We start from the raw sequence: 56,249 nt of genomic DNA on the forward strand, positions 1-56,249 counted from the left end.
GCGGTGACCTCCTATGACCCCGCGCCGCCGCCGGTGAGCTATATCAAGGTCTCTGGCGGTCTGTATCGGGACATGATGATCCATGATTTCGACATGTGTTCGTTCCTGTTTGGGATGCCGGTGAGCGTGATGGCGCATGGGTCCTGCCTTGTCGATCCGGAGATCGGCGCGGCGGGCGATGTCGACACCGCCGTTGTGGTGCTGACCTATGCGGACGGGCGCATCGCCACCATCCGCAACTCGCGCCGCGCGCCCTATGGCTATGACCAGCGGGTGGAGGTCCTGGGCTCCGAGGGTACGCTGGCGGCCGAGAATGAGGTTGAAAACACCGTGGTGAAATCGACCACTGCCGGGGTGCAGTCGGCCAAGCCCGTCTATTTCTTCCTTGAACGCTACATGCGCGCCTATGCGATCGAGTGGTCGGCCTTTGTCGATGCGGTGGTTGCGGGCGCGCCGGTGCCCGCATCGATACAGGACGGCGTCAATGCGCTGGCGCTGGCCGAGGCGGCGAACCGTTCGTTGGCTGAGGGGCGTCCGGTGGCGATCACTTCGGACCTGATTGGGGGCTGATCCATGGCGTTTACCCTTGCCGCCTGCGCCGAGATGCTCTGGCAGGACAAACCGATCGAGTGGCGCTGCGCGCAGCTGCACGAGATGGGGTTTCAGGTTGGGCTGTGGAACTGGCCCGACCATGATCTGAACAAGCTTGAGGCCTCTGGCGCGGTGTTCTCGATCATGAATGGCTACCTTGAGGGGCGGCTGTCGGATGATGCGGGCGCGGATATGCTGCTGGCCTCGGCACGGGAAACGGCGCGGGTGGGCAAGCGGCTGGGCGTGGCGCGGCTGAACCTGCATGGCACCGGGCTGGGCGAGGGCGGACGGCCAAAGCTGGCCGAAGTGGCAACGCCGTTGAAATGGGTCAAGGCCATCGACACGCTGCATCGGATCTGTGATCTGGCCGAAGAGCTGGACGTGCAGTTCACGCTGGAGAACCTGAACCTGCCGGTGGACCACGCGGGCGTGCCCTTTGCGCGGGCCGAAGAGACGCTGGCCTTGGTCTCGGCGGTGAACCGGCCTCAGTTGCGCCTGAACCTCGATCTCTATCATGCGCAGATCGGCGAGGGGAACCTGATCGAGCTGTGTCAGGCCTGCCTGCCGTGGATCGGTGAGATTCAGGTCGCCGATGTGCCGGGGCGGTGCGAGCCGGGCACGGGCGAGATCAACTACGCCGGGGTTGCGCGCGCCTTGCAGCGCATGGGCTATGACGGCCCGGTGGCGATGGAGGCCTTTGCGGCGGGCGATGAGCTGGCGGCGCTGGAGGCGTTTCGCGCGAACTTTACCGTCGCCGCCTGACCCCATCAGATAGCGCCGCCCGCCGCCACCTCGGCGGGCGGCGTTGTGCTATTGCAGCTTGGCCCAGAACAGCTCCAGGTGGCGGCTCATGATCTCGTCAAAGCGGCCGCTCTCGCGCAGTTTGCGCAGCCCTGCATTGACCCGATAGAGATGCGACGTGCCGCGCCAGTGGGTTTTTGAGATCACCACATGCATGCCGGTTTCCGACAGCTGCTTCTCAAGCGGCTCCACCGTGCCACGCAGCCCCTCGGCCACCACCGCCTCCGCACCGACAAAGAGGTTCATCGCCGCCGCATCCACGCGGCCCTCGGCCACCATGCGCATGCAGTCTCCGGGTGTGTCCGGCTGCAACAGGGTGATCTTTTCCTCGCTGAGCCAGCGGCGATCCGCGCGGTCGAGGTCAAAGGTGTAGAACCCTTTGGGCCGGCAGAGCGTCTTGCCCAGCACATCGGCATCACTGGCATAGACCATATCGCCGCCGGTGCGCGCAAACAGCATGATCGGCACCACCACAAGCGGATCGGAGAAGTGGAACCTGGCACAGCGCTCGTTGTCGGGCGTGGCCTCGCAATCCGGCTTCACCCAGGGGAAGCCCATGTCGAATTCCTTGCCGTCCAGCATCGGAAACAGGTGCTGGCTCCAGTCGTTCTCCCAGGTCACCGCATAGGGCACCGGCGAGGGCGCCAGTTCCAGCGCGGCATTGACCAGTTCGGTGATCATCCCCTGCCCCGGCAGGCTCTGATCGGTGAAGGGCGCGTAGTTGCCCCCGGTCAGCAGGTTCAGCTCTGCGGTGGGTTTGCGCAGCGGCGTGGCGTCCGCCTCCACCGCATCCGGCGGACAGGGGATATGGAGCGTGCGCCCGGGCACCGTCGACGGCCCCACCAATTCGCCCTGGTTGCGGTAGTAGATCAGCGTCCAGCGGTTGCGATCACCGTAATGCGCCTCGGCGATGGTAAAGAGGTTGTCGCCCGGCTGGACCACATATTCGACATCGCAGATCGCCAGCGCGGCAGAGGGGGCCAGGCCGCACAGCAGCGCCAGTCGCCACAGCAGCGGTATCAGAATGCGTTGCATCACCATCCCCCGATCAGAACCCGGCCCAGACACGGGCCAGGTGATCTTCGACGATCTTCTGATAGGAGCCATCCTCGCGGATGCCGCGCAGACCGTCGTTGACGATGGCCAGCAGCTCCTGCGCCTCGGGGTGGGATTTATGCACGACCACATGGTGAGACTGGATCGAGATCGGCTCCGGCACCACCTGGATGCGGTCGGCGATCCCCATTTCCTTCATCTTGTCCCGGCCGGTGAATTCATTCAGCACAACACCGTCGGCGCCGCCTTCGAGCACCAGATCAAAGCAATCTCCGGGCGTGGCCGCCACAACCAGGGTGATCTTCTCCTCGCGCAACCAGTTGCGCCCGTTCTCGTTGAAGATCGAGGTGTCATATCCCTTGGGGCGGCAGATCGACTTGCCGAACAGATCCTCATCGGATGCAAAGCGCACCGGACGGCTGGCATCGGCAAACATCAGCGTCAGGGTCTCAAACAGCGGGTCGGAGAACAGCAGGTTCTTGCAGCGGTAGTTGTCGGGCAGCTCGGTGCAGTTGGGCTTGTACCAGGGAAAGCCCACATCCAGCAGCGCATTGGACAGCAGCGGATCAAAATGCGCCGCCCAGTGATCCACCCAATGGATGGCAAAGCCACGCTCCGGGTTGGCTTCGGTCATCGCTGCATTGACCAGATCGGTGAGCAGACCGCCGTTGTGCAGCTCCTTGCCGGTGAAGGGTTCGAAATCATCCCCGGTGAGCAGGTTGATCTTGTGGCGCACAGCGGCGTTGCCCGCCTCGATCCGGATCGGCTGCGCGGCCACCGGCGTCGCATCCTGCAACGCGCGCCCCCCGGCCAACCCCAGCGGCAGACCATTGACGCAGGCCAGATCCAGCTTCATCCCGACGCGGATCGCGCTGGGTTTCGGGCCGATGGCGTCGATATTGCGATTGTGGATGATGCTCCACATGCCGGCATTCTTGTAGAGCTTGTCGGCGATCACCGAGAGGCTGTCGCCCGGCTGTACGGTATAGACGCCACCACAGGTTTCGGCTGCGGCCCCATGCCCAAGAACAGAGGCCAGCCCCAGCGCGGCGGCTGCGATCAGTGCTTTCATGTATCCCCCCGAAGGATCATTTGTTTTTGTGTTGAAGGTAGGTGTCGTTCGTCCGCGCGCCCGGTCGGGGCGCGCGCGTTGTCAGGACCGTGCCGTTATCGGCATCTATTTCTGGATCAGCAGGCTGAGGATCGTCGCCGTGTCGACGCGCCCGTCGGCCCCGATCAGCCCCTCTGGGACGGTGATCTGCTGGCGTGCATGCGCATCGTTCAGCAATTGGTCGATATAGGCCTCTGATTGCCCCTGCGCGTGGGCGGTCATCACCATCTGATAGAGGGCCGAAACAGAGGCGGTTTCCGCGGCCGTCGCCGGGGCAGCCGGGGCGGCGGCGGGGCTGGCTGCACCACTGCGCAGCGCGGCCAATGTGCCTTGGGTCATCTTGGCGATCAGGTCCTCACCGGCGGCGGTGCTGCCTGCGGCGGCCAGGGCGGAAGATGCCCCTGGGTCCGCAGCACTTTGCGCCCCGCCCTGCCCTGCCGAGGCCGCAGGCAGGGGCTGGCCGTCGGGCGCGTCCGTGGCAGCCGCCACATCGGCATGCGCCTGATCGTTGCCCGTAAAGAGCGTGAACGAGACCAGACCCAGCGCCAGCAGGCTTGCCGCGCCAAGCGCCATCAGGAGCGGCATCCTGCTGCGCCCCGCCGCATAGGCCTCCGGATCCGAAAAGACCGGGGCGACGGGCTCTGGCGCGGACTGCGGGCCTGCGGGTGCCCCCTGCCCTGCGTTGGCCGGCGATGCTGCTGTGGTGGAGGCCGTGGCGCCGCCGGCTGGCTTGCGCTTGAGTGCAACCTTGACGTTGCCCGACGATGACACCGTTTCAATTCTGGTTTGCGCCGGTTTCAGCGGTGTCGCCGGCGTGGGCGCCATGGCCTGTGAAGGGGTGAAACCGGTGGCATGCGCCACGTCAGAGACCTGCTGTTTCCGCTTCAACTGCTGCATGAACACCCCCGATAAAAATATATCGGCGCGCGGAAAGCCACCGATCCAAGACTTGTGAATTGACGTTTACCTTTTGTTAACCATCGACCCGAATCATGTCAACGAATTGTGGATAACCTGAGTCGGCTTCGCCGTTTCCACCGCAAAAACGGGCAACGGCCTGCCCTGAAAACCCGGATTTTAGCGCCGCACGGGGCGCCGCCGTGTCCCTCAGCTCATCCGGTCGCGCTGCAACATCGGGGTCACGCCAAAGGCGGACCGGTAGACACGCGAAAAATGTCCCGGGCTGTCGAAACCACAGGCCATGGCGACCTCGGTGATCGACGCCTCGCTTTGCAGCAGCAGATGGCGGGCGCGTTCGAGGCGCATTTCCATGAAATACTTCTTGGGCGAGGCATTGAGGTATTTGCCGAACAACCGCTCAAGCTGACGCGTGGAAATACCCAGATCGCGGGCAATGACCGTCGGTGAGATCGGCGTTTCGAGGTTGTCGTGCATCACCTGGATGGCCTTGGCCAGATGCTTGTTCCGCATGCCGTTGCGCGATTGCAGCGACACCCGCTGGGCGGCGGTGGCATTGCGCACGGCGTTATAGACCATCTGATCCGCCACCGCGACGGAGAGGTCATAGCCATGGTCCCGTTCGATCAGGTGCAGCATCAGGTCGGCGGTGGCGGTTCCGCCCGAGGCGGTCACATGTCTTTCATCGGCAACAAAGACGTTGCGGACGAGGTTCACCTCCGGGAAGGTTTCCATGAAACTGTCGTGGTAATCCCAATGGATCGCCGTTTGCATGCCTTCCAGAAACCCTGCCTTTGCAAGGATGTAGGCCCCCGAACACAGGGCGCCGATCAGCGTGCCCCGGGCGCGTTCGCGGCGCAGGGTGGCAATGAGCCGACTGGTGTCCTTGTCCTTCATATGGATGCCGGAGAGCACAAACAGCCGGTCACAATCGGGCACCGTCTCAAAGCTGTGGTGCACCAATGTGTGCGAGTCGTTGGAGGCGCGCGCGGTTTCGCCATCCTCCGAGGCGAAGGACCAGCGATAGAGCGGCTTGCCCGCGATCAGATTGGCAATGCGCAAGGGGTCCACGGCGCAGGACAGCGCCATGTGAGTGAAGTCCTCGACGAGGGCAAAAACAAAGTGCTGCGGGGTTGCCATGGTACGACCTCCGGGGCGAGGGATGCCGCGCCCCTCGCAAGGAGCACGGCAAGAGAATTATTGCGCGGCGGCGCGGGCGGCCTCAAGCCAGCTGTCGTAATCAGCCTGATGCGCGGTGATCCACTCGTCTACATGACGGTTGATGTCGTCGGAGCTGTCCTCGCCATCCGCCATCAGCTTGTTCTGGGCGGAGATGTCATTCACGTCGAGCCGGGCCACCTCGAACAGTTTTGCCGCGGCCGGGTTCTCGGCGAGGAAATCATCGGTGGTCAGCACATACATGCTGTCGACCGCAAAGCCGAGGTTCTTGCCGTTGAAGGTGGTTTCCGTCTCGACCCCATCCGGCAGCGAGGTATGCGGCACGTCGAGCCACTCCACATCCTGCCCCGGCACCAGCGCGCCGGAAACCCAATAGGGCGTCCAGGTGTAATAGAGGATCGCATCGCCATTGCCCTTGCGCGCCATGGTGTCGGCGATGATCGCGTTATAGGCGCCCTGATTGTGAGAGACGGTGTCGCGCAGGCCATATTCCGTCAGCTGATGCTCGATGATGCGCTCGCAGCCCCAGCCGGGCACGCAGCCCGCGAGATCCGCCTTGCCGTCACCATCGGCATCGAACCGGGCCGCAACGTCCGGGTCCTGAAGGTCGCCGAGGTTGGTGACGCCCGCATCATAGCTGGCCTTGTCCACCAGATAGCCCTGCAACATGCCCTCGACGAAGGGGCCGACCTTTTCCAGCACGTCATCGCCGCCGGACTCGTTGAAGAACGCCTGATGGAGATTGCCCCAGTGGATCGGGTAGAAATCGCCATCGCCGGTGCCGACCGCGAGGTGAGCGGTCTGGATCTCGGTTTCTAGCGGCTCGGCCACCTCATAGCCGAGGTCCTCCAGCGCGCGGAACAGGATGCGGGACTGGAAATACTCCTCGGCGATCAGGCCGACGACGGGGCGCACGGTGGTGCCGTCGCCGGGCATGTCCTGCGCCAGGGCGGCGGTGCCGAGGAATGTGCTGGCAGCCAGAGCTGCGGTGAGGGTGGATCTGAACATGGTTGTTATCTCCCTGTGTGTTGTTCAGGTTTCGGTTTTCAGATCGCCGGTGGCGGTCTGTTTGGGTTTGGACAGCAGGCGCAGAACCGCGCCGATGGGACCGCCCTGCCACCAGTGACGGTAGCCGCGCTCGCGTCCTGACTGACCCATGCCTTGGGTGATGCGGTCGAGCACGATGGCGAGGATCACAATGCCGAGCCCACCGACGATGGCCTTGCCCGCATCCAGTCGACCCATGGCGCGCAGTACCTCGTTGCCGAGGCCCTTGACGGCGATCATCGAGGCAATCACCACCATCGACAGCGACAGCATGATGGTCTGGTTCACACCGGCGAGGATGGTGGGCGTGGCAAGGGGCAGTTCGACCTTGAACAGCACTTGCGATGGGCTGGCGCCAAAGGCACGCGCCGCCTCCACCACCGAGGGGTTGACGCCACGAATGCCAAGCGAGGTCAGGCGGATCAGCGGCGGCAGCGAGAAGATGATCGTCACGATCACGCCGGACACATTGCCGATCCCGATCAGCATCACCACCGGCACCAGATACACAAAGGCGGGGATGGTCTGCATGGTGTCCAGCACCGGCCGCATCAGCGCCTCGAACCGGTCGTTCTTGCCCGCAAAAATGCCGAGCGGCAGCCCGATGAGAAAGCACAGGATCACCGCCGAGACGACGATCGCCAGCGTGGTCATCGCCAGCTCCCAGGCATTGGGGGCCAGGAACCCGAGGAAGGTGAGGCTGGCCGCCACCAGAATGCCGACACGCGGCCCTGCCGACTGCCAGGCAATCAGCGCCAGGATCACCAGCATCACCAGCGGCGGCACCGCATTGAGCGCGCTGTCGATGCCCACGATCATCTCGTTGAAAAAGCCCTTGATCGGCTGGATCAGGTCGCGATTGGCAATCGCCCACTGCTTGATGCCATCGGTCTTGTCGGCGATGCCGAGGTCGACCGAGGAAAACGGATCGAGGATGTTGAAAGTCTGTTCTTCGGCCATGGGTCTACCCTCCCGTTATTGCGCCGCGCGGGCAGCGTCCGCGCCCCGGGTTTCGCCCTTGATGCCGCGCAGGAGCGCGTTCTTGGTGACAATCCCAAGGGGTTTGCCGTCGACCTTCACCACCACCGGATGCTGGGTCGCGATGGACAGGTTGACGAGATCGTCGAGCGGCTGGTCCGGATGCGCCTCTGGCCAGTCCGCCAGGTCCACCGGACCGCGGCGCTGTTCGTAGGCGGCGACCGGCTCCATGATCTTGCCGGCGGAGATCAGTTCCAGCTTGGAAATGCCGGCGACAAAATCGGCGACATAGTCGTCGGCGGGATTGGTCACGATGTCCTCGGGCGTGCCGACCTGAACCAACTGGCCATCCTTCATGATGGCGATGCGGTCGCCGATGCGGATCGCCTCGTCGAGGTCATGGGTGATGAAGAGCGTGGTCTTTTTCATGTTTGCCGACAGCGCCATGAACTTGTCCTGCAACTGGCGGCGGATCAGCGGATCAAGGGCGGAGAAGGGTTCATCCATCAACAGGATCGAAGGATCGGCGGCGATGGCGCGCGCCAGGCCCACACGCTGCTGCATGCCGCCCGACAGCTCGTCGGGGTATTTCTGATCCCAACCGTTGAGGTCCACCGCATCAATGGCCCGCAGGGCGGTTTCGCGACGGGCACGGGCATCATGGCCCCGCACCTCCTGGCTGAAGGAGACGTTTTCCAGCACCGTGCGATGCGGCATCAGCGCCATATTCTGGAACACCATGCCGATTTTTTCCGCGCGCAGACCCCGCAGATCGCGCGCCGACAGGGCGTTGACGTCCTGCCCTTCGATGAACAATTGCCCCGATGTGGGCTCGATCAGCCGGTTGATATGGCGAATCAAGGTCGATTTGCCGGAGCCCGAAAGCCCCATGATGCAGAAGATCTCGCCCCGGGCGACGGTGAAGCTGGCATCCTGAACGCCCACCACGCAGCCGAATGCATCGCGCACTTCGAGTTTCCCAAGCCCCTGTTCGCGCACAGCTTTCATGGCTTCATCGGCGCGTTTGCCAAAGATCTTCCATAGATTACGGCAGTCGATCACCGCGCTTTCCCCGCTTGGGACCCTGTCTGTCATCACGTTTCTCCGCGTTCGTTATGGCGCACAACACAGCAGATTTTTTTCTTGTGCACAAATTGTATTTTGAATTAGGACAAAGCGCAGGTTCTGATTGAACTCAGACTCGCTTCGATGAATTCTGATGCGATACGAGACCTTCGGATGGAGAAGCCCGGTGAAAGACGCAGCCAAACAGCGCAAATCGACCCTCTATGACACCCTGAAGCAGCAGGTCCTGACCCTGGAGCTGCGGCCCGGGGCGGATCTGGATGAGAGCGACCTGTCGGAACGCTTCGGCCTGTCGCGCACACCGCTGCGCGAGGTGCTGCGGCAATTGGCGGGCGAAGGTTACGTTGATCTGCGCGAGAACCGGGGCGCCCGGGTGACGGAGATGTCCTATACCACCTTGCGCGATTTCTTTCTGGCGGCGCCGATGATCTATGGCGCCATCCTGCGGCTGGCGGCGCAGCATGCAAAACCGGCTCAGATCGCAGATTTGAAGGCCACGCAAGAGGACTTCCGCGCCGCGCTGCGCAGCGGTTCAAGCGCCGAGCGGGCGCTGGCCAACAACCGCTTTCACGAGATCACCGGCGACATGGCGGCGAATGTCTACCTGCTGCCATCGTTCAAGCGGTTGTTGATCGACCACGCCCGTATCGGCATGACCTTCTACCGGCCGCAGACCAATGAAATGGCGGAAAACCTCACCGAGGCCGCCGACCAGCACGACGCCATCATCGCCGCCATTGAGGCGGGCGACGAGGCAACCGCCGCCAAACTGGCCGAGGACCACTGGAACCTGTCGCGCGGCCAGATCGAATTGTTCGTCATGCCAACGGCGCTCGATGTGCCGATGGGGACGTTTAGCCGAAACACATCAGCCTAGAGGACTTCGATGCCCCCCATCTTTCAGTTTCAAGGGATCTATACCCCTGTTGTCACGCCCTATACGGGCGCGGGCGACGTCATTTGGGACGCTTTGGCGGACCAGATCGAATTCCTCGTCGAACAGGGCGTGCATGGGCTGATTTCCGGGGGCTCGACCGGCGAAAACTATGCCCAGACCGTCGAGGAACGGCTGGAGCTGGCGCGCTTTACCAAGGAACGTCTGAACGGGCGGCTGCCGTTGGTGGTGGGCACCGGTGCGATGATGACACCGGATTCGATTGCGCTGGCCGCGGGGGCCAAGGAGATCGGCGCGGACTCGATCCTGCTCGCCAGCCCGCCCTATTCGGTGCCGACGGACCGCGAAAACGCGCTGAATGCGCTGGCGATCGACAAGGCGGCGGATCTGCCGATCATGCTCTACAACTATCCTCACCGCACCGGTACCATGATGGGCGAAGAGTTCCTCGACCGCGTGGGCCGCAGCCGCAATTTCTGCGGCATCAAGGAAAGCTCTGGCGACATCAACCGGGTGCACCTCCTGGCGCGCGACTATCCGCATATTCAGCTGGGCTGTGGCATGGACGATCAGGCGCTGGAGTTCTTTGCCTGGGGCGCGCCCTTCTGGGTCTGCGGCGGGTCAAACTTCCTGCCAGCGGAACACGTGGCGCTGTATAATGCCTGCGTGATCGAAGGCAATTACACCAAGGGCCGTCGGATCATGTCGGCGATGATGCCCCTGATGCGGGTGCTGGAGCAGGGTGGCAAGTTCATCCAGACGATCAAGCACGGCGTCACCCTCAACGGGATCGAGGCGGGCGCGATGCGGGCGCCTCTGACCGGGCTCAACAAGGACGACAAGCGCGCGCTGGAACAGGTTGTGCGCGTGCTGAAAACCACAATTGCCGACATCGTGGCCGAGGGTTAAGAACATGGATCTGCTGACACAAGACGAATACCGCGCCATTGCCGCGACCCTGAACCTGCCAACCGGTGCTTTCATCGACGGCTCCGCGCGTCCGGCGGTCTCGGGCAAGACCTTCACCACCGTGAACCCGGCCACTGGCGCGCCCCTTGCCGAGGTTGCCGCCTGCGCGGCGGAGGATGTGAATTTTGCCGTCGAGAAGGCGCGCGAGGCCTTTGAGGATGGCCGCTGGTCGCGCCTACATCCGTCCGAGCGCAAGGACGTGCTGATCCGGTTCTGCAAGCTTCTGACCCGTAACGCCCGTGAACTGGCGGTGATGGAGAGCCTCGACAGCGGCAAGACCATCTTTGACTGCGAAACGGTGGATGTGCCGGAAACCATCCATTGCCTGAAATGGCACGCCGAGGCGATCGACAAGATCTACGATCAGGTCGCCCCGGCCTCCGACGATCATATCGCCATGGTGGTGCGCGAGCCCATTGGTGTGGTCGGGCTGGTGCTGCCCTGGAACTTCCCCCTGCTGATGCTGGCGTGGAAAATCGGCCCGGCGCTGGCAGCGGGGTGCTCGCTGGTGGTGAAACCGGCCAAGGAAACCACGCTGACCGCCCTGCGCGTTGCGGAACTGGCGCATGAGGCCGGCGTGCCCCGCGGCGTCTTCAACGTGGTGCCCGGCGGCGGCGCGGATGTGGGCGAGGTGATCGGCCGCCATATGGACATCGACATGGTGTCCTTCACCGGCTCCACCGTGACCGGCAAGCGGTTCCTCAGCTATTCCGCCGAGAGCAACGCCAAGGAGGTGGTGCTGGAGATGGGCGGCAAGAACCCCGCCATTGTCATGGACGACGCCGAGAACCTCGACCGGGTGGCGCAGCATCTGGTGCAGGGTGCGTTCTGGAACATGGGCGAGAATTGCTCGGCCTCGTCGCGGCTGATCGTGCATAAATCGGTCAAGGCAGACCTGCTGGACCGCATTGCCCACCACGCCAAGGCCTGGAACGTCGGCGATCCGCTGGACCCCGAAACCCGCATGGGCGCACTGGTGTCCAAGGCGCATTTCGACAAGGTGTGCAGCTATCTGGAACAGGCCGATGACGTGGTGATCGGCGGCAAATCCCATGATGGCGCCTTTGTTGAGGCGACCGTGGTCAATGTCGCCGGCAATGACGCTGTGCTGGCGCAGGAAGAGATCTTTGGCCCGGTCCTGAGCGTGATCGAGGTTACCGGCTTTGACGAGGCCATCCGCATCGCCAATGACACCGAATACGGGCTCTGCGCGTCGATCTTCACCGCCAATGCCAAACGCGCCATTCGCGGCGCGCGTAGCCTGCGGGCGGGCACTGTGACGGTGAACAGCTTTGGCGAGGGGGACATCTCCACACCCTTTGGCGGCTACAAGCAGTCGGGGTTTGGCGGGCGCGACAACTCTGTGCACGCGCATGACCAATATACCCAGCTGAAAACCATCTGGATCGACCTCGCCGACGACGCGGATGAGGCCGTGTCTTGACGGCCTATGCGGCCAAACGACTGCCGGTCCATGAGGGGCCGGCAGCCTGGAACAGCATCCTCGGCCCGCAAGCGGCCCCTCAGCCACTGAACGAGGACACGACGGCAGATTTTGTCGTGGTGGGCGCTGGGTTTGCAGGGCTTTCCGCAGCGCGACGGCTGATGCAACTACACCCCACGGCACGTGTGGTGGTGCTGGAGGCGGGGCGGCTGGCCGAAGGGTCGGCCGGGCGCAACTCCGGCTTTATGATCGACCTGCCACATGATCTGGCCTCGGACGATTACGCAGGCGCTGGCGACGATCGCAGGATGATCGGCCTCAACCGGCAAGCGATCGGCTTTGCCGGGGCAGCCGTTGATGAGTATCAGATCAACCCGGACTATTTTGACCGCGCGGGCAAGGTGAATGGCGCGGCCAGCCCGGAGGCTGCGCGCCACAACCAGAGCTATGCGGCACATCTTGCGTCGCTCGGCGAGGTCAGCGAGATGCTGGATGCGCAGGCAATGCAGGAGCTGACCGGCTCTGCGCACTACATCAGCGGGCTTTATACGGCGGGCACGGTGATGCTGCAGCCCGCAGGCTACATCCGCGGCTTGGCGGCAGGTTTACAGCGGGCAGGCGTGCGGGTTTGCGAAAACTCCCCCGTAACCGGGTTTGTCCGCACTGGGTCCGACTGGGTGGTCAAGACCCAGGCCGCGCAGGTGACCACGCCGCGTGTGATCCTGACCGTGAATGGCCATCTGGAGAGTTTTGGCTTTGAGAAGGGGCGGCTGATGCAGCTCTTCCTCTATGCGGTGATGACACCGGAGCTGGACGCCGATGCGCTTGCGCGACTGGGGGGGGCATCGCGCTGGGGCATCACGCCGTCGGACCCGATGGGCACCACCATGCGCCGGATCGACAGCGGACAGGGCGGCAACCGCATCGTGACCCGCACCTGCGCCACCCTGTTGCCCAATACACGTCCCTCTGCGCGAGAGATGGCCCGTGCCGCGCGGGTGATGCAGCGCAAATTCGATCAGCGTTTTCCACAGCTTGCGGGCATGAAGATGCAGCATGCCTGGGCCGGGCACCTGTGCCTCAGCCTCAATGGAGTGAGCGTGACACGGCAGCTGGAGGAAGGCGTGTTTTCCGGCTGCGTGCAGAATGGGCTTGGCACGGCGCGCGGCACCCTCACCGGTATTGCCGCGGCGGAACTGGCGGCGGGTGAGAGCAGCGAAATCTCACGCCACTTCAGCGCCGAGGCCCGCCCGAAACTGCTGCCACCGCAGCCCCTCCAGCAGATCGGCGCCAATGCGGTGCTGCGGTGGAAGGAATGGCGCGCCCGCGCGGAGTGACCCCTTCGTCTTGATACCTCGGCCCGAGCGGTCGCACTGCGGCCGCTCATTTTTGCTGACAGACGCAAAAAAGCCCGCCCCTTGTGTCAAAGGGCGGGCAAGGTGCTCCGGAGAGAGGAATTAATACGTCTGGTTCAGCTCGTCCGCCGCCGGGATCTCGCGCTCGCGGCGCGCGATATAGGCGAGGAGTTCCTCGTTCTTGGCCTCGTCGAGTTTGGGTTCCTGATATTCCGACAGCAGTTTCTTGGCGCGGGTGAGCGCCCGTTCGGTGATCTCGACACCGCCCTCGGCCTGCCACTGCTCGATGGAGTTGTTGTCAAACATCTCCGGCATGAAGAAGGCGGACTGGAAATTCTCCTGCGTGTGCGGATGGCCGAGGTAGTGACCGCCGGGGCCGACATCCGGCACCGCCGCGACCGCCTGATCGAAGTCGTCCCAGCGCGGCCCCGACGCCATGCGGTGTCCCATGGCGCATTGCTCCGCATCGACGATGAATTTCGCCACCGAGCAATGCATCCCCGCCTCGTTCCAGCCCGCAGAGTGCCAGATGTAGTTGGCGCCCGCGTGCAGCACCGCCGAAAGGGTCGTGGCGCTCTCATACCCGGCCTGCGCGTCAAAGGTCTTGGCGCCGCCGAGCGTGTTCGAAGTCCGCCACGGCACCCCGTAGTAGCGTGCCATCTGGCCGATCATGAAGTTCATCAGCGAAATCTCAGGCGTCCCCGCCATCGGCGCGCCGGACTTCATGCTGACGGTGGACAGGTAGTGACCATAGATCGCGGGCGCGCCCTTGCGGATCACCTGCGTATAAGCCAGCGCCGAAAGCGCTTCGGCATTGAGCTGCGCCACCGCCGCCGGGACCGAGGCGGGCGTATTGGCGCCGCCCAGCACGAAGGGCGAGCACAGCACCGGCTGCTTGCGCTTGCAGAAGGCCCGCATGGCGCCCAGCATGGTTTCATCCCACACCAATGGCGAATTGCCGTTGCAATTGCCGGTGGTGACCGGGTGCTCCTCCAGGAAGTCCTCACCAAAGAGGATCGCGCACATCTCCATCACGTCTTCGGCGTTCTTCGGGCTGGTGGTCATGCCCATGAACATCTTGTCGGAGTGTTTCATCGACGAATAGGTGATGCGCAGGTGGCGTTGGCTGATCGGGTGGTCATAGGGTTCCACGATGTGGTGGGCCGAGGAATGCAGCCCGGGCAGCATGTGGCTGAGTTTGTGGAACATCGCCAGATCGTCGAGCGTCGGGTTGCGGCGCTCATCGTCGAGGTCGCGCAGGAAGGGCGCGCCGGTCATCGGCACAAAGACCGAGTGCTTGCCGCCAAGACGCAGGTTATTGGCCGGATTGCGGGCGTGGTAGGTGAACTCCGACGGGATCGAGGCGATCAGCTCGCGCACAAGCCCCCGATCCAGGTAAACCATCTCGCCTTCGACCTTGGCACCGACCCGTTTCCAATCGGCCAGCGCAATGTCGTCGCGAAACTGCACGCCAACGTTTTCGAGGATGTCCATCGACGCCGCGTCGATCTTTTCGACCTGCGCGCCGTCCATCACCTCGCACCACGGAATGGCGCGGGTCAATCCGGGCAGCATGGTGAAATCGCTGGCGGTGCGCAGGCTGCGGCGGGCGGAACGGCCACCGGAGCGGCTGCGGGAGCGGGGCAGGGTTTCGGTCATCGCGGGATCTCCTTTGATGACAGTTTTGCGACTCCGGCCGCCAGGCGCCTGTAGGATTCCGAAACATGCTTGCAGGAAACGACCCCCGCCGACACGGCACCGCATTGCCGATCTCATCGATCAGCCCCCGGCGCCCCCCAACAAAAAGAGGGGCCCGCCCTCAAAGGCAGGCGCCCGCACACCAGCGTCCCCGAAGGTTAAAGCCTATTCCGCAGCGATCAGGCTGCGGCCCGTCAGCCCGCGCATCAGGTGGTCGGCGTACCAGTCGGTGAATTGGATCACGCCGCCCTCGTGGGTCTTTGAATAGGGGCCGGGGCGGTAGGCGGGTGTGTTGATGCCCCGCTGATTGTCCTCGACCACCTGCCGGTCCTCGTCATTGGTATGCACCCAGACCTCTGTCAGCCGTCGCAGGTCGTAATCCTGCCCTTCGACCGCATCCTTGTGCACCAGCCATTTGGTTGTCACCTCGGTCTCGGTCGGGCTGATCGGAGTCACCCGGAACACGATGCTGTGGTCCGACAGGTAGTGGTTCCAGGTCGTGGGATAGTGAAACTGCAGCAGCGACCCGGCGTCCTTGAACGGGAGGGTCGAATTTGGCCGGCTCACCGCGACCTTGCCATCCATTGTGTAGCTTTCCGCCGTTCCCAGCAGTGCAGTGCGCACAAACCGCCACTCCCCGGCCTTGGAAATCTTGAACGCGGAGGGCGCCCCCACCGCTTCGCAGCGGGCCACGTGCTTGTCCTGCAGGGCCGGATCCTCACCATCGAGGTCGTTGCCGATGGCATTGGGGTCTTCGGGAAAGGTGCGGCACAACGCGGGGTGATTGCCCGCACAATGATAACATTCGCGATTGTTCTCCCAGACCAGCTTCCAGTTGCCTTTCTCGATGATCGTGCTTTCAAAGGCGACTTTGGAATTCTCGATATCATGCGGCGCGAGGTAGCGGTCCATCTCGGCGGCAAAGACGGAAATGTCGGGGGCTTCATCCGCCAGGCAGATATAGATCAACCCCTTGATATTGCGGCAGTGCACCGGCCGCAGCCCGTGTTCGGACGCGTCGAAATCCGCCCCCATGTCCCGCGCCCACAAGAGCGCGCCGTTCAGCTCGTAGGTCCATTGGTGATAGGGGCACACCAGCTTGGGCGCGCTGCCCTTCTTGGCCTTGCACACAACCGAGCCCCGGTGGCGGCAGGCGTTGTGGAAGGCGCGCACTTCGCCATCGGCACCGCGCACGATGATGACATCATAGGCACCGACCTGATGGGTCACGAAATTGCCCGTCTTCGGAATTTCACAGGCGGGAATGGCAAACAGCCACTCGCGGTAGAAAATCTGGCGCAGATCAAGATCCAGCGCTCCCGGATCGGTATAGAAGGCCTGTTCCAGGGAGTAGTTTTTCTGGCGGGCTGCCAGTTTGACCAGGATGTCGCTGTCGTGAAGCATGAGCTTCTCTCCTTTGCCGCACCCGCGCAGCGGATTGGCGTGGAGGCGAGGCGCGCGACCGCGGCGGCAGCGGCCTGCCTGCGATCACAGTCCCCCGCCTGCGGTTGACGTTTTCACGGCAAGGCCGGAACGGCGCGCGTAACGCCGCTGTGGCGACGGGACGGGTTCCGGGCTGTCGCCAGCGCCCCGGCCCACCGCCTTGGCACACGCGGCCTTGCTCTGATCGCAATAATCCGCGGCCGGGGTGGCGCGCGGAGAGGATTCCGACGCGGAGGCAACAAAAACAGACCTCTTGCCGATTGCCCTGCGATCAGGCTGGGTCTGGTGGATGCAGCGGCGTTCGCCGGTCTGGCTAGGAGTGCCCTGTTGGCGGCTCTTCTGCGCCCGGTTTTGCAAGCGCCCTTGGCGAATAGGCGCAGCGGTCGGGCTTGATATCCAGCAGCGGCGTGCCGTCGAGACAATCAAGGCCGCGCACGACCACCTCGCAGCCGTCGATCCGCAGCAGCTGGACAAGCGCTGTTCCGATCAGATTCGGACGCACCGGAGACCGCAGGGAAAACGTGCCCGTGGTCACACCGTCCAACCGCGGGGATTGTGTCACCAGATCCCGGCGGCTCTGATCGAGCCAATAGAGCACCTCGATGCGCGCATAGGCCTCCAGCCCCGCCAGCGCAGGCGCCCAGACCGGATCGAGGCAGAGACGGCACTCGGGCCCCTCTACGCTGCCCTGGCGCGGGCACTGGCTGCGATCCCTCCACGGCGTGCGAATCCGGCCGATGAATCGCAACTGCGCGTCATCGGGAGGCGTCAGCTGCACCACGATCTCGTTTGGCCGGATATTGGGAGGGGTCATTTTGTCCGTCTTTCGTAAATTATGCAGTCATTTGCAATCCAAATTGTCCCAGATGTCGCCTCAAAGGCCCCGGATGCCGATGGCAGGCTTGCATATGCGTGAAATCCGCCCCTAGGCTCGACACTGAAAGAAACGCAAAGGCCGGAAATTTTGCAAGGTATCGGAGAAGCGGTCTCGCTGGCGATCCAGCTGGTGATAACAGGAAACGCCGATCTGTTCGAGATCGTCGCCCTGTCCTTGCGCGTCAGCCTCAGCGCCACCTTCTTTGCCTGCCTCATCGGCCTGCCCCTCGGGGCCCTGGTGGCGATCAGCCGCTTTCCCGGGCGCGGCGCCGTGCTGGTGCTGATGAACGCGCTGATGGGGTTGCCGCCGGTGGTGGTCGGGCTTCTGGTCTACCTGCACCTGTCCCGCTCCGGTCCGCTTGGGTTTCTGGGTCTTCTGTATACGCCCAGCGCCATGATCATTGCCCAGACCATCCTGATTGCGCCGATCGTGGCGGCGCTGTCGCGACAGGTTCTGGAAGACCTGCATGGCGAATACGCCGAGCAGTTCCGCTCGCTGTGCCTGACCCGGGGGCAGACGGTGTCGGCGCTGCTTTGGGATGCGCGGTATTCGCTGCTGACGGTGAGCCTTGCAGGGTTCGGACGCGCGGTGGCCGAGGTTGGTGCGGTGATCATCGTCGGAGGCAACATCGACCACCTGACCCGGGTGATGACCACGGCGATTGCCCTTGAAACCTCCAAGGGCGATCTGGCGCTGGCGCTGGCCCTTGGCCTCGTGCTGCTGGTGATTGCCCTTGGCGTCAACGCCGCCGTGCAAAGCCTGCGCATGAGCGCCCGGAGACACGCCTATGTCTAGTATCGACACCGCCGCCCTGCTCCGCCCCCAGGCGTTGCCCGAAGCGCGCTATGCCAATCTGCTGCCGCTGCGGGTGCGCGGGCTGGAGCTGTCCTGTGGCGGCACCCCCGTCCTGACCGGGCTGGATCTTGACCTGTCCCCGCATGGATGCACCGCGATCATGGGACCAAACGGAGCCGGCAAAAGCCTGCTTCTGAAGGTACTGCACGGGCTTCTGACCCCAACGGCGGGGGAGGTCTCCTGGGGCAGCCAGCCGCCCGCCGCGGTCACCGCGCGACAGGCGCTGGTGTTCCAGAAGCCGGTGCTGCTGCGCCGGTCCGTGGCGGCCAATATCGACTTTGTCCTGAAGGCCCGGGGCAAGCCGCGGCAGGCCCGTGATGCGCTTCTGGATCGGGTCGGACTGCTGCACAAAGCCCGCGCGCCCGCCCGCCGCCTGTCCGGCGGCGAGGCGCAGCGGCTGGCGCTGGCCCGCGCCCTGGCAACCGACCCCGAAGTCCTGTTCCTCGACGAGGCCACGGCCAGCCTCGACCCCAGCTCGGTTCAGGTGATCGAAACAATCGTGCAGGACGCCTGTGCCCGGGGCATCCGGGTGATCTGCGTCACCCATGACAGCGGCCAGGCCCGCCGTATCGCGGATGACGTCGTGTTCCTGCACGGCGGGCGGGTGGCAGAGCATAGTCCGGCGGAACGCTTTTTCTCGGCGCCGCAGTCGCCTGCTGCGCGCGCCTACCTCGATGGACGTCTTGTCCTTTAATACCCCTCGACTGGAGATTTAAATATGAAGCTAAGCCACACATTTGGTGCGAGCCTCGCTGCGCTCACGATTGCCACCAGCGCCCTGGCCTCGGAGCAATCCATTATCGTGCAATCGACCACCTCGACCGCGAATTCGGGGCTCTACGATTATCTGCTGCCGCTGTTTCAGGACAAGACCGGCATCCAGGTCAACGTCGTTGCGGTCGGCACCGGACAGGCGATCCGGAATGCCCAGAACTGCGACGGTGACGTGCTGCTGGTCCACGCCAAACCCGCCGAGGAGAAATTCGTCGAGGCAGGCTTTGGCGTGACGCGTACCGACCTGATGTATAATGACTTTGTCGTCGTGGGGCCGACCGGCGACCCGGCGCAGGTCGGGGGCCTGACCGATGTGCAGGAGGCGCTCGGCAAGATTGCGCAAGCCGGTGCGCTCTTTGCCTCGCGCGGGGATGATTCCGGCACCCACAAGAAAGAGGTGGCGCTCTGGGCAGAGACCGGCGTCGATCCCACCGCGGCCTCGGGCGACTGGTATCGCGAGACCGGATCCGGCATGGGCGCGACCCTCAACGCGGGCATCGGCATGGGCGCCTATGTCATGACCGACCGGGCCACCTGGATCAGCTTTGCCAACAAGCAGGACTATGAGATCAAGGTTCAGGGCGACGAAGATCTGTTCAACCAATACGGCGTGATCCCCGTCGATCCGGGCAAGTGCCCCTCGGTCCAGATCGAGGCGGCGCAGACCTTTGCCGATTGGCTGACCTCGCAAGAGGGCCAATCCGCCATCGCGGCCTATAAGGTCGACGATCAGCAACTGTTCTTCCCCAACGCACCGAAGAACTGATAGAGTCTGCGGGGCGCGCCATTCAGGGCCGCCCCATCAGACTGTGACATGACCGACTTCGATTTTCCCGACCACGCCTACCTGACCGTCCCGGAACTGGCGGACCTTCTGCGCCTGAAGGAACGCAAGATCTATGACCTCGCCGCTTCCGGTGAAGTGCCCTGTTCCCGCGCGACCGGCAAATTGCTGTTTCCGGCCGAGGAGATCCGCGCCTGGCTTGATCGGGCCAAATCCGGCGGCACCGCGCCGCCAGCAGAGCGCCCGCAGATCCTGCTGGGCAGTCATGATCCGCTCCTGGATTGGGCGGTGCGCCAGTCCCGCTCCGGCCTTGCCAGCTATTTCGACGGCTCAATGGACGGGCTGGAGCGCTTTGCCGGCGGTGATGGCATCGCCACCGGCCTGCATCTGCGCGACAGCAAGACCGGACAGTGGAATGTTCCCGCCGTTCAGCGCAGCGTGGCCAGCCAGAACGCCACCCTCGTGCATTTTGCCAGCCGACGGCGCGGCCTCGTCTACCGGGACGGTGTCGGAGATCTGAGCAGCCTGCGCGACATCCAGAAACTGCGTCTTGCGCCGCGGCAACCGGGCTCCGGGACCGACCAGCTGTTTCGCGACCTGGCAGAACAGGCCGACCTCGACCCGAGCCAAATCCCCACGGCGGACATCGCGCGGTCCGAAGACGAAGCGGTGGAGGCCCTGCGCCGGGGAGACGCGGATGTGACCTTTGGCCTCGAAGCGGTGGCGCAGAGCTACGGCCTGCGGTTCGCGCCTATCGTGCAGGAAGAATTTGCCCTTCTGGTGGATCGCAAGGCCTGGTTCGAACCGGCCTTCCAGAGCTTTCTCGCCTTCTGCCGCACAGACGCCTTTGCCCAGCGGGCAGCCACCACAAAAGGTTATGATGTCAGCCGGTTTGGCATCGTGCTCTGGAACGCCTGAGACCATCCCGATCCGCAAAACGCCGTTCCTGTTCCCTGCCTGAAGATTGATCGGCAGCCGCTTTTGCGCGGCTCTGCGCACCGCCGTGCGCTCCCGGATACTTGACTCTTTTATAAGGTTTTAATAGCGGCAGTCCTACCGAGCATATCCGCCAGGCACAAAAAACAAAACCAGCGGAATCGGGACAATGCACCTGCGGACAACACCTGTATCCATCCTGGCCTTGATGGCGGCCCTGCCCGCCGCGGCTCAGGTGATCGAACTTCAACCCATCCACGTCACCGACGGCGACACCCAGGCCTTTTTCGGCGACAGCGTTGCCACGGAAACCGGCACCGTCGCCAAGACCGGTGACGCGATCATCGAAACGCCGCGCGCGGTTCATATCGTGACGGCACAACAGATCGCGGAACGGGGCGCCACCAACGTGGAGCAGGCGCTTCAGTATGCCTCGGGCATCACCGCCGGGCAGTGGGGGCTGGACAATCGCTCCGACTGGTCGCTGGTGCGGGGCTTTGCGCCCACCACCCTGCATGACGGTCTGAACGCGCGTTACGGCTATTACAATGACACCAAGCCCGAACCTTTTCTGCTGAACAGTGTCGAAGTCCTCAAGGGGCCGGTGTCCGGTCTCTATGGCAGCGGGTCGGTCGGCGGCGTGGTCAATACCACCTCGAAAACCGCCGCGCAGGACAGCGACAACCTCTGGCAGCTCTCTGTCGGCTCCAACCAGCGGGCGCAGATCGCCGGTGACGTCAGCGGCACGCTGAACCCATCCGGCACCCTGCGGTATCGCCTTGTCGGTCTGCTGCGCAATGCGGAGACCCCGGTCGACTTCTCCCAGGATGACTCGCTTGCCTTTGCCCCCTCGATCACCTGGCGCCCGAATGACGACACCGAACTGACCGTCCTGGCCAACTATCAGAAAACCGATGGCAGCCCGCTGATCCAGTTCGCCTCGCTCTATGGCACGCTGGAACCGGCAACCGGCTTTGGCAACGGCACGTTCTTTGATGACAGCCTGTTTGTCGGCGAGCCGGGGTTTGACACCTTCGAGAGCGAACAGCGCGGCATCACCGCCATGTTCCGGCACCGTTTCAACGATGTCTGGAGCATGAATGCAAACGCCCGCTATCTGGAAGGCGAGGCGCTCTATCAGCACGCCTGGTGGGCCTTCGACAATGTCACCACTGGCCGTTACAACCCCGACGGCACCATCAACCGCACCTTCTATCGCGCCGAAAACGAGATGAAGACCGCGGCACTCGACGCCTATGCCACCGCCCGGTACACGCTGGGGCGCGTGAACATGCGCAGCATCATCGGCGCGAGCTATTCGCGCGGCTACTATGACAGCGATACCGGATACGGTGCCCAGGTCGCCCCCATCGATCCGTTCAACCCGACCTATGCGGGGTATCCCGACATCACCGTGACCGACAGCGATGGCACCGCGATCACGGAATGGGGGGTCTACCTGCAGAACCGGGCCGTCGTGGATGACCGCCTGTTCGTCGACTTCGGGCTGCGCTACGGCCACATCGAGACCGGCGCCAGCACCGGCAGCTTTGGCGCCACATCGGTGGCCGCAGACGACAGCGCCTGGACCGGCAACATCGCCATGCTCTACCGGTTCGACAACGGTATCGCACCCTATGTCAGCTATTCTGAAAGCTTCCGCCAGGACGAGGTCGGCACCGATGTCAACGGCACGCCGTTCGAGCCGACCGAGGGCACGCAGTATGAAATCGGTGTGAAATACCAGCCCGCCGGGAGTGATACCCTCTTTGTCGCGTCGGTGTTCGATCTGACCAAATCCAACATGACCGTCTCCGATCCGGCCAACCCCGGGTTCTCGATCCAGACCGGCGAGGCGACGTCGCGGGGGCTGGAGCTGGAGCTGTTCCACCGGCTTGGCGATGTCAGCTTTGATGCGGCCTATACCTATCTCGATACCGAGAATTCCAGCGGTGCGCAGATCGCGCAGGTGCCGGAGAACGCGGCCTCGCTCTGGGTCAACTACGAACCGACCGCCGGTCAGCTGCAAGGCTGGAAATTCGGCGCGGGCGTGCGCTACACCGGTGCGTCCTGGGGCGGCAGCGATACCTACGAGACCCCGTCCTACACCCTATATGATGCGGCGGTCACCTATTCCCGCGACAACTGGCAGGTGGCATTGAACGTGCAGAACCTGCTGGACGAGAGCTACGTGACCACCTGCCAGTCCGGCGCGTGCTACCTCGGCGAGGGCCGCAACGTCGCGCTGACGCTCACATCAAAGTTCTGATCCGAACCTTCCCCGGACCCTCCGCCAGGGTCCGGGGGCTTGCTTTACCCTCCCAGTACGGAAAGGCGTCTCATGCGCCAGATATTGCTCCTGGTTGCCCTCTGCACCGCCGCCCTGCTGCCGCAACAGGGCGCAGCGCAGAGCTTTCCGGTGGAGATCGACCATATCTACGGCACCGCTCGGATCGAGGCACGGCCAGAGCGCGTGGTGTCGCTGAGCTTCATCGGGCATGATTTCCTTCTGTCGCTCGGCGTGGTGCCGGTGGCATTGCGCAAATGGTACGGCCCGCACGCCTTCGGCGTCTGGCCCTGGGCGCAAGAGGCGCTTGGCAACGGCACGCCCGTGGTCATGCAGGGGGAGATTGACATCGAGGCCATCGCCGCCCTGGAGCCCGATCTGATCGTCGGTCAATGGTCCGGCATGACCCGTCGCGAGTATGCGCTGCTGTCGCAGATTGCCCCCACCGTCGCCCCGGCCCCCGGTGCCGGAGACTACAGCATGTCCTGGCAGCAGATGCTGCTGCGCCTTGGTCAGGCCACCGGCCATGCGACACGGGCGCAGTCGATCATCGCCCGCTTCGATCAGCGGTTGGCGGACCTGCGCGCGGCCCATCCCGAGTGGCAGGGCGCGACCGGCATCATGGTCTGGGCCGGCACCACCGGCGCTTATACCGGCCATGACATCCGCGGCAAATTCCTCGGCGATCTCGGGTTTGTCATCCCGCCGGCGATCCAGCAGCGCAGCAGCCTCGACCTGGCCTATTTCAAGGTCCCGGACGAGGATCTGTCGCCCATCGACGCCGATGTTCTGATCTGGCTCGACAGCGGCGCATCGGTGGATCGGTTGAACCGCCTGCCCCTGCGCCGCTTCATGCGGGCCAATCTTGAAGGCCGCGAAATCTACTCGGACCTGATGCTCTCGGCGGCGCTGTCGCATTCCAGCCCGCTGAGCATTTCCTATGCGCTCGACCGGCTGGTTCCGCTGCTCGAACAGGCCATGGATGGCGATCCCGCCACCGAAGTCACCTCCTCGCGCGCGGCGGGTATCCTGACCGGAGGGCCGGCAGATGACCGCTGAGACCACCCTGCCCCGCCTGTCCGGGCGCCCCGCGCACCGGCTGACCTGGCTGGCGGTCGGCCTTGGCGTCCTGGGCCTGACAGCGCTGCTGGCGCTGCGGCTGGGGGTGCGCCCGCTGGGCTGGTCGGATCTGTGGCAGGCCCTCACCGCCTTTGACCCCGATCAGCCGGATCATATCGTGATCTGGCAGCTGCGCATGCCCCGGATGGTGGCCGCGCTGCTGTGCGGGGCCAGCCTTGGCGTTGCGGGGGCATTGATGCAGGCCCTGACCCGCAACCCGCTGGCCGATCCGGGGCTGCTCGGGGTCAATGCGGGGGCTGCGCTCGCCGTGGTGCTGAGCACCTTCGTGCTGCGCATCACCGACCCGGCGCAGTTTGTCTGGGCCGCGCTGGCCGGGGCGGCGCTGGCCTCGGTGCTGGTGTTCCTGCTGGGCGGCAATGCACCGTCGCGCACCGGGCGCCTGATCCTTGCGGGGGCGGCCGTCAGCGCCCTGTTCTATGCCCTGACCCGCGGCGTGCTGCTCATCAGCCGCGCGTCACTGGAGGTCTACCGGGTCTGGATTCTGGGCGGGTTCGACAATGCCACCCTCGACATGGTCTCGGCGCTCCTGCCCTTCATCATCGTGGGGCTGCTGCTGGCCTTTGTCGCCGGCTTCAGCCTCAACGCGCTGCAACTGGGCGAGAGCACCGCGCAGGGGCTTGGCGTGCGTGTCGGCCTGTTGCAACTGCTGACCGGGGGCGCGATCGTCGTCCTGTGTGGCGCAACCGTGGCCATGGCCGGACCGATCGCCTTTATCGGGTTGATCGTGCCGCATCTGGCCCGTGCAAGCGCTCCCGCCGACATGCGCTGGCTGTCGCTCTATAGCGCGGTCTATGGCGCGACGCTGATGGGTCTTGCGGATCTGATCGCGCGCGCACCGCTGTTTGGCGGCGTGATGCAGGCAGGCGTGATGTCCGCCATTCTCGGCGGTCCGGTGCTGATCTGGCTGGTCCGCAGCAGAGGAGCACGGAAGCTATGAGCTACACGTTTCGACTTCATCGCCTGTCCCTGCAGATCCACCGGCGCAACCTGCTGGTGGGGCTGGGGCTGACGCTGGCGGTTGTCACCTTTGCGCTGGCGGCCCTTCGGATCGGCAGCTTTCCGGTCGCTGCGCAGGATCTGTGGTCCGCGCTCCGGGGCGAGATCGGCGAGATCCCGACCATGATCCTGCTCGACCATCGCCTGCCGCGCATCCTGGTTGCCATTGGCGCCGGGGCGGCCTTTGGCCTGTCCGGCGCGATCTTCCAGTCGATGTTGCGCAACCCCATGGCCTCGCCCGATGTGATCGGGTTCAACGCGGGCGCCAGCTGCGGCGCGGTGCTGGCGATCCTGGTCTTCGGCACCGTGCGTTTTGTACTGCCCTGGGCGCTGGCCGGCGGCCTGCTGACGGCGGCCCTGGTGCTGGCGCTGGCCTGGGACGGGCGGCGCGGAACGGGGCTCGATCCCTATCGGCTGATCCTTGTCGGCATCGGCGCCAGCCTGACGCTGGGGGCCACAAGCGACCTGTTGCTGAGCATGACGGACGAACAGCGCGCCGCCGACATGGCGCAATGGCTGACCGGAACCCTGAACGCCCGCAGCCTCGGCAACGCGGCGCTGATCTGGGGCGGTCTGGCGCTGCTGATGCCTGCGCTCGCCTGGCTGCACTTCCCCCTCGCGCGGCTGACCATGGACGATGACATTGCCCAGGGATTTGGTCTGGGGCTGGCGCGCCAGCGGCTGCTCCTGACCGCCACCGGCGTTCTGCTGGCCGCGCTGGCCGTCAGCGTTGCCGGTCCGCTGCCCTTTGTCGCCTTTGTCGCCGGTCCGGTGGCCCGTCGCCTGATCGGAACCGGCGCGCCCGCATTGATGGCGGCCGCCCTTGTTGGCGCGCTGGTCACCCTTGGCGCCGACACCGCCGCACGGATGGTGCCGATGGTGCAATTGCCCGCCGGGGTCTTTACCGCCGTGATCGGCGCCCCTGTCCTCATGTGGCTGCTTGTCGCCCAGTTTCGCAAAGGAGCCCTCTAGATCATGACCGCTGCCTATCGCCTCGCGGCCCGGGACCTCAGCGTCCGTTTCCAGCGCACCACCGTGCTTGACCGCCTCTCGATCGGGCTGCCCGATGGGGTGGTGACCGCAATCGTCGGACCAAATGCCTGCGGCAAATCCACCCTGTTGCGCAGCCTGGCGCGGTTGCAGAAAGCCAGCGCAGGACAGGTGATCCTCGACGGCCAGAGCATCGCCGCCCAGAACAGCCGCTCCGTGGCGCGCAGGCTGGCGATCCTGTCCCAGTCTCCGGTTGCGCCGGAGGGTCTGACCATACGCGACCTGGTCCTGCGCGGGCGCACGCCGCATCAATCCGCCTGGCGCCAATACTCCGTCGAGGATGCCGCAGCGGTCTCCGCGGCGCTCACGGCAACCGGGCTGGACGGGCTTGAGGATCGCGTGCTTGACACGTTGTCGGGCGGTCAGCGCCAGCGGGCCTGGATCGCCATGGCGCTGGCCCAGGACACGCAGCTGCTGTTGCTGGACGAGCCGACCACTTTCCTCGACCTGCCGCATCAGATCGAGCTGCTCGAACTGGTGCGCAACCTGAACCGGCAAACCGGGCGCACCGTGGCCATGGTGCTGCACGACATCAATCTCGCGGCGCGGTATTGCGATCACGTGATCGCGCTGCGCAATGGCGCGGTCCACAGCGAGGGCCCGGCGCGCGAGGTCGTCACCGAAGCTATGATGCAGGAGGTGTTCGACCTGCCCTGCACGATCATCGCCGACCCCAATCACGGCACTCCTCACGTCATCCCAACCTGAAAAGGGTAGAACATGTCCCTGTTAGACCACTTTGACTTTCACGCCCAGACAGCCTTGCCCGGGCTGCCCTTTGACGCCCTGCACGCAGACATCCGCAACCGCGCCCGCGAGCACGACCTGCCGGTCGTTGTCGATACCGCGGAAGAGATCCAGATCGAAACCGTCTATGGCAACTACAGTTTTCAGCGGCAGGCCACGGAGACGATCGCGGTGATCGGCGCCTCCCGTGCCGACTGGCTCTTCACCCTGAAAGACAGCCTGAGCGACACCATCGCGCAGTTGGTGCCGGATGTTGCCGCCGCCATCCGCTGGTCCGATGCGCAGGAGCAAGCGGGCAAACTGCCGCCGAATTTCCAGTTCATCACCATTCGCGCGGTCACCCGCGTGCCCGGCCATTTCCTGCGTGTGGAGGCGGAGGCCGAAGATCTGTCGCATTTCACCACCGACGCAATACACTTTCGGCTGGCGCTGCCCGATCCCAATCTGGCGCATCCGGAATGGCCCTATCTGTCCGAAAGCGGTCAGACCATCTGGCCAAAGGGCGACGCCAGCCTGCATCGCCCGGTCTATACCGTGCGCGAGATGGACGCCGCCAGCGGGCGTCTGGTGTTCGACATCTTCGAGCACGAGGGCGGCCGTGCCACGGAATGGGCCCGCACCGTGACCCCCGGCACCCGGGTTGGCCTGACCGGCCCCGGCGGCGGCGGCATTCCAGAGGCCAAGGCGCTGCGGATCTATGCAGATGAGACCGGATTTCCCGCCGTGGCGCGGATCCTCGAAACCCTCGATACCGACGCCCGGGGGCAGGTCATTCTGGAGCTGACCGATCCGGTCTCCGGCGACTATCCCTTGCCCGAACACACCGGCCTGACGGTGGAGCGACGCGCGGCCGGGGGCGACGACCTGGGTGATCTGGCCATTGCCGGGCTTGCGGCGGCGCCCGACCACATGGTCTGGCTGGCTGCGGAGAAAACCGCCGCGCAAAAACTGCGCGCCCATTTCAAATCTGCCGGTCTCAATGCCAGGGATCACTATGTCTCGGCCTACTGGACCCGGCCGGCGCCTGCCGAAGACCATGCTTAACTTGACAGAAAAGCTACACTAAATTAGGCGCCAGTCGTGGGGGATGTAGGCCTCCGTTAGCCAATCACGTGCATTCGACAGTGCGCCATGTAGCCAAGCCCAACCGCCAATGACCTGCCCTTACCGGGGCAGAGCACGGGGCGGACCTGAGCCCGACGCTGCGACACGGAGCCAATATGAAACACATTCTTCTTCTGACGACTTTTTTCCTGCTGCCTGTATTGGCTTCGGCACAATCAACCGCACCGGACGGCGCCGCCCCCGCCACGCCGGTTCCCGAGGTCGCCTCCGATCTCGTCGCGCCAACGGCACCTGCGGCTCCGACAGCGCCCGAAGCGCCGATTGCCGCGCCGTCAAACGGCTCTGAGGCGCCAGACCCGGCGTCCCTCACGCCCACCCCGGCAGGATCCGCAGAGACCGGGAGCGCGTCGCCCGACACGTCCACGGCAGTGTCCGACCAAGGCGCCGATGCTGCGCCCGCGCCCGTTGCGGCGCCCGCCGCTACGCCGCTGACGCTGCAAGAGAAGGCGCTGTCGGCAGCGGTCGCGGCCCGAACATTCCTGCGCGATGGCGGCCCGTCGATCTGGGCGATTGCCGCCCTCTCCGTCATCACGCTGGCCTTGATCCTGTGGAAGATCTGGCGTCTGGCCCTGATCGGCGCCTGGTCCCGGGGCAAGGCGCGCCAGGCCATCGCCGCCTATCAGGCCGGCGACAGTGATCGGGCCATTGCCATCGTCGAAGGCCGGCGCGGGGTGCGGTCCAAGGTTATTTCGGCGGCCCTGAATGCCCTGAAAACGATGCCAGATGCCCATGCCCGCGAGGAAACCGCGCGCGTCGCGAAACGCGAACTGGCCTCGGCGCGCAGCGGGCTGGGCGCGCTGGAACTGATTTCCACCATCGCGCCGCTTCTGGGTCTGCTGGGGACGGTTCTGGGGATGATCGCGGCCTTCCAGGCCTTGCAGGCGGCAGGCTCCAAGGCCGATCCCTCGATGCTGGCCGGGGGGATCTGGGAAGCGCTGCTGACCACCGCAGCCGGCATGGCCGTGGCGATCCCCGCCTCTGCCGCGCTGACCTGGTTCGAGGCGGTCATAGACCGCATCCGCCGCGATGTGGAAGACGGTGCAACACGTCTGTTCGTCAGCGACAAACCGCAACAGCTGCGTCTGGCGGCGGAATAATCCGCGATGCTGCTGGATCCCCCTCCCCGCGCGCGGCGCAAGCCCAGCCTCACGCCGATGATCGACGTGGTGTTCCTGCTGCTGGTCTTCTTCATGCTGGCCTCGCGCTTTGGCATCGACGCCGCACTGTCGCTGCCGCTGGCGGCGGGCGGCGGGGACTACACCGGCCCGCCGCGCCTGATCGATATTGCGCCAGAGCAGGTCTTTGTGAACGGGCAGCCGGTCCCGGTCGCCGAGCTTGCGGCGGTGCTGGACCCGCTGGTCGAGACGCGCAGGGATACGCTGATCCTGCGCGGGCGGGATGGAGCCAGCCTGCAACGGATCGTCACCCTGACCGAGACCCTGCGGTCCGCCGGGTTCACCTCGGTCGTTCTGGTGGAGTGAGCGCCGATGGACCTGTCTGACGCCCCCCGCCGCCCGCGCGCGGAATCGATCGTGCCGATGATCAACGTGGTGTTCCTGCTGTTGATCTTCTTTCTGATGACCTCGCGCCTGGCCCAGCCCGACCCGTTTGAGGTCACCCCGCCCGAGGCGGATCTTGACGCGCCGCTGGAGGCCGAGGCCACGCTTTATGTCGACAAGACCGGCACGCTGTCGTTCGACGGCCAGACCGGCGACGCCGCGATGACGCGACTGGCCGAGGTGTCCGCCAAAGACGCCATCCTGCAGCTGCGAGCAGATGCAGAGCTGGAGGCGACGGTCGCCGCCGGGTTGCTTGGCGATCTGTCGGCGGCCGGCTTTGCCCGTGTGGAACTGGTGGTGAGCCCGAAATGAAACGCTGGATCGAAGGCTCTCTGTTTGCGGCGCTGGCCGTCGCCGTCCACGTTGCCCTGTTCGCAAGCGTTCCGGAACAGGGCAGCCAGGCCGGCGGATCTGGCGGCGAATATGTCGTCTCCATCGCCGGAGCCGCGCCCACGGTGCGCGAGATGGTGGACCGCTGGGAGCAACCGCCGGACGCCCCGCCGGTCGAGCTGGAACCACTCGATACGCCGGTTGCAGAGACATCCGCACCAACGCTGCCGCAGCTCGACAGCGCGCCCGCGCCACGCGCCGAGGTGCGCCTGGCCATGACGCCTCCGGAAGAGGCTGCGCAGCCGGAGATCGATACAACACCTGCACCGCCACCGCCGGAACCAGAGCCTGAACCGGAACCAGAGCCCGAACCCGAACCGGAGCCGGAGCCGGAGCCGGAAGACGTGCCCGATACCGCGCAGCAAGCCCAGACCACCACCGCCGGGCGCGCCGAACAACGCGCCGCCGGAACAGGCGGCAGCGCGCAGGCGGGCACCACCAGCACGGCCCGCACCACGACCAGCACAAAGGGTCAACAGGCGAAGCTGCAACAGGTCTGGGGCGCCAAGATCCGCGCTCGCATCGAGCGGCGCAAACGCTATCCTTCCGGCGCGCGCGGTGATGGGGCTGTTGTGGTCGGGCTGACTGTCAGCCGGGGTGGGCAGCTGCTAAACTATCGCGTTGTGCGCTCGTCCGGCGTCGCGGCCTTCGATCAGGCCGCCTTGCGCGCCATTGCAAGTGCACGACGGTTCCCCAAGGCCCCGAACGGGCTGCCCGGGGCGCAGTTCCCGTTTGCACTGAAGATCACCTTCAGCCGCTGAGCCTGGTCAACACGCCCCGCGGATCTGGCCGGCGGGGCGCGCGTGTACGCTGCTAGCCCTTGCGCCGTCCCAGCAGCCAGATGAAGAACAGCCCGCCAATCAGCCCGGTCACGACGCCGATCGGAATATCTTCGGGCGCCAGGACCGTGCGCGCCAGAATATCCGCCCAGAGCAGGAAGACACCGCCAAACAGGGCGCTTGCCGGCAGCACAAGCCGATAGTCCCCGCCGCAGATCAGCCGCACGATATGCGGCACCATGAGGCCGACAAAGCCGATGATGCCGGAAAACGCCACCATCACCCCGGTGATGAGCGCGCCGATGACAAAGGTCATCAGCCGGAACCGCGCCACGGCGATGCCCAGGGTGGCGGCGGTTTCATCGCCCACCGTCATCGCGTTGAAATCCGCCCGCCGCCACCAGAGCCAGGTGCCGCAGCCCAGCAGGATCAGCAACGGATAGATCAGATGCGACCACTGCGCGATGCCAAGCCCCCCGAGCATCCAGAACACGACGGTGTGAGAGGCCCGCGGATCGCCCAGAAAGATGAGCACATTGGCCCCGGCCATCACGATGAAGGACACCGCCACCCCCGCCAGCACCAGCCGATCCGCCGTTGTCGATTGGGTCAGGCGCGTGACGCCGAGCACCACCGCCGTTGTCGCCAGAGCGCCGGCAAAGGCCAGCAAGGGAACCGTCAACAGGCCAAGGAACAACCCGGTGTGCAGCAAGGCCAGGATCGCGCCAAAGGCCCCGCCAGAGGAAATCCCCAGCAAATGCGGATCTGCCAGCGGATTGCGGGTCACCGATTGCAGGCTGGCCCCGACCAGCGCCAGCCCGGCGCCGACCATGATCGCAAGCAGCGCACGCGGAAAGCGGATATCCCAGACGATCGCGGCCCGCCCTTTGGACCAAACCGGCTCCACAAGGCCGGGCCAGATCTTGTCGATCAGCACCCCCCAGACAGTGCCGGTCGACACCGGCACCGCCCCGAGGCTGATGGCAAAGGACAGCGACACCAGAAGCGCAGCAAGACCGCCAACAAGCAGCATCGGTGCAGTGCGCGTGCGCCGCAGTGGGCCAATATGCGCTTCGCTGTCCTGCATCGGTTATTCGCCCCAGAACCCGGCGGCGAGTTTTTTCACGGCCTTGATATTGCGCGGTCCGGGGGTGGCTTCGACATACTCCAGCACGACGAACCTGTCGTTCTTGACCGCATCCATCTCGGCAAAGGCCGGGTTTTGCATCATGAAGTCCCGTTTCTGCGCGGCGGTGACGTCGCCGTAGTTCACGATCACCACGATCTCCGGGTTGCGGTCCACCACCTCTTCCCAAGTTACGGTGGCCCAGCTTTTCTCGAAATCATCCATGATGTTCTTGCCGCCGGCGGCCTCGATCAGGGCGGTGGGCATGGCATAGCGCCCCGCCGTGAAAGGCGTATCCTCGCCGCTGTCGTAGACAAACACCCGCGGGGGTTCACCATCCGCTTCCAGCTCCTCGGTAAAGGCGGCGAGATCGGCGCGGTAGCCGGCGACCAGGGTCTCGGCCTTGTCCTCCACATCAAAGATCCGGCCGAGGTTCAGCAGGTCATTGTACATGTCATCCATGCTGACCTTGGGCTTGTCGCCGATGTGGATGCAGCTTTCGGTGAGTTCGTAAACCTTGATGCCAAAGGGGGCGAGGGTCTCGGGGGTCACCTCGCCACCGACTTTCATGCCATAGTTCCATCCGGCAAAGAAGAAATCCGCATCGGCACCGACCAGCACCTCCTTGGAGGGATAGCGGGCAGAGAGCTCCGGCAGCGCTGCGACGCCATCGCGCATTTCCGCGTCCAGGGTTTTCCAGCCCGATACGCCGGTGTAGCCGACCATATGATCGGACAGCCCCAGCGCCAGCATCATTTCGGTCAGGTTGACGTCATTGGAGATCGCGGCTTGTGGGACGCTGTCAAAGGTCACGTCGCGATCACAGCTCTGAACCGTGGTTTCAGCCCAGGTGGAGGTGCCTGCCAGTGCCAGCGCGACGGGAAAGAGGATATTTTTCATGAGGTGTGTTCCTGCGAGATATTGGACAAGTGAAAGGTCAGGTGATCCCGGCCCGCACGGGCCAGGTGGTCGCGGCGGGCCTGCACGCCAAAGGCCTGGGAGACGCGCGTTTCGGACAGCACCACGCCGGGTGTGCCAAAGCCCATGACGCGGCCCTCTGCCATCAGCAGAATGTCATCACAGACCTCGGCAGCGAGATTGAGATCGTGCAGCGAGGTCACGATGGTCAGATCGAGGTTCCGGATCAGCGCCAGCAGTTCGAGTTGATGACGCACATCCATGTGGTTTGTCGGCTCGTCGAGGATCAGCACCTGCGGTTCCTGCGCCAGGGCGCGGGCCACCATGACCCTCTGCCGTTCGCCCCCGGACAGGGTGGCAAGCGTGCGGTGGGAAAAACCGGTCAGATCAAGCCTGCGCAGCGCGGAGTCAATGATCGCCGCATCCCGCTGACCTGATGTGGCCAGACCGTCGCGATGGGGCAGACGTCCCAGCGCCACGATGTCCTTCACCGTCAGGCCGAAATCGGTCGGTTGCTCTTGCAGCACCGCCGCCACACTGCGCGCGGCCTGCCGCGGCGGCATGGCCCACAGGTCGGCCCCATCGACGAACACCTGCCCGCTGCGCGGCGACTGATAGCGATAGAGGAGCCGCAGCAGGCTGGACTTGCCAGCGCCATTGGCGCCGACCACCCCAAGCACGCGCCCGGCGGGCAGGTGGAAACTGGTTTCATGCAGGATCAGGGGGCCACGGCGTCGCGGCGCCCAGGTCAGGCCACGTGCCTCCAGGGTCGCAGCCATCACCGCCCCCTCCGGACCCGCGCGGCACGCGGCGCGTCACCGGCTCTGCACATGTCTCGATCACACAGCGCCATCCGCGGCTCCGCTCTTGCGTGCGGGGGATAGGCAGAACACAGGTTGGCGTCGCTCCCGGGTCGGGAGGTCAGACAGCTACCACCGTTCACCGGGACACCCCGCCCAGGTTACACATCGGGTCAGATGGCAGGTCTCCTGACTTGCGGTTCGTCATTCCCCTGCACCTTCCCGGATGGACATCCAGTGGTATCAGGCAGGGTCATTCGCCGCTCACAGTTGCGGGGGCAGTCACGGGTTTGGCGCCTTTTGGCTACACCTCACCGTATTCCCTTTTCATCCCCGCGCATCTGAGGCGACGGAGAACCATCTGGCCCAGACATGGGCCAAACAGAGTGAATATGTCAACTGTTTTGCAACCGGCGACAGGACCGACAGCACGCGGCCCCGGTCCGGGCCACGGCGCCACGATGCGTTTCTCCGGGAACAATTCGCGCCGCGCGCCGTTGTGTCTGCGAGGCCCGCACAGGGTGGGCACTGTAACACGGCAAAGGAGGCACCCCATGCTTGGTTGGGCCCTGACATTCCTGGTGATCGCACTGATCGCGGCCGTCTTTGGCTTTGGCGGTATCGCCAGCGCCTCGGCCGGGATCGCGCAGATCCTCTTTTTCATCTTCCTGGTGATGTTCGTCGCCGCGTTGATCTTTCGGGCAGTTCGCCGCTGACCCGAAGGCACGCATCGGATCGACCGACACACCACGCAGAAAGGACATGACATGAGCACCGCATTGAACGTCAAACCGCAAATCGCACCTGTCGAGACCGGCGTCCGGGACACCACCGCCATCGCCGAGGGGCTGAGCGATGTGCTGGCGGATACCTACCGCCTGACGCTGAAAACCCACATCTACCACTGGAACGTCGAAGGACCGCTGTTCTTCTCGCTGCACAATCTGACCGAAGAGCAGTACCAAAACATGTTTGCCGCGGCAGATGAGCTGGCAGAGCGCATCCGCGCCATCGGCCACCTGACCTCCGGCAAGATCACCGGCGTCTTGTCCGACAGCATTGTCGACGACCTCGGCCAGATGCCGAGCGCCGGGGAAATGTGCAAGGATCTTGAAAAGGACCATATGCGTCTGGCCCACCGCCTGCACGCGCTGATCGAGCTGGCCGAACAGCGCAAGGACATGGTGACGGGCGACCTGGCCACCGAACGCGCGGCCTTCCACGAAAAAGCGGCTTGGATGCTGCGTGCTTTGTCTGCCTCGTAGGCACGCATGTATTCCGCAGGGGGCCCTTCATCCAATCGGGTGTGGGGCCCCTTTAGTTTGCGCATGCGCCGTTTTGGCCGCCGCGCCGCTGCTGCACCGACACCGCCGCGCAAACACAAACGGCCCGGACAGTGCCGGGCCGTCGAAATCGCCAAGGCGACGCTGCCGTGGATCAGCTGGTCAGCGTATCGGTCGAGGCAAAGAACATGGCCTGGCTGATCGCGGAAATGACCTGGTCGGGAACATAGGGTTTGGCGATCATGAACGCCGGTTCATGCCGTTCACCCGTCAGCAGACGCTCGGGGAAGGCCGTGATGAAGATCACCGGCACGTCACCCAGATCTTCGAGCAGGTCCGCAACCGCATCGATGCCGCTGGAGTTATCGGCAAGCTGAATATCCGCCAGGATCAGATCGGGCCGTTGCTCATGCCCCAGTTTCACCGCCGCCTTGTGGGTGCGGGCAATCCCGGTGACCTCGTGACCCATCATCGTACAGATCCCTTCAAGATCCATCGCGATGATCGCCTCATCCTCGATAATCATGATCTTGCCCGAGACGGATTGCTGCATTTCATCATGCGCCAGCTGGATCAGGCGGCCGGCCTCTTCGCTGTCGATGTCCATGATTTCCGCGATTTCGCTGATGGAGAAGGCCTCCACCGTATTCAGCAGCAGCGCCTCGCGGGTGTTCGGGGTCAGCGCCGAAAGATGTTGCAGCGCCCGGGCCCGGGGACCGTCATCCGTGTCCGGCACCGGCTGTCCGGAACTGCTCCAGAGCGTGTGGAAAACCTTGAAAAGTGCCACTTTTCCGCCATGTGCCTCGGCGTCGAAGCAGCTTGGATCCGCCAGGATCGCCTCCAGCGTGGAGGCCGCATAGGTATCACCGGATTGCTGCGCCCCGGTGAGCGCTCTGGCGTAACGCCGCAGGTACGGCAGGTGGGGTCCGATCAGGTCCGACAGAGTCAGGGCTTGTCCAGTGGTGGGGGTCGACAATTTTTTTCTCCTGTCACCAATATTTCTCGGAACAAACGCATGCTTTGGGCGTTTGTTCCATGGAAATGAAAATTTTATCGCGCCTGAAGGTATAGGTGTTGCGGGAGAGACGAATGGCAAACAGGCCTCAGAAACAGCCATGGGACACTCTGATCGACGAGAACCTGAAGCGGGTTTTCGACGAGGATGCGAATGCGGAATTGCCGCCGCATCTGATGGAGCTACTTGATCGTCTGGACAAGATCCCCGTCGCGGATGCGTCGGGCACCACCGGCGCGACCTCCCAGTCGCAGGAGGAGGCCGAATAATGGACCGACAGAATGCCAAGGCTGAACTGACCAGCCATATGAAGGTGCTTCGCGCCTTCGCCATGAGCCTCACGCGCAATGATGCGGCAGCAGATGATCTGGTGCAGGACACGGTGCTGAAAGCCTGGAGCAACTTCGACAAGTTCCAGGAAGGCACCAACATGCGGGCCTGGCTCTTTACCATTCTGCGCAACACCTTTTATTCCAACCGCCGCAAGGCCGCCCGCGAGGTCGAGGATTCCACCGGCACCATCACCGAAAGCATTTCGGTCAAACCGGCCCATGACGGCCGGCTGCAACTGGCCGAGTTCCGCGTCGCCCTGGCGGAACTGCCGGCCGAGCAGCGCGAGGTGCTGACCCTGATCGGCGTTCTGCAATATTCCTATGAAGAGGCGGCCGAGGTCTGTGGCGTCAAGGTCGGCACGATCAAGAGCCGGCTGAACCGGGGACGCGAAGCCCTGGCCTCCAGCATGCAGATCAATATCGACGATCAGATGGAACTGACGGACGCCGCCACCCATGCCGTGGTCGCCGCAAGTGGTGGAACCGCCGCGTGAACCGAATGAATTTTCCCTCCCTGGCCCTGTTTCGGGGCCAGGGTCAGGATGCCTCCGCTGACGTTTCGGATGACGGGACGCATGTCTCTCCGGGCGCATCGCGCCCCTTTGGCTGGACGCGAAGCCTGTCCGTCCGGCTGGCCATATTGCTGTCCGGGGCGCTTGTGCCGCTGGGGCTGATCGCGGTCGATCAGACCGTCCGCCTGCAGGCTGAAGTCCGCGAATCCAACAATCTCAGCCTGCAAGCCCTGACCGCCGAATTCGCCCAGGAAGAGCGCGAGATCATCAAATCCGCCTTTTCAGCGGCAGAGACCCTGGCGCTGAGCGTGCCGGATCTGACCGCGGACCTGGCCCGGTGCAAATCGCTGATGACCCGTTTCATCGACGCCACCGCAGAGCGCTACAGCTTTGCGGGGTTTCTGCCGACGGACGGGGTCATGGAGTGCGCCTCCGCCGATCTGACGATCGACTATTCCGACAATCCCAGGTTTTCCGACTGGATGCTCACCGCCAAGCGTGACGTCCGCGTGAATTCCTTCGGCCCCGTTTCCGGCACTGCCGTTCTCATCATTTCCGAGCCGGTCTTTAATGAACAGGGCAGGTTCATCGGCAACCAGATCATCCACGTCCCCCATGACAAGATCGATCAGGGGTTTCAGGTCAAACTGGGGGATCGCCCCATCGATATCGTGACCATCAGCGTGGATGGCGACATCCTCAGCGCGTCCGGCGCTCGCGAAACCGCACGCGAACGCCTGCCCGCCGGGATTCCGCTCAAGGAGCTGATCAAACTCAACCCACGGCGCATTGAAACCGAAAACGCCGCCGGCGAGACCCGGCTGTTCTCGATCGTTCCGGTGCTGAGCAACGGGTTCTATGTCGTCGGCAGCTGGGACCCGGATGGGCGCCACGCTGCGGCGGACAGCGGCCCGTTCAGGCAGCTTGTGCTGACCCCTGCCCTGTTTCCGATCCTGATGTGGCTGGTCAGTCTGGTGCTGATCTACATCACGCTGGATCGCCAGGTGGTGCGCTACCTGCGCCTGATCACCACCCAGATGCAGCAATTCGCCCGATCCCGCACCCTGCCCAAAACGCCGCCCCGGTCCTTCATGCCGCATGAAATGGAGGTCATCGAAAACGAGTTCATGCAGGTGGCCGAGAAACTGCTGCATGACGAAGCCGACCTGTTTGATGCGATGCATGACAAGGATGTGCTGCTCAAGGAGCTTCATCATCGGGTGAAGAATAATCTGCAACTGATCTCTTCGATCATTTCCATGCAGATCCGGCGCACGCGGAATGCCACCACCGCTGACGCGCTGCAGACCGTCAACCGGCGGGTGACCAGCATGGCAACCGTGCACCAGACCCTGTATCAGGCGTCAGAATTGGGGCGGGTTCAGGCAAACGACCTGCTGCGGGACGTGATCCGCCCGCTGACAGAGCTCGCGCCCACCACCGCCCCAGTGCCGCATATCGAGATTTCCCTGGAGCCGGTCGTGCTCTATCCCGATCAGGCCGTGCCCCTGGCCTTGCTCACCGTCGAAGCCGCCACCAACGCCCTGAAATACCTTGGCGTCGACAGTGCCGGCAAACGCTGGGTGTCGTTCAAGCTGAACGTGGAGGACGACACCCGGGTGACCCTGACGATCGCCAATTCCACGGCTCAGGACCCCAGCTTCGATGAAGAGGGCACCGGGCTTGGCAGCCAGTTGATCCGCGGCTTTGCCCGCCAGCTGGAATGCAGCCCGACCGTCCAGGAGGAGGCCGACAGCTATGCCATCAGCCTGACCTTCGACGCGATGCAGTTCGAGCCCGATGCCGCGGCGCCTGCCGGGGTGGATGTCGAGGACAGCTGATCCACCTCCGGCACCGCCCCCCCCTAAGGGCGGTGCCGGATTTTATGTACGGCTCGGGGGTCGCCCTGCCCTGTTGGCCTCGTCGGTCCAGAACCGTGCCGGGCAGCGCGGTCCGGCCCCCCGCGCTCTCCGCCAGCCCCCTTGCACCCTTCGAAAAAATACCTTCTGCACCGGAACACCTGCGGCCGTGCGACGTTGTCTCACCGAAGCTCACGCGCGCATGCGAGTGAAACGGAATAGGAGATAACACCATGAAAAATCTTTTGATTTCCACGTCCCTCATCCTGACCATGGGGCTGCCCCTGGCAGCCGCCGAGACCAGTGACATGTTCCGCAGCGAGGCGGGACCGGCCGAGTTCCATGCCTCCTCCTTTGTGGGCAAGCGGATCTATCAAACCGAGAACGACGCCCTCAAGGACGTCATGGATGGCGTCCAGGATGGCTGGAGCGACATCGGCGAGGTCAATGACGTGATCCTGAGCCGGGACGGCAAGGCCGAGGCAGTGCTGGTCGACATTGGCGGTTTTCTCGGCATTGGCGAAAACCAGATCGCAGTCGATATGGATGCGCTGAAATTCGTGCGCGATGGCAATTCCGAGGCGGGCGCTGATGGCTATTTCCTGGTGCTGAACGCACCGACCGAAGCGCTGGAAACCGCGCCGTCCTATAAAATGTCCGGCACCATCAACGCCCATTCTGAACTGTCTGCAGAAGGCGCCATCCAGACCGAAACCGATGCGGACACCGCCTCGGATCAGGTGGTCGATCAGGTCACTGGCCTGTTCGACGACAGCGGTGACACACCGCCCGCCGTCGCCTCGGACGAGCTGACAGCGGATGAGCTGACCGGCGCCAGTGCCTTTGACGCCAATGACGAGATGATCGGCGAAGTGGCCGACATCGTCATGGACAACTCCGGTGATGTGGATGCGGTGATCGTCGACGTCGGTGGCTTTCTCGGGATCGGCGCCAAGCCGGTCGAGCTGCAGCTTGGCGATGTGAATATCGAGGAACGGGACGGTCATCTGCGCATCTACACCATGATGACGAAGCAGCAGATGGAAGAGATGCCCAGCTATCAGGGCTAACCTCTCCCGCCCGCAGAACAAAAGGCCGGCCCCCTCGGGCCGGCCTTTTTGCTGTCGGGTTTGGTGCAGGGCTTGCTGTCGGGGCGGCGATGGCGTCGCGCCGCCCGCAGCCACGTGCCTACATAAGCTGGAATGCCACCCCGCCGAGACCCAGCGCCAGCAGCGTGACCGTCACCAATGCGATCAGACCGTCACCGGTGAGCATGGACACCGCCAAAAGCGCCACAACCGCCCCCAGGATCGAAGAGGTGAACGGCAGCAGTTCCAGAAAGGGCATCATCAGGCCGCACAACAGGCAGATCACCTGTATCACCCGCAGGAAGGGAGGTGTCAGCAGGGATTGGAACCGTTTCTTGAACTTGCGGTCCATCCAGGCCGCGACACGGCGCAAACCACGCGTCGCTTTCTGTGTGGCCTTGGCCGACAGCGCCCTGCGCGACAGGAAGTCCGGCAACCAGAGATGCTTGCGCCCCATCAACATCTGACCGGAAATCAGGGCAATGGTGATGCCGCAGGCGGAGGAAAACAGGGGAATGCCGCTGAGGGGTGACACCAGCGCCAGCGACGGCGCAACCAGGACCGCAGCAATCGACTTGACGCCCAACTCGTCCATGAGTTCGGCCACTTCAAGATAATCCTTGCGCCCTTCGAGCAGCGCATCCGTTTTATCCAGCACATCTTCGACGGGGTGGGAGGTCTCTGTCATGGGGTCCATTTTCTCGAATAGGTCTCGTTCCTAATCGAAACGCCGTGCGGCCTGCATTGTTCCCGCCCGGCGTGGTCCAGGAGACAAGGTCCCGCCCGGCCCGGAACAGGAAACAACGAATTTCTCTCGTGAAATCAGGAACATTCGACACTCCCACGTGTTGTAAGGTCAGATCCCCACCGGGAATGACATGAGTTCGAAAGGAGACCGAGATGACCCATCTGATCCGCACCACCGCCCTTGTCGCCACCATGGCAACCGCCGCCGGTGCCTCCACCATGGTGCAGGACATCGACGTCGACGCCGATGCCAGCGCCCTGAAGAACAGCGGTGCCGTGGCCGTCTGGAGCGAGCTGGAGACCGATCTTGAAACCGCCCTGGCCGCGCAGCTGGTCCATCAGCTTGCGGAAGAGGGTCAAACGGCTGAAGACGCCGCCGAGATCGACATCGAGATCGACACCGTGGCGCTGGCCTCAAGCCTGCAGGCGGAAATGGGCATCGCCGATTCCGTTCTTGAAGGGGAAGTCTCTGTTGACCTGCCGGGGAGCCAGTACGACCAGCGCTACACCCTGACCGTGAGTGCCGAGCAGGCGAATGTCTACTACCCCGAGGGCACCGATGTGACCACGCTCAACGTGGGCAGCGAAGTCTTCTACACCGCGATGGTGGATGCCTTTGCCACCCATGTTGCCGAGAAACTGAAATAACAGGAGGCCCGCCATGCGCATGATCTATCTGTCACTGGTGGCCGTTCTTGGCCTGACCGCCTGTGAGGCCACCGAGGGACTGGGCCGCGATGTGTCCAACCTTGGCAATGAAATCGAACAAGAGGCGCAGGAGGCGCAATAACCTCTCTGTGCGCAGCCCCGGCGTCAGTCGCGCCGGGGCTTTTTCAGGTGGGTCTGGCACGGCTGAGCGCCAGCGGCATCAGCACCGTCAGGATCATCAGCCGCATCACGTGATGCGCCGCGACGAATGCAGGATCGAGCCCGAGCGTGACGGCAATGGCGGCCATGGCCTCGACCCCGCCGGGCGCAAAGGCCACGATCAACAGCGCGGGTGACAGGCCCATGATCTGCATGCTGACCCCGATGGCGATCAAGGTGATCACAACATTGACGCCCGTGACCCACAGCCCCGCCAGAAAGTCGAGTTTCAGATCCGCGAGCTTTTGCCCGACGAAACGCGAGCCGATCAGGGTGCCCATCACCAGAAACGCCACAAAAGTCGCCTCTTCCGGTGGGCGCCCGGGTGTGAGCGCAAAGATATGTCCGGCGGCGCTGCAAAAGATACCAGCCAGCAGATAGGCGGCGGGCACGTTCAGACGATCGAACACCGCACCGACCGCAAGCGTGACCCCCACCAAAAGCGCCAGTTGCCACAGGGCCAGCGGATGCTCCGGCATCAGCTCCACACCCGTCGCCCCAAAGACCGTCGAGACCAGCACCGGCACACAGAGCGTCAGAAACAGCACGCGGATGCTTTGTACGATGGCGATGCGAGAGGTCTGTCCGTTTTCACTGAGTGACAGCGCCAGCACATAGCTCAGATGGCCGGGCGCGGCGGCGAGAACCGAATCCCGCGCGCTGAACCGCATCCAGCGCTGAAGCCCGATACGGCAGATCTGCAGCGAGACACAGAGGCTCACCGCGAGGATTGCGATGGTCACCGGCCACGCCAGCGCCGAGGCGAGCATGTCGCGGGTGACGCTGCTGCCAATGTTGATCCCCAAGAGCACAAAGGCCGTGGTCCGGAGCCACACCGGCATCTTGATCGGCACCCCAAAGAGCGCCGCCAGCGACACCGCCGCCGCCGATCCGGTCAGGGGGGCGGAGGGAAATCCGATTGCTTCAAAAATCAAGGTGCCCAACACGGCGACGACAAGCGCGCCGATCAGGCCAAATGTATCACGTAGGGTCATACGTCCATCTGTATTTTGGCGGGGTCGGCCCCTTGTTGCGCCCCCCCTGTTGTTGCTGCTCCCAGGCGTGGGAGAGGATGCCCACCGAGCGTGACAGGCAGAATAGCCCGCGCGCCAGCGGCGGGGCAAAGCCCAGTTCGGCATAGATCACGGCTGTTGCACCGTCGATGTTCATCGGCAGGGCCGTGCCCTTTTCCGCCGAGATCTGCGCCTCGATCACTTGACCGATGTGTTGGAACCGTCCTGGCACCGCGCCCGCCTCTGCCGCCTCGGACACCAGCGCCATCAGACGCGGCGCGCGCGGGTCGGTCGGTTTGTGGAACCGATGACCAAAACCGGGGATGATCTTGCCATGTTCTGCGCGCCAGTCCGCCAGCGCCGCCGCTAGATCCCCCGCGTGGGCATCGACGTGGTGATAGAGCTCCACCGCCTGTTGCCCGGCGCCGCCATGCACATCGCCCAACATGTTGACCGCCGTCGCCATCGCATTGTTCAAGGGCAACCCACAGGTGACCGCCATCCGCGCCGCCGCGATCGAGGGGGCCTGCGGGCCATGATCCACAGCCGAGACCAAGGCGGCCTCAAACAGGCGGGCCTGCGCCGGTGTCGGCCGGTCGCCCCGCACCATCAGCCAGATCATCTCGGCAAAGCTGACGTTGCCGATCAGATCCTGCACGGGGGTGCCCCGCAGGTCGATGCGACCCGGTTCCATGTCGATGATAGACGTGCGCCACCAATCACTCACATCGCTCATATCACGCGCTCCCGCCTCAGGGTTTCGATCTCATCGGCGCTCAGGCCAATGTCCTGCCAGATACTGTCATTATCCGCACCCAAGGCAGGAGGTGCTTGATCCGGAACCGGGCGATGGGTGCCAAACCGCACCGGCGCGCCCGCCAGCGATAGCGGCGCATCTTCGGTTTCGACCTCGGCAATCAGGCCACGATCCTTGATTTGCGGCTCATTCAGAATTTGCGGCACCGTCAGCACCGGCCCCGAGGGCACGCCAAGCGCGTTGAGTTCGGCCACCCATTCCGCAGCGGGCCGGGTCCGCAGCACACTTTCCAGCTCTGCCCGCAGCATGTGACGGTTGCGTTTGCGATCCTCCCGGGTGGCATAGTCCGGATGCGCCAGAAGATCGTCGCGTCCGAGATGGCGCGCCATGGATTGCCATTGCTCATCCCGGTTTGCGGCCACATTGATCGGCCCATCCGCGCAGGCAAAGGTGCCCGAGGGCGCGGAGGTGATGTTCTCATTGCCATGCGCGCCGGGGGTTTGACCTGCGATCAGGTGGTTGGAGACCACCCATCCCATGGTGGAAATCACCGCCTCTGTCATGGAGATATCCAAAAACGCGCCGCGCTCCGGGTCGTTGAGCGCCGCCGCGATCGCAAAGGCTGCGGTCATGCCGCCCACGGTATCGGCGAGCGGGTAGCCCACCCGCAACGGCGCGCTGTCGCCATCGCCGGTGATCGACATCACGCCGCTGATCCCCTGCACGATCTGGTCATAGGCGGGGTTGTCCTTCCACGCACCGTCCTGTCCAAAGCCGCTGATGGCGCAGTAGATGATGTTAGGATTTTCCGCCTTGAGGACCTCGTATCCCAGACCAAGACGGTCCATCACGCCGGGACGGAAGTTCTCAACCAATACGTCAGATGTGCGAACAAGGCGCTTTAGCAGCGCCTTGCCTTGGTCGTGTTTCATGTCGAGGGTTACGGATTTCTTTTGCGCGTTCTGCGCCAGAAAACTCACCCCCATCAGGGATTTATTCCGCTCCGGGTCGGCACCCAGTTGGCGGGCCAGATCGCCGGTGCCGGGGCGCTCGACCTTGATGACTTCTGCACCGAGCAGGGCCAGCTGATAACAGCAATACGGCCCCGCAAGCACATTGGTCAGGTCAAGAACCCGAACCCCGGAGAGCGGTTTAATCCCCATCGGCCACCCCGGCAGCACGGGCGCGGGCACGGCGTGCACGATAGCTCGGCACGATCACCAGCAGTATGGCCAGCACCAACAGCCCCAGTGTCATCGGACGATCAAGGATGAAGGAAATGCCGTCATAGATCTGCATCGAACGGGCAAAGTTATCCTCCAGCATCCGCCCCAGAATGAAACCGATGAGCAGAGGGGCCAGCGGATAATCCGCAAACCGCAGCACCGTGGCACAGATGCCAAAGCCCACGAGGATCAACAGCTCTGTCGCGTTGTTCTGTCCGATATAGGACCCCATCAGGGTGAAGAACAAAATGAACGGGATCAGATAGTTGCGCGGGATCGACAGAACCTTGGCGATATAGGGGATGAGCGGCAGGTTCAGCACCAGGAGCACGAGGTTGCCGATATACATCGAGATGATGACCGCCCAGAAGATATGCGGGCTATCCACCATCAGCCGCGGCCCCGGCGTCACGTTGAGCGCAATCAACGCCCCCAACAGGATCGCCGTGGTGCCCGACCCCGGAATACCCAGCGTCAGGAGCGGCACAAACGATCCGGTACAGGCCGCGTTATTTGCGGTCTCCGGTGCGGCCAGCCCCTTGATGGCGCCTTTGCCGAACTCTTTCTGCTCTTCCTCAGAGGCGATGTTACGCTCCACCGCGTAGCCGAGGAAGGAGGCGATCGTCGCCCCCGCGCCGGGCAACACGCCGATAAAAAAGCCCTGGATGGACTGGCGACCGATCACGGGTGCGATCTTGCGCGCCTCCTGACCGGAGATCCGCAGGCCGGTGATCTTGCCACCGTCCTCGCCCCCCTGGGCGGAGCGTTTGGGGTTCATCACCAGAAAGATCGCCTCGGGCAGGGCAAACATCGCCATCGCCAGCGTGATAAAGCTGAACCCGGATTGCAGATCCATCAGCCCCATGGTGAAGCGCGGCATGTTGAACAATGCGCCCTCGCCGACCGTGGCCATCATCAGCCCCAGAAGCGTCATCATCAGCGCCTTGGCCACATTGCCGGTGCCCGCAAAGGCCGCGATTGCCGACAGCCCCACGACCATCAGTGCGAAATACTCGGCCGAGTGGAACAGGAGGGCAACCGTCGACAGCATCGGCGCAAAGACCATCAACAGGATCGCGCCGATGGTGCCCCCCATGAAGGACGAGATCGCCGCAATGGTCAGCGCCTTGCCGGCCATGCCCGCGCGCGCCATCGGATAGCCATCGAAACTGGAGGCCACGGTGCCCGCCACCCCCGGCGCGTTGAGCAGGATCGACGAGGTCGAGCCCCCGAAGATCGCGCCATAATAGACCCCGGCCAGCAGGATCAGCGCCGCAGAGGGATCGCCCAGCGTGATCGCGACCGGGATCATGATCGCAATGATGGACATGGGGCCAAGCCCCGGCAGCATCCCGATGAATGTCCCGATCAGACAGCCGCCGATCACCATCAGAATATTTGTAACGGAAAAGGCCGTAGAGAGGCCGATCATCAAACCTTCGAGCATCTGAGCCTCCGATTATCCGAGAAAGAACGGCAAGGGCCGCAAGAAGATGCCCAGCACGCCCTCGACGAGGTACCAGACGATGCCCGTCGCCACGGCCGCAACCGGGATCAGAATCCACAGCTTGCGCTCGCCAAGGATCATCGCGCCGACGATGAGGAACCCGGAGGTGGACAACAGGAACCCCGCCGGACGCAGCAAGAGCGCATAGGCGACCATCAGCCCCAGCAGAAGCGCGGCCTGACCGATGTTGTAGTCGCCAAGGCGGCGGTAATCGATGTCCGGGGTCTTGACCTCGCCACTGGGTTTTTCCAGCCCCAGAACGATAATCGCAGCGGTCAAGATCGACAGAACGGCCAGAACCTTGGGGAAGGTGCTCGGCCAGATCGGGTTTCGCTGCATGAACGGCGGCAATAGCTGATCCATGGTGAAAAAGGCCGCATAGCCATAGGCCAGAGCGATGCCGAGAATGATCAGCGCGATCCAACGGTCGAGCGCCATGATCTCCTCCTGTTGCTGTTTGGGGATACGGGAAAGGGTCCGGCACCCGCGATTGGTGCCGGACCTGACGTCACTGCTCGAAAATTAGAGGAAGCCCAGCTGCTTCATCAGGTCGCCGATGACCTTTTCCTGACCTTCGAGGAAGGCTTTGAACTCGTCACCGGAATTGTGGATGTTGACCCAGCCGTTGCGGGCGCGCACGTCTTCCCACTCGGGGGTGTCATACATCTTGGCCAGCACGTCCTGATAGGCGGCAACCTTGTCTTCCGACAGGCCCGGCGCACCAAAGAACCCGCGCCAGTTCACGAACGTGGTCTCCAGACCCTGCTCTTTCATGGTGGCGGCACTGTCATAGGCCGGGACGCGCTCGTCCGCGGTCACGCCGAGGATCTTGACTTCGCCCGCTTCGGCCAGTGCGATTGCCTCGGAGAACCCGGTGGAAAGCGCCTTGATCTCGCCCGACAGGAGGGCTGCCATCGCCTTGCCGCCTGCGTCATAGGGGATGTATTTCAGCGCGGTCGGATCTTCGCCCGCAGACTGCATCACCATGGCCGCAACGAGGTGATCCATGCCACCCGGGACCGAGCCACCGCCCACGGCGGTGCCGCGCGGATCTTCGCGATAGGCCGCGAGGAATTCTTCCATATTGCCGATCGGGCTGTCCTTGGCCACAACCAGGGCGGCGTAGTCCCCGATGGTGCCGGCAACCAGCGTCAGGTCACGGAAGTTATGCGGGAACACGCCGGTCAGCGAGCGGATCACGATGGGGGTGGAGTTCACCATCAGCGTGTCATCCAGGCTCTCGGCATTCTCGATCAGATACCCGATGGCCTTGCCACCGCCACCGCCGGACATGTTTTCATAGGATGCGGTGCCCACAAGGCCTGATTTGGTCAGCGCCTCACCGGTGCCGCGCGCGGTTCCGTCCCAGCCACCACCGGCGCCGCCGGGGATCAGGAAGTGAACCTTGTCGAGAACCTGCTCGGCCATAGCCGGGGAGCCGAAGGTCAGGGCGGCCGCAGCAGCAGCCATCAGGGTCCGACGACCCAGCGCAAAAGATGTCATAATGTTCCTCCCATTTGACAAACGCGCAATTGCACGCTCATGAATCGGGATATCCCGGTTCAAGCTGACACAAACCTGACACGAGGCAAAAGTTTCCCCGCCATGCGCTATTTACTCGTTGAAGATAACGACCAGCTTGCCAACGCGGTGGTGGGACGTCTGACCCTGGACGGGCATGTGGTGGATCGCGCAGGCGATCTTGGCACGGCGGAGGATTTCATCGCGACCACCGAATACGACCTGATCCTGCTGGACATCATGCTGCCCGACGGCGACGGGCGGCACTTTCTGCAATCTCATCGCGCCGCGCGCCGCGACACGCCCGTGATTGTCCTCACGGCGCGATCCGAAGTGTCTGATCGGGTCGGGGTGCTGGACCTTGGCGCTGACGACTATATCGTCAAACCCTTTGATTTTTCCGAGCTGGAAGCGCGCTGCCGGGCGGTGCTGCGGCGTCAGAGCGGCGGGGCCAGCAATGTGCACCGGCTCGGCGACATCAGCTTTGATCCGCTGGCCTGCACGCTGACCGTCGGCAACCGCGAGATCCACCTGCGCAACCGGGAACTGCGCCTGCTGGAGATCTTCATCTGCGCCCCCGATCAGGTGTTTTCCAAATCGAAACTTGTGGACCGGCTGTTTTCCTACGATGTCGATGCCTCGGAGAATGCGATCGAGGTCTATGTCGGACGCCTGCGCAAACATCTGGAAGGCGCGCAGGCACAGATCGTCACCGTGCGCGGTCTCGGCTACCGGCTGAGCCTGACATGAGCACGCCGATCCAGCTGCGCGGCTCCATTCGGCGACGCCTGATCATTCAGCTGCTGACCGGAGCGGCGCTTCTGGCAACGTTGGTGTTCTTCGTGGTGCGGAACTACACCCGTGATCTGGCGGGCCAAAGCCAGGATGAAATCCTCTCGGCCTCGGTCACCGCCATCCTCGACTCCGCCTCCGTGCGCAACGGCGAGCTGACCGTGGATATTCCCTATTTCGCCTTTTCCATGCTCGGCAATATCAGCGATGATCGGGTGTTTTATGCCATCACCCGCAACGGGGAGTTCCTCACCGGCTACCCGGATCTGCCAAAACCGGTGGCGGCCATCGATCTGGCCCCGCGGTTCCAGACCGCGCGCTACGATGGCGAGGAAATCCGCATGGCCACCGCCACCCGGCGTCTGTCGGTCAGCGGCACGCCCGATTTTGTTGAGGTGACCGTCGCGCAGACCCGCTATGGCCTGCGTCAGCAATTGGCGGGGATTTCACGGACCGTGGCCGGGTTTGGCATCGGTTTCTTTGTGATCGCGGCGATCTTTGGCATCCTTGCCGCCCAATCCGCGATCCAGCCGCTGCGGCAATTGGCAGGCTCGGTGTCGCGGCGCGGCCTTTCGGATCTGCGGCCCGTCTCGGCCCCGGTGCCGGCGGAGATGGAATCCCTTGTGGGCGCGCTCAATGGATTTATGAGCCGTCTCAAGACCTCGCTGTCGCGGTCGGAGGATCTGATCGCCGAGGCCGCGCATCGGGTCCGCACCCCGCTCACCACCGTGCGCACGCAGGCGGAAATCACCCTGCGCCGGGTCGACAAGCCCGAGAACCGTCAGGCCGTGCGCGAGATGATCCGCGCCATCGACGAAAGCAGCCGCGCAGCCGGGCAGTTGCTGGATCACGCCATGGTCTCCTTTCGCTCCGATCATCTGGAGATGGAAGATGTGGAGCTGACCCGCCTGGCCCGGGATGCGGTGTCGCGCCTGCGCCCGCTGGCGGAGCTGCGCGATATCGACCTTGAGATCACCCTGCCCGACACCGCAATGGTGGTGAAGGGGGATCCGATCCTGATGCAAAGCGCGCTGCTCAATCTGCTCGATAATGCGATCAAGTATTCGCCCGCCGACAGCATCGTCCACGTCAGCGCCCGCCGCAGCGGCACCACCGCCGAGATCACCGTGCGGGACGAGGGCGCAGGTTTCCCAAAGGCCGATATGGGCCGCCTCACGCGCAGGTTTGTGCGCGGCGGCAATACGGATGCCGTCGTCGGGTCCGGTCTTGGTCTGACCATCGCACATGAAGTTGCCCGCGCCCATGGCGGACGGCTCTTTCTCACCAATCACAGCGATACAGGTGGTGCATGCGCAAGCTTGTCGTTTCCCTTGGCCTGATCCTCGGCCTCTTTGCGGCGCCGCTGCCTGCGTTCGAGGTCGAAAACCACATCAGCGTCGGCCCCTCTGACGCGCGCCGGGTCCTGCGTGTCCTGTCCACCGGCGATGCGGAATTCTTCGAGCCGACATTACGGGATTTCCTGCGCAACCTGCCGGATGTGCGGGTTGAGTACACGGTGGCCAGTTCCGGTGAATTGATGCAGGCACTCGACCGGGACACGGTCGACATGGATCTGGCGATCTCGATCGCAACCGATCTGCAAACCAAGCTGGTGAACGACGGCAAGGCGCAGCCCTACAGCTCTCTGGCGACGCAGCGGCTGCCGGCCTGGGCCCGCTGGCGCGAACACCTGTTTGCATTTACCCAGGAACCCGCGGCGGTGGTGCTGTCGCGCAAGGCGCTGGATGGCTTGCCTTTGCCGGACAACCGGCAGGATCTGATTGCCTTGATCCGCGATCATCCCGACCGGTTCCAGGGCAAGGTCGGCACCTATGACATCCGCACCTCGGGGCTTGGGTATCTCTATGCCACGCAGGATGCGCGGACCTCGGACACCTACTGGAGGCTGAGCGAGGTGATGGGATCGGTCGGCGTGCGGCTCTATTGCTGTTCGAGCCAGATGATCGACGATGTGGCCTCCGGCGAGTTGACCATGGCCTACAACGTGCTGGGCAGCTATGCGCGCGAGAAGAGCAACACGGATGACGTGCTTGTTCTGCTGCCGCAGGATTACACCGTGGTGGCCCTGCGCACCGCCTTCATTCCGCGCGACAGCAAGGCGCCCGAACTGGCGGGCCTGATGATCGACCACCTGATTTCGCAGGGGTGGCAGGCGGCCCCCGGGGCGTTTTCCGTGCTGGAGGAAGACGCCTGGAGCGACGACACCCAGGCCCTGCGTCGTATCCGCATGGGGCCCGGGCTGCTGGTCTATCTCGACGCCTTCAAGAAGGCCGCGTTCCTGCGCGAATGGAGCAGCGCCGTCTTGCAGTAGGCGGCGTCTCAGCCCGCCTGTCCGCCGGCAATACGGCGCGCACCCGTGGTCAGCTCACCCACCGACCGCGCCAGGCTGTGGCGGTCGAGGCCAAAATGACGGTAAAGATCGCCGATGGTGCCCGTTTGGCCAAAGTGTTCAACGCCATGCGACACCACCCGATGCCCCGCAACCGACCCCAACCACGAGAGCGTCGCCGGATGGCCATCAATCGCGGTAATCAGGGTGCAATGGGCGGGCAGTTCGCCCAAGAGACGCTCCACATGCGACAAGGCCTGCGGGTTCCCGCGCGCCCGTTCCCGCTGCGCCGCCGTCCAGCCCGCATTGAGACGGTCCGCCGAGGTCACCGCCAGCACCGCAACATCGCGGCGATGCTCTCCAACCAGACCCGCCGCTGCAATCGCCTCATCCGCAACCGCGCCCTGATAGGCGATCACCACCGAACAATTCGGCCCCGGCTTGCGCAACCAATAGGCACCATCAATCGCGCCCTGACGGAAGGCATCATCGACCCGCGGCCCCAGCTGTTCGAGCGGTTTGGTGGTCAGCCGCAGATAGACCGATCCCCCGGTTTCATCCCGCAGCCAGGTGCGTTCGTCCGGGTCGCCTTCGCCATCGCGCTGCATATAGTCGAAGGCCCATTCCATGATGACCGCAAGTTCATCAGCAAAGGCCGGTTCAAAACTCGCCAGCCCATCCTGCGCCATGCCCGTGAGGGGCGTGCCCACGGATTGATGCGCGCCGCCTTCGGGTGCCAGCGTCACCCCCGAGGGCGTGCCGACAATCATGAACCGCGCATCCTGATAGCAAGCGTAGTTCAGCGCGTCCAAACCTCGGTGCACAAAGGGATCATAGACCGTGCCGATCGGGATCACTCGCTTGCCCCAGAGGCTATGCGACAGGCCCGCCGCGCCCAGAAGCAGGAACAGGTTCATCTCGGCGATGCCCAGTTCGACATGCTGGCCTTGCGGATCAAAGTTCCACTTGGCGGTCGACGGGATGCGATGCTCGATAAACGCATCCTTCTGTGCCTTGCGGGCAAAGAGCTTGCGCCGATTGACCCATGGACCAAGCCCCGTGGTGCCGGTCACATCCGGCGAGGTGGTCATGATCCGGGATGCCAGATCGCTGTCGCCGCGCGCCAGATCGTCGAGGATCTTGCCAAAGGCCATCTGCGTCGAAATCTCGCGGCTTGTGTCCACCGCCACCGCTGGCACCGAAAGCCGCGCGTCCGAATAGCGCCGCGCGCCCTTGGCAAAAAACGGCACCTGATCGAGGTAGGCCTGAAATCCCGCCGTGTCAGAAACGGTCGCCATCGGCTCCCACTCCTGCCCCTCGGCGACGCCCATATAGGTCTGCCACTCCGCCATTTGCGCCTTGGTCATCAGGCCGCCGTGGTTGTCCTTATGGCCCGCAATTGGCGTGCCCCAGCCCTTGATCGTATACGCAAGGAAACAGGTCGGGCGATCGTGGTCGATGGCGGCGAATGTGTCCGCCATGGTCTCCACGCAATTGCCGCCGAGGTTCTCCATCAGCGCCGCCAGCTCCGCGTCGCTGCGTTTGTCGATCAGTGCCGAGACCGCGCCCTGATCGCCCAGATCCTCCATCAGCCGTTTGCGCCAGTTGGCCCCGCCCATATAGGTCAGCGCGGAGTATTCCACGTTCGGACAAGCATCGATCCAGTCGCGCAGGGCCGCGCCGCCGGGTTCCTCAAAGGCGGCCCGTTGCAGGGCGCCATATTTGACGCGCACCACGTCCCATCCGAAGGCCTCGAATATTTTCTCGACCCGGCCAAACAGACCTTCGCGCACGATGCCATCAAGGCTCTGGCGGTTGTAATCGATGATCCACCAGGTGTTGCGCAGGTCGTTCTTCCAGCATTCCTGCAAGACCTCGTAGATATTGCCCTCATCAAGCTCCGCATCGCCCACAAGCGCCACCATGCGGCCCTGATTGACCTCGGCACCCCAGTCCTTGGCCGTGATGAAATCCAGCACCATCGACGCAAGCGCGGTGATCCCCACGCCAAGGCCCACAGAGCCGGTGGAGAAGTCCACATCGTCAATGTCCTTGGTGCGGCTCGGGTAGCTCTGCACGCCGCCATAGCCGCGGAAATTCTCCATCTTCTCGCGGCTTTGATGGCCCATCAGGTATTGCATAGCGTGGAAAATGGGCGAGGCATGCGGTTTGACCGCCGCCCGGTCCTCGGGGCGAAGCGCCGAGAAATAGAGCGCGGTCATGATCGACACCATCGACGCCGAGGACGCCTGATGGCCGCCGATCTTGATGCCATCTTCCTTGGCGCGCAGGTGGTTGGCGTTGTGGATCATCCAATGGGACAGCCACAACAGCCGCTGCTCCACCGTTTTCAGGTGCTGGATCTGGTCGGACATCTCGCCCCCTTACTCTGCCGCCTGCCGCATCTCGGGCGACAGCGCCTGATGCAGATCATCCAGAATGTCAGAGACCTCTTCCAGCCCCACCGACAAGCGCACAAGCCCGTCGCTGATGCCATGTTCGGCGCGTTCTTCGGGCGTGTAGGTGGAATGGGTCATCGAGGCCGGGTGCTGGATCAGCGTCTCCGCATCGCCAAGCGACACCGCGCGCTGGATCATTTGCAGGCGGTTCATCAGACTGATGCCAGCCTCCATGCCGCCTTCGAGTTCAAAGGCGATCATGCCACCGGGCTGCGCCATCTGCGCCTTGGCGATCTCGTGCTGTTCAAAGCTCTGCAGGCCGGGGAAATAGACCTTGGCGACGCCGGGCTGGGCCTCGAGCCACTCCGCGACGGTCTGCGCCGAGGCACAGTGACGGTCCATCCGAAGCGCCAGCGTCTTCAGCCCGCGCATGATCAGCATCGCGTTAAAGGGCGCCATCACCGCGCCGGTCATGTCCTTCATGCCGACAAGGCGGATTTCGGTCAAAAGCTCGGCACTGCCCGCCACAAGCCCTGCGACCACATCGCCGTGACCACCAAGGTATTTGGTCGCCGAATGCAGCACCAGATCCGCGCCCAACTCGATCGGGCGGGTCAGGTAAGGTGTCGCATAGGTGTTGTCCACCACCACACGCGCACCCACGGAATGGGCAATCTCAGAGGCCAGCTTGATGTCCACCAGCCGCATATTGGGGTTGGCGGGGGTCTCGAAATAGACCACGCGGGTCTTGTCACTGATGGCGGCACGCAGGGCGTCCGCATCGGTCATGTCCACATGGGTGATGGTGACCCCCCATTTCGACAACCCGTGGCGCATATAGGCAAAGGTGCAGCCATAGAGCGTCTTGTCGACGATAACCTCGTCACCGGGGCTGAGGAGCGTCCAGAGGATCGCCGTCACCGCGCCCATGCCGCTTGCCAGTGCCAGACCGGCCTCGGCCCCCTCGAGCGTGGCGATGCGCTGTTCCAGCAGGGCGCAAGTCGGGTTCGAGATCCGGCTGTAGATATGTCCCTCACGCTCGCCCGCGAACATTTCGCCCCCGGCTTCGGCGTTCTCGAACACAAAGGTCGAGGTCAAATGCACCGGCGGCGTCAGCGCGCCCTCGTTCTGCATCGGGTCATAGGCGTGGTGGATGGCACGGGTGGCAAAGCCTTTGGCGTCGGACATCTGGGGGTCTCCTTCCTCATTTGTCCGCCATGATGCGCCCCCGTGCGAGGCGTTAGATTGCAAAAGATACCAACATCAAAGATCATGTTGGCAGATTCTGCCAATGGATAGCGTTATGGACAGCAAAGATCGCCAGATTATCCGCGTGCTTCAGGCCAACGGTCGGATGACCAATCAGGACCTTGCGGACGCGGTGAACCTCTCGCCCTCGCCCTGCCTGCGCCGGGTCAAGAACCTTGAGGCCGCCGGTGTGATCCGGGGCTACAGCGCCGATGTGGATGCGCGGGCCTATGGGCTGCCGATCACGGTGTTTGTGCGCATCAAACTGGAGCGCCACAATGAGGAGGACGTGAAGAATTTCGAGCGCCGCGTCCATATGATCGACGAGGTGCTGGAGTGTCACATCCTGACCGGGGCCACGGATTACCAGCTGCGGGTGGTGGTGGCCGATCTGGACGCCTATGAGGATTTCATCCGCAACCGCATCCACCCCATCGGGGGCATTGCCTCGATCGACACCAGCTTTGTCTACAGCACGGTGAAGAACACCTCGGTCTTTCCAGGGTTGGGATAAAAACGGCCCCGGAGTGTCCCCGAGGCCGCTGCTCTGTTTGGTGGCTCAGAGGCGCGGCATCAGGTCCGCGAGCGCTGTGAACCTGTCGTAGTCCTTGTTTTCCGCTGTGCTCCACCCAGCCTCGGCAATGGCGCTGAGGCGGGGAAAGATCATGTGGTTGCGGCGTGCCATCGTGGTCAGATGCTCGCTCCAGACGCAGGCCTGAACACCCTTCAAACGCCCAATTAGAGCCGCATCTCCGTTATCGGCCTCAAACGCATAGGTCTTGGCGAGCGGGGTGAACCCGGCCCAGCTGGCCCCCGGCGCATACCATGCATCCGACAGCGCCATATCGAGGTAATAGGCCTGCCCCGGCGTGCTGACGACGTCGTAGCCCTCTTGCGCCAGCTCAGCGGTTTTCTCGATGGTGGTCCATGCAAACAGCAGGCTGTGCGCGGGGTCCAGACCACCGCCATGGGCGACCTCCTCCCAGCCGCCAAGCTTGCGGCCCAGTCCGATGAGGAAGTTCTGAATGTGGCGCAGGAAATAGGCCTGCAGTTCCGGCGTGTCCTTCAGGCCGGTTTCGCGCATCATCGCCTTTGCCTTGGGCGATTGCATCCATGCGCCCTCGGCCACCTCGTCACCGCCCACATGCACGACCTCAAACGGGAAGATTTCGCAGACCTCGGCCAGCACGGTTTCGGCAAAGGTATAAGACCCCTCAATGGCCGGGTTCAGCGCGTTGTTGCCAAAGCCCTGCACCGACCAGTAGCTCTCGGGTTCTTCTTGATCGACGAGGTCTGGCAAGGCCCCCAGCACACAGGCGCAGTGCCCCGGAACATCAATCTCCGGCATAACCTCGACGCCCAATCCGGCCGCATGTTTCACCACCTGTCGCGCCTCGTCCTGCGTGTAGTACCCACCCTGCCCCGTCATATCGGCGCCAAGCTGCGGCAGCACCGGCAGGTCCATCCCGGTATGCGCGGCCGTCTCGGTGAGTTGCGGATAGGCCTTGATCTCCAGCCGCCAGCCTTCGTCATCGGTCAGATGCCAATGAAAGCGGTTCATCTTGTGCCACGCCAGAATGTCCACGTAGCGCAGCACCTGATCCAGCGGGTAGAACTGGCGCGAGACATCCAGATGCGCGCCGCGCCAGCCGTGGCGGGGGGCATCCTCGATCTGCCCACTGCGGGGCACACCGTAGCGCGCGGGCTGCGCATGGGCATTGGTCAGCACCTGCGCCAGCGTAATCAGACCGTAAAGCAGCCCCTGCCCTGCGCCATGGCAGAGCGTGGCTTCACCCTCTGCCCAGGTGATCCGATAGGCCTCCTCGCCCAGCGTCTGATCCGCCTCAACGGTCAGCTGCGGGACGTCATCCTTGGCGATCAGCACAAAGGGGGTCGGTGCCAGTGGATGCAGGCGGCGGGTCAGGTCTGCCACCTGTGACACGCTCTGCATGACCGCGACATCATCGGTCCGAAGTGCCAGATGGACGGGGGCCGTGGCGCACCACTCCGTAATGGCGA

The 56,249-nt window shown here is 63.9% G+C and carries 56 protein-coding genes and 1 riboswitch (2 of these 57 only partly in view); of the genes, 32 read left to right on the top strand and 24 right to left on the bottom strand.

Annotated features, from left to right (window positions below; all coding sequences use genetic code 11):
* Together iolG and MHM88_RS05155 are read left to right on the top strand one after the other, a co-directional pair.
* A protein-coding gene (gene iolG / locus MHM88_RS05150) for an inositol 2-dehydrogenase (RefSeq protein WP_239360781.1) crosses the window boundary here: on the top strand, positions 1–570 show its 3' portion. The gene continues 432 nt to the left of window position 1, outside the view; 570 of the gene's 1,002 nt are visible here — the last part of the coding sequence; the start codon falls outside the window, past its left edge; the stop codon is at positions 568–570.
* A gap of 3 nt (positions 571–573) precedes the next feature.
* Positions 574–1,353 (top strand): TIM barrel protein, encoded by a 780-nt coding sequence (locus MHM88_RS05155; RefSeq protein ID WP_239360784.1) that lies wholly within the window; start codon positions 574–576, stop codon positions 1,351–1,353.
* 48 nt (positions 1,354–1,401) lie between these two features.
* On the opposite strand, the gene MHM88_RS05160 is transcribed toward MHM88_RS05155, so the two are convergent.
* From MHM88_RS05160 to MHM88_RS05190, 7 genes are all read right to left on the bottom strand, one after another.
* Complete coding sequence (locus tag MHM88_RS05160; RefSeq protein WP_239318523.1) at positions 1,402–2,427, bottom strand: transporter substrate-binding domain-containing protein; 1,026 nt, start codon at positions 2,425–2,427, stop codon at positions 1,402–1,404.
* A gap of 13 nt (positions 2,428–2,440) precedes the next feature.
* Entirely contained in the window at positions 2,441–3,520 is a 1,080-nt protein-coding gene (locus MHM88_RS05165; RefSeq protein ID WP_239360785.1) for a transporter substrate-binding domain-containing protein, read from the bottom strand.
* A gap of 105 nt (positions 3,521–3,625) precedes the next feature.
* Positions 3,626–4,456 carry a hypothetical protein gene (locus MHM88_RS05170; RefSeq protein ID WP_239360787.1) on the bottom strand — a complete coding sequence of 277 codons (831 nt, stop codon included), beginning with the start codon at positions 4,454–4,456 and terminating at the stop codon, positions 3,626–3,628.
* A 210-nt stretch (positions 4,457–4,666) separates the two neighbouring features.
* Positions 4,667–5,617 carry a GlxA family transcriptional regulator gene (locus tag MHM88_RS05175; RefSeq protein ID WP_239360790.1) on the bottom strand — a complete coding sequence of 317 codons (951 nt, stop codon included), beginning with the start codon at positions 5,615–5,617 and terminating at the stop codon, positions 4,667–4,669.
* A gap of 57 nt (positions 5,618–5,674) precedes the next feature.
* The gene (gene proX / locus MHM88_RS05180) at positions 5,675–6,664 is read right to left on the bottom strand and encodes a glycine betaine/L-proline ABC transporter substrate-binding protein ProX (protein WP_239360801.1); all 990 of its coding nucleotides are present in this window, start codon (positions 6,662–6,664) and stop codon (positions 5,675–5,677) included.
* Between the two features lie 24 nt (positions 6,665–6,688).
* Positions 6,689–7,663 carry a proline/glycine betaine ABC transporter permease gene (locus MHM88_RS05185; RefSeq protein ID WP_239360803.1) on the bottom strand — a complete coding sequence of 325 codons (975 nt, stop codon included), beginning with the start codon at positions 7,661–7,663 and terminating at the stop codon, positions 6,689–6,691.
* 15 nt (positions 7,664–7,678) lie between these two features.
* The gene (locus MHM88_RS05190) at positions 7,679–8,776 is read right to left on the bottom strand and encodes a glycine betaine/L-proline ABC transporter ATP-binding protein (RefSeq protein ID WP_239360805.1); all 1,098 of its coding nucleotides are present in this window, start codon (positions 8,774–8,776) and stop codon (positions 7,679–7,681) included.
* A 157-nt stretch (positions 8,777–8,933) separates the two neighbouring features.
* Here MHM88_RS05190 and MHM88_RS05195 point away from each other — a divergent pair, with 157 nt between their 5' ends.
* The 4 genes from MHM88_RS05195 to MHM88_RS05210 are packed head-to-tail and all read left to right on the top strand — an operon-like array spanning position 8,934 to position 13,412.
* Complete coding sequence (locus tag MHM88_RS05195; protein WP_239360808.1) at positions 8,934–9,644, top strand: GntR family transcriptional regulator; 711 nt, start codon at positions 8,934–8,936, stop codon at positions 9,642–9,644.
* A 9-nt stretch (positions 9,645–9,653) separates the two neighbouring features.
* The gene (locus MHM88_RS05200; protein WP_239360811.1) at positions 9,654–10,571 is read left to right on the top strand and encodes a dihydrodipicolinate synthase family protein; all 918 of its coding nucleotides are present in this window, start codon (positions 9,654–9,656) and stop codon (positions 10,569–10,571) included.
* 4 nt (positions 10,572–10,575) lie between these two features.
* Positions 10,576–12,075 carry an aldehyde dehydrogenase gene (locus tag MHM88_RS05205; RefSeq protein ID WP_239360814.1) on the top strand — a complete coding sequence of 500 codons (1,500 nt, stop codon included), beginning with the start codon at positions 10,576–10,578 and terminating at the stop codon, positions 12,073–12,075.
* Positions 12,072–13,412, top strand: a complete 1,341-nt coding sequence (locus tag MHM88_RS05210) for an FAD-binding oxidoreductase (RefSeq protein ID WP_239360817.1) — start codon at positions 12,072–12,074, stop codon at positions 13,410–13,412. Before MHM88_RS05205 ends, MHM88_RS05210 begins: the two co-directional genes overlap by 4 nt.
* A gap of 120 nt (positions 13,413–13,532) precedes the next feature.
* On the opposite strand, the gene MHM88_RS05215 is transcribed toward MHM88_RS05210, so the two are convergent.
* The 3 genes from MHM88_RS05215 to tsaA all read right to left on the bottom strand — a co-directional run bounded on the left by MHM88_RS05215 (position 13,533) and on the right by tsaA (position 17,385).
* Positions 13,533–15,089 carry a trimethylamine methyltransferase family protein gene (locus MHM88_RS05215; RefSeq protein WP_239360821.1) on the bottom strand — a complete coding sequence of 519 codons (1,557 nt, stop codon included), beginning with the start codon at positions 15,087–15,089 and terminating at the stop codon, positions 13,533–13,535.
* 204 nt (positions 15,090–15,293) lie between these two features.
* On the bottom strand, positions 15,294–16,532 hold the full coding sequence (locus tag MHM88_RS05220) for an aromatic ring-hydroxylating dioxygenase subunit alpha (RefSeq protein ID WP_239360824.1): 1,239 nt from the start codon (positions 16,530–16,532) through the stop codon (positions 15,294–15,296).
* A 352-nt stretch (positions 16,533–16,884) separates the two neighbouring features.
* Positions 16,885–17,385, bottom strand: coding sequence for a tRNA (N6-threonylcarbamoyladenosine(37)-N6)-methyltransferase TrmO (gene tsaA / locus MHM88_RS05225; RefSeq protein ID WP_239360840.1), 501 nt, complete (start codon positions 17,383–17,385; stop codon positions 16,885–16,887).
* 150 nt (positions 17,386–17,535) lie between these two features.
* Between tsaA and MHM88_RS05230 the strand changes: the two genes are divergently transcribed.
* The 14 genes from MHM88_RS05230 (at position 17,536) to MHM88_RS05295 (ending at position 30,852) form a co-directional block, all read left to right on the top strand.
* Positions 17,536–18,243 (top strand): ABC transporter permease, encoded by a 708-nt coding sequence (locus tag MHM88_RS05230; protein ID WP_239318498.1) that lies wholly within the window; start codon positions 17,536–17,538, stop codon positions 18,241–18,243.
* Entirely contained in the window at positions 18,236–18,997 is a 762-nt protein-coding gene (locus MHM88_RS05235) for an ATP-binding cassette domain-containing protein (RefSeq protein WP_239360853.1), read from the top strand. Before MHM88_RS05230 ends, MHM88_RS05235 begins: the two co-directional genes overlap by 8 nt.
* Positions 18,998–19,021: 24 nt before the next feature.
* A complete protein-coding gene (locus tag MHM88_RS05240; protein ID WP_239360855.1) occupies positions 19,022–19,843 on the top strand; it encodes a substrate-binding domain-containing protein in 822 nt (273 codons plus the stop codon).
* A gap of 48 nt (positions 19,844–19,891) precedes the next feature.
* Positions 19,892–20,779, top strand: coding sequence for a helix-turn-helix transcriptional regulator (locus MHM88_RS05245; protein WP_239360857.1), 888 nt, complete (start codon positions 19,892–19,894; stop codon positions 20,777–20,779).
* Positions 20,780–20,966: 187 nt separating this feature from the next.
* Complete coding sequence (locus MHM88_RS05250) at positions 20,967–23,066, top strand: TonB-dependent siderophore receptor (protein WP_239360859.1); 2,100 nt, start codon at positions 20,967–20,969, stop codon at positions 23,064–23,066.
* Positions 23,067–23,138: 72 nt separating this feature from the next.
* Positions 23,139–24,143 (top strand): ABC transporter substrate-binding protein, encoded by a 1,005-nt coding sequence (locus tag MHM88_RS05255; RefSeq protein ID WP_239360861.1) that lies wholly within the window; start codon positions 23,139–23,141, stop codon positions 24,141–24,143.
* Positions 24,133–25,161, top strand: a complete 1,029-nt coding sequence (locus MHM88_RS05260) for an iron ABC transporter permease (protein ID WP_239360863.1) — start codon at positions 24,133–24,135, stop codon at positions 25,159–25,161. The genes MHM88_RS05255 and MHM88_RS05260 overlap by 11 nt, the downstream gene beginning before the upstream one ends.
* Positions 25,158–26,192: an iron chelate uptake ABC transporter family permease subunit gene (locus MHM88_RS05265; RefSeq protein ID WP_239360865.1), complete on the top strand. Its 1,035-nt coding sequence runs from the start codon at positions 25,158–25,160 to the stop codon at positions 26,190–26,192. Before MHM88_RS05260 ends, MHM88_RS05265 begins: the two co-directional genes overlap by 4 nt.
* Positions 26,193–26,195: 3 nt before the next feature.
* Positions 26,196–26,978 (top strand): ABC transporter ATP-binding protein, encoded by a 783-nt coding sequence (locus MHM88_RS05270; protein WP_239360867.1) that lies wholly within the window; start codon positions 26,196–26,198, stop codon positions 26,976–26,978.
* A gap of 12 nt (positions 26,979–26,990) precedes the next feature.
* Complete coding sequence (locus tag MHM88_RS05275; protein WP_239360869.1) at positions 26,991–28,061, top strand: siderophore-interacting protein; 1,071 nt, start codon at positions 26,991–26,993, stop codon at positions 28,059–28,061.
* Positions 28,062–28,237: 176 nt separating this feature from the next.
* On the top strand, positions 28,238–29,239 hold the full coding sequence (locus tag MHM88_RS05280; RefSeq protein WP_239360870.1) for a MotA/TolQ/ExbB proton channel family protein: 1,002 nt from the start codon (positions 28,238–28,240) through the stop codon (positions 29,237–29,239).
* Positions 29,240–29,245: 6 nt separating this feature from the next.
* Entirely contained in the window at positions 29,246–29,623 is a 378-nt protein-coding gene (locus MHM88_RS05285) for a biopolymer transporter ExbD (protein WP_239360871.1), read from the top strand.
* A gap of 6 nt (positions 29,624–29,629) precedes the next feature.
* Positions 29,630–30,013, top strand: a complete 384-nt coding sequence (locus MHM88_RS05290) for a biopolymer transporter ExbD (protein WP_239318483.1) — start codon at positions 29,630–29,632, stop codon at positions 30,011–30,013.
* Positions 30,010–30,852, top strand: coding sequence for an energy transducer TonB (locus tag MHM88_RS05295; protein WP_239360873.1), 843 nt, complete (start codon positions 30,010–30,012; stop codon positions 30,850–30,852). The genes MHM88_RS05290 and MHM88_RS05295 overlap by 4 nt, the downstream gene beginning before the upstream one ends.
* A gap of 52 nt (positions 30,853–30,904) precedes the next feature.
* Here MHM88_RS05295 and MHM88_RS05300 read toward each other — a convergent pair whose 3' ends face one another.
* Genes MHM88_RS05300 through MHM88_RS05310 form a run of 3 tightly spaced genes read right to left on the bottom strand, consistent with a single transcriptional unit; the run spans position 30,905 to position 33,696 of the window.
* Complete coding sequence (locus MHM88_RS05300) at positions 30,905–31,903, bottom strand: iron ABC transporter permease (protein WP_239361177.1); 999 nt, start codon at positions 31,901–31,903, stop codon at positions 30,905–30,907.
* Positions 31,904–31,960: 57 nt separating this feature from the next.
* Entirely contained in the window at positions 31,961–32,896 is a 936-nt protein-coding gene (locus MHM88_RS05305; RefSeq protein WP_239360875.1) for an ABC transporter substrate-binding protein, read from the bottom strand.
* The gene (locus MHM88_RS05310) at positions 32,893–33,696 is read right to left on the bottom strand and encodes an ABC transporter ATP-binding protein (RefSeq protein WP_239360877.1); all 804 of its coding nucleotides are present in this window, start codon (positions 33,694–33,696) and stop codon (positions 32,893–32,895) included. The genes MHM88_RS05305 and MHM88_RS05310 overlap by 4 nt, the downstream gene beginning before the upstream one ends.
* Before the next feature lie 179 nt (positions 33,697–33,875).
* A riboswitch (cobalamin riboswitch) is annotated at positions 33,876–34,091 on the bottom strand.
* Positions 34,092–34,268: 177 nt separating this feature from the next.
* Between MHM88_RS05310 and MHM88_RS05315 the strand changes: the two genes are divergently transcribed.
* Complete coding sequence (locus MHM88_RS05315) at positions 34,269–34,430, top strand: DUF1328 domain-containing protein (protein ID WP_239318478.1); 162 nt, start codon at positions 34,269–34,271, stop codon at positions 34,428–34,430.
* 51 nt (positions 34,431–34,481) lie between these two features.
* The gene (locus MHM88_RS05320; protein ID WP_239318477.1) at positions 34,482–34,979 is read left to right on the top strand and encodes a Dps family protein; all 498 of its coding nucleotides are present in this window, start codon (positions 34,482–34,484) and stop codon (positions 34,977–34,979) included.
* A gap of 172 nt (positions 34,980–35,151) precedes the next feature.
* On the opposite strand, the gene MHM88_RS05325 is transcribed toward MHM88_RS05320, so the two are convergent.
* Entirely contained in the window at positions 35,152–35,973 is an 822-nt protein-coding gene (locus tag MHM88_RS05325) for a response regulator (protein ID WP_305037626.1), read from the bottom strand.
* A gap of 113 nt (positions 35,974–36,086) precedes the next feature.
* On the opposite strand from MHM88_RS05325, the gene MHM88_RS05330 reads away from it, so the two are divergent.
* The 4 genes from MHM88_RS05330 (at position 36,087) to MHM88_RS05345 (ending at position 39,785) form a co-directional block, all read left to right on the top strand.
* A complete protein-coding gene (locus tag MHM88_RS05330; protein ID WP_239318476.1) occupies positions 36,087–36,281 on the top strand; it encodes a NepR family anti-sigma factor in 195 nt (64 codons plus the stop codon).
* On the top strand, positions 36,281–36,838 hold the full coding sequence (locus MHM88_RS05335) for an RNA polymerase sigma factor (RefSeq protein ID WP_239318474.1): 558 nt from the start codon (positions 36,281–36,283) through the stop codon (positions 36,836–36,838). Before MHM88_RS05330 ends, MHM88_RS05335 begins: the two co-directional genes overlap by 1 nt.
* A 5-nt stretch (positions 36,839–36,843) precedes the next feature.
* Positions 36,844–38,697: a sensor histidine kinase gene (locus MHM88_RS05340; protein ID WP_239361189.1), complete on the top strand. Its 1,854-nt coding sequence runs from the start codon at positions 36,844–36,846 to the stop codon at positions 38,695–38,697.
* A 251-nt stretch (positions 38,698–38,948) separates the two neighbouring features.
* Positions 38,949–39,785, top strand: a complete 837-nt coding sequence (locus MHM88_RS05345; protein ID WP_239360880.1) for a PRC-barrel domain-containing protein — start codon at positions 38,949–38,951, stop codon at positions 39,783–39,785.
* A gap of 118 nt (positions 39,786–39,903) precedes the next feature.
* On the opposite strand, the gene MHM88_RS05350 is transcribed toward MHM88_RS05345, so the two are convergent.
* Entirely contained in the window at positions 39,904–40,491 is a 588-nt protein-coding gene (locus MHM88_RS05350) for an exopolysaccharide biosynthesis protein (RefSeq protein WP_239360883.1), read from the bottom strand.
* 212 nt (positions 40,492–40,703) lie between these two features.
* Between MHM88_RS05350 and MHM88_RS05355 the strand changes: the two genes are divergently transcribed.
* The gene (locus MHM88_RS05355) at positions 40,704–41,198 is read left to right on the top strand and encodes a hypothetical protein (protein ID WP_239360895.1); all 495 of its coding nucleotides are present in this window, start codon (positions 40,704–40,706) and stop codon (positions 41,196–41,198) included.
* A 13-nt stretch (positions 41,199–41,211) separates the two neighbouring features.
* Entirely contained in the window at positions 41,212–41,340 is a 129-nt protein-coding gene (locus MHM88_RS05360; protein WP_239318468.1) for an entericidin, read from the top strand.
* 43 nt (positions 41,341–41,383) lie between these two features.
* Here MHM88_RS05360 and MHM88_RS05365 read toward each other — a convergent pair whose 3' ends face one another.
* The 6 genes from MHM88_RS05365 to MHM88_RS05390 form a co-directional block, all read right to left on the bottom strand.
* A complete protein-coding gene (locus tag MHM88_RS05365) occupies positions 41,384–42,412 on the bottom strand; it encodes an AbrB family transcriptional regulator (protein WP_239360899.1) in 1,029 nt (342 codons plus the stop codon).
* Entirely contained in the window at positions 42,399–43,166 is a 768-nt protein-coding gene (locus MHM88_RS05370; protein WP_239360901.1) for a citryl-CoA lyase, read from the bottom strand. The genes MHM88_RS05365 and MHM88_RS05370 overlap by 14 nt, the downstream gene beginning before the upstream one ends.
* Positions 43,163–44,350 carry a CaiB/BaiF CoA-transferase family protein gene (locus MHM88_RS05375; RefSeq protein WP_239360916.1) on the bottom strand — a complete coding sequence of 396 codons (1,188 nt, stop codon included), beginning with the start codon at positions 44,348–44,350 and terminating at the stop codon, positions 43,163–43,165. The genes MHM88_RS05370 and MHM88_RS05375 overlap by 4 nt, the downstream gene beginning before the upstream one ends.
* Positions 44,340–45,860, bottom strand: coding sequence for a tripartite tricarboxylate transporter permease (locus tag MHM88_RS05380; RefSeq protein ID WP_239318465.1), 1,521 nt, complete (start codon positions 45,858–45,860; stop codon positions 44,340–44,342). Before MHM88_RS05380 ends, MHM88_RS05375 begins: the two co-directional genes overlap by 11 nt.
* Positions 45,861–45,872: 12 nt before the next feature.
* On the bottom strand, positions 45,873–46,358 hold the full coding sequence (locus tag MHM88_RS05385) for a tripartite tricarboxylate transporter TctB family protein (protein WP_239318463.1): 486 nt from the start codon (positions 46,356–46,358) through the stop codon (positions 45,873–45,875).
* 84 nt (positions 46,359–46,442) lie between these two features.
* The gene (locus MHM88_RS05390; protein ID WP_239318461.1) at positions 46,443–47,423 is read right to left on the bottom strand and encodes a tripartite tricarboxylate transporter substrate binding protein; all 981 of its coding nucleotides are present in this window, start codon (positions 47,421–47,423) and stop codon (positions 46,443–46,445) included.
* 102 nt (positions 47,424–47,525) lie between these two features.
* Between MHM88_RS05390 and MHM88_RS05395 the strand changes: the two genes are divergently transcribed.
* Genes MHM88_RS05395 through MHM88_RS05405 form a run of 3 tightly spaced genes read left to right on the top strand, consistent with a single transcriptional unit; the run spans position 47,526 to position 50,565 of the window.
* A complete protein-coding gene (locus MHM88_RS05395; RefSeq protein ID WP_239318459.1) occupies positions 47,526–48,191 on the top strand; it encodes a response regulator transcription factor in 666 nt (221 codons plus the stop codon).
* On the top strand, positions 48,188–49,573 hold the full coding sequence (locus MHM88_RS05400; protein WP_239360918.1) for a sensor histidine kinase: 1,386 nt from the start codon (positions 48,188–48,190) through the stop codon (positions 49,571–49,573). Before MHM88_RS05395 ends, MHM88_RS05400 begins: the two co-directional genes overlap by 4 nt.
* A complete protein-coding gene (locus MHM88_RS05405; protein WP_239360920.1) occupies positions 49,543–50,565 on the top strand; it encodes an ABC transporter substrate-binding protein in 1,023 nt (340 codons plus the stop codon). The genes MHM88_RS05400 and MHM88_RS05405 overlap by 31 nt, the downstream gene beginning before the upstream one ends.
* Positions 50,566–50,573: 8 nt before the next feature.
* On the opposite strand, the gene MHM88_RS05410 is transcribed toward MHM88_RS05405, so the two are convergent.
* Together MHM88_RS05410 and MHM88_RS05415 are read right to left on the bottom strand one after the other, a co-directional pair.
* Entirely contained in the window at positions 50,574–52,958 is a 2,385-nt protein-coding gene (locus MHM88_RS05410) for a 1-deoxy-D-xylulose-5-phosphate synthase N-terminal domain-containing protein (protein ID WP_239360921.1), read from the bottom strand.
* A gap of 9 nt (positions 52,959–52,967) precedes the next feature.
* A complete protein-coding gene (locus MHM88_RS05415) occupies positions 52,968–54,170 on the bottom strand; it encodes a methionine gamma-lyase (protein ID WP_239318450.1) in 1,203 nt (400 codons plus the stop codon).
* 115 nt (positions 54,171–54,285) lie between these two features.
* Here MHM88_RS05415 and MHM88_RS05420 point away from each other — a divergent pair, with 115 nt between their 5' ends.
* The gene (locus MHM88_RS05420; protein ID WP_239360932.1) at positions 54,286–54,744 is read left to right on the top strand and encodes an Lrp/AsnC family transcriptional regulator; all 459 of its coding nucleotides are present in this window, start codon (positions 54,286–54,288) and stop codon (positions 54,742–54,744) included.
* 45 nt (positions 54,745–54,789) lie between these two features.
* On the opposite strand, the gene MHM88_RS05425 is transcribed toward MHM88_RS05420, so the two are convergent.
* A protein-coding gene (locus MHM88_RS05425; protein WP_239360934.1) for a beta-N-acetylhexosaminidase crosses the window boundary here: on the bottom strand, positions 54,790–56,249 show its 3' portion. The gene runs 424 nt beyond the window's last position; only the last 1,460 of its 1,884 coding nucleotides appear in the window; the start codon falls outside the window, past its right edge; its stop codon occupies positions 54,790–54,792.

The sequence above is a fragment of the Epibacterium sp. MM17-32 genome (assembly GCF_022348205.1).
Taxonomy (GTDB): domain Bacteria; phylum Pseudomonadota; class Alphaproteobacteria; order Rhodobacterales; family Rhodobacteraceae; genus Epibacterium.

Coding starts and splice junctions, on each gene's coding strand:
- MHM88_RS05155 (WP_239360784.1), top strand. CDS start 574: ATGGCGTTTACCCTTGCCGCCTGCGCCGAGATGCTCTGGCAGGACAAA.
- MHM88_RS05160 (WP_239318523.1), bottom strand. CDS start 2,427: ATGCAACGCATTCTGATACCGCTGCTGTGGCGACTGGCGCTGCTGTGC.
- MHM88_RS05165 (WP_239360785.1), bottom strand. CDS start 3,520: ATGAAAGCACTGATCGCAGCCGCCGCGCTGGGGCTGGCCTCTGTTCTT.
- MHM88_RS05170 (WP_239360787.1), bottom strand. CDS start 4,456: ATGCAGCAGTTGAAGCGGAAACAGCAGGTCTCTGACGTGGCGCATGCC.
- MHM88_RS05175 (WP_239360790.1), bottom strand. CDS start 5,617: ATGGCAACCCCGCAGCACTTTGTTTTTGCCCTCGTCGAGGACTTCACT.
- proX (WP_239360801.1), bottom strand. CDS start 6,664: ATGTTCAGATCCACCCTCACCGCAGCTCTGGCTGCCAGCACATTCCTC.
- MHM88_RS05185 (WP_239360803.1), bottom strand. CDS start 7,663: ATGGCCGAAGAACAGACTTTCAACATCCTCGATCCGTTTTCCTCGGTC.
- MHM88_RS05190 (WP_239360805.1), bottom strand. CDS start 8,776: ATGACAGACAGGGTCCCAAGCGGGGAAAGCGCGGTGATCGACTGCCGT.
- MHM88_RS05200 (WP_239360811.1), top strand. CDS start 9,654: ATGCCCCCCATCTTTCAGTTTCAAGGGATCTATACCCCTGTTGTCACG.
- MHM88_RS05205 (WP_239360814.1), top strand. CDS start 10,576: ATGGATCTGCTGACACAAGACGAATACCGCGCCATTGCCGCGACCCTG.
- MHM88_RS05215 (WP_239360821.1), bottom strand. CDS start 15,089: ATGACCGAAACCCTGCCCCGCTCCCGCAGCCGCTCCGGTGGCCGTTCC.
- MHM88_RS05220 (WP_239360824.1), bottom strand. CDS start 16,532: ATGCTTCACGACAGCGACATCCTGGTCAAACTGGCAGCCCGCCAGAAA.
- tsaA (WP_239360840.1), bottom strand. CDS start 17,385: ATGACCCCTCCCAATATCCGGCCAAACGAGATCGTGGTGCAGCTGACG.
- MHM88_RS05235 (WP_239360853.1), top strand. CDS start 18,236: ATGTCTAGTATCGACACCGCCGCCCTGCTCCGCCCCCAGGCGTTGCCC.
- MHM88_RS05240 (WP_239360855.1), top strand. CDS start 19,022: ATGAAGCTAAGCCACACATTTGGTGCGAGCCTCGCTGCGCTCACGATT.
- MHM88_RS05245 (WP_239360857.1), top strand. CDS start 19,892: ATGACCGACTTCGATTTTCCCGACCACGCCTACCTGACCGTCCCGGAA.
- MHM88_RS05250 (WP_239360859.1), top strand. CDS start 20,967: ATGCACCTGCGGACAACACCTGTATCCATCCTGGCCTTGATGGCGGCC.
- MHM88_RS05255 (WP_239360861.1), top strand. CDS start 23,139: ATGCGCCAGATATTGCTCCTGGTTGCCCTCTGCACCGCCGCCCTGCTG.
- MHM88_RS05260 (WP_239360863.1), top strand. CDS start 24,133: ATGACCGCTGAGACCACCCTGCCCCGCCTGTCCGGGCGCCCCGCGCAC.
- MHM88_RS05265 (WP_239360865.1), top strand. CDS start 25,158: ATGAGCTACACGTTTCGACTTCATCGCCTGTCCCTGCAGATCCACCGG.
- MHM88_RS05270 (WP_239360867.1), top strand. CDS start 26,196: ATGACCGCTGCCTATCGCCTCGCGGCCCGGGACCTCAGCGTCCGTTTC.
- MHM88_RS05275 (WP_239360869.1), top strand. CDS start 26,991: ATGTCCCTGTTAGACCACTTTGACTTTCACGCCCAGACAGCCTTGCCC.
- MHM88_RS05280 (WP_239360870.1), top strand. CDS start 28,238: ATGAAACACATTCTTCTTCTGACGACTTTTTTCCTGCTGCCTGTATTG.
- MHM88_RS05285 (WP_239360871.1), top strand. CDS start 29,246: ATGCTGCTGGATCCCCCTCCCCGCGCGCGGCGCAAGCCCAGCCTCACG.
- MHM88_RS05290 (WP_239318483.1), top strand. CDS start 29,630: ATGGACCTGTCTGACGCCCCCCGCCGCCCGCGCGCGGAATCGATCGTG.
- MHM88_RS05295 (WP_239360873.1), top strand. CDS start 30,010: ATGAAACGCTGGATCGAAGGCTCTCTGTTTGCGGCGCTGGCCGTCGCC.
- MHM88_RS05300 (WP_239361177.1), bottom strand. CDS start 31,903: ATGCTGCTTGTTGGCGGTCTTGCTGCGCTTCTGGTGTCGCTGTCCTTT.
- MHM88_RS05305 (WP_239360875.1), bottom strand. CDS start 32,896: ATGAAAAATATCCTCTTTCCCGTCGCGCTGGCACTGGCAGGCACCTCC.
- MHM88_RS05315 (WP_239318478.1), top strand. CDS start 34,269: ATGCTTGGTTGGGCCCTGACATTCCTGGTGATCGCACTGATCGCGGCC.
- MHM88_RS05320 (WP_239318477.1), top strand. CDS start 34,482: ATGAGCACCGCATTGAACGTCAAACCGCAAATCGCACCTGTCGAGACC.
- MHM88_RS05330 (WP_239318476.1), top strand. CDS start 36,087: ATGGCAAACAGGCCTCAGAAACAGCCATGGGACACTCTGATCGACGAG.
- MHM88_RS05335 (WP_239318474.1), top strand. CDS start 36,281: ATGGACCGACAGAATGCCAAGGCTGAACTGACCAGCCATATGAAGGTG.
- MHM88_RS05340 (WP_239361189.1), top strand. CDS start 36,844: ATGAATTTTCCCTCCCTGGCCCTGTTTCGGGGCCAGGGTCAGGATGCC.
- MHM88_RS05345 (WP_239360880.1), top strand. CDS start 38,949: ATGAAAAATCTTTTGATTTCCACGTCCCTCATCCTGACCATGGGGCTG.
- MHM88_RS05350 (WP_239360883.1), bottom strand. CDS start 40,491: ATGACAGAGACCTCCCACCCCGTCGAAGATGTGCTGGATAAAACGGAT.
- MHM88_RS05355 (WP_239360895.1), top strand. CDS start 40,704: ATGACCCATCTGATCCGCACCACCGCCCTTGTCGCCACCATGGCAACC.
- MHM88_RS05360 (WP_239318468.1), top strand. CDS start 41,212: ATGCGCATGATCTATCTGTCACTGGTGGCCGTTCTTGGCCTGACCGCC.
- MHM88_RS05365 (WP_239360899.1), bottom strand. CDS start 42,412: ATGACCCTACGTGATACATTTGGCCTGATCGGCGCGCTTGTCGTCGCC.
- MHM88_RS05370 (WP_239360901.1), bottom strand. CDS start 43,166: ATGAGCGATGTGAGTGATTGGTGGCGCACGTCTATCATCGACATGGAA.
- MHM88_RS05375 (WP_239360916.1), bottom strand. CDS start 44,350: ATGGGGATTAAACCGCTCTCCGGGGTTCGGGTTCTTGACCTGACCAAT.
- MHM88_RS05380 (WP_239318465.1), bottom strand. CDS start 45,860: ATGCTCGAAGGTTTGATGATCGGCCTCTCTACGGCCTTTTCCGTTACA.
- MHM88_RS05385 (WP_239318463.1), bottom strand. CDS start 46,358: ATGGCGCTCGACCGTTGGATCGCGCTGATCATTCTCGGCATCGCTCTG.
- MHM88_RS05390 (WP_239318461.1), bottom strand. CDS start 47,423: ATGACATCTTTTGCGCTGGGTCGTCGGACCCTGATGGCTGCTGCTGCG.
- MHM88_RS05395 (WP_239318459.1), top strand. CDS start 47,526: ATGCGCTATTTACTCGTTGAAGATAACGACCAGCTTGCCAACGCGGTG.
- MHM88_RS05400 (WP_239360918.1), top strand. CDS start 48,188: ATGAGCACGCCGATCCAGCTGCGCGGCTCCATTCGGCGACGCCTGATC.
- MHM88_RS05405 (WP_239360920.1), top strand. CDS start 49,543: ATGCGCAAGCTTGTCGTTTCCCTTGGCCTGATCCTCGGCCTCTTTGCG.
- MHM88_RS05410 (WP_239360921.1), bottom strand. CDS start 52,958: ATGTCCGACCAGATCCAGCACCTGAAAACGGTGGAGCAGCGGCTGTTG.
- MHM88_RS05415 (WP_239318450.1), bottom strand. CDS start 54,170: ATGTCCGACGCCAAAGGCTTTGCCACCCGTGCCATCCACCACGCCTAT.
- MHM88_RS05420 (WP_239360932.1), top strand. CDS start 54,286: ATGGACAGCAAAGATCGCCAGATTATCCGCGTGCTTCAGGCCAACGGT.